The 55,133-nt window shown below is 67.7% G+C and carries 56 protein-coding genes and 1 riboswitch (2 of these 57 running past the window's edge); of the genes, 15 read left to right on the forward strand and 41 right to left on the reverse strand.

Annotation, left to right across the window (positions count from 1 at the left end; translation table 11 throughout):
* A protein-coding gene (locus EWH10_RS02595) for a helix-turn-helix domain-containing protein (protein WP_044660152.1) crosses the window boundary here: on the forward strand, positions 1-697 show its 3' portion. Its footprint begins 701 nt before the window's first position; only the last 697 of its 1,398 coding nucleotides appear in the window; the start codon falls outside the window, past its left edge; it ends in the stop codon at positions 695-697.
* Between the two features lie 67 nt (positions 698-764).
* Here EWH10_RS02595 and EWH10_RS02600 read toward each other — a convergent pair whose 3' ends face one another.
* The 4 genes from EWH10_RS02600 to EWH10_RS02615 all read right to left on the reverse strand — a co-directional run bounded on the left by EWH10_RS02600 (position 765) and on the right by EWH10_RS02615 (position 3,211).
* Positions 765-1,373 carry a hypothetical protein gene (locus EWH10_RS02600; RefSeq protein ID WP_044662765.1) on the reverse strand — a complete coding sequence of 203 codons (609 nt, stop codon included), beginning with the start codon at positions 1,371-1,373 and terminating at the stop codon, positions 765-767.
* 121 nt (positions 1,374-1,494) lie between these two features.
* Positions 1,495-1,698, reverse strand: a complete 204-nt coding sequence (locus tag EWH10_RS02605; RefSeq protein WP_025546994.1) for a hypothetical protein — start codon at positions 1,696-1,698, stop codon at positions 1,495-1,497.
* 80 nt (positions 1,699-1,778) lie between these two features.
* Complete coding sequence (locus EWH10_RS02610) at positions 1,779-2,195, reverse strand: DUF5990 family protein (protein ID WP_044660153.1); 417 nt, start codon at positions 2,193-2,195, stop codon at positions 1,779-1,781.
* A gap of 77 nt (positions 2,196-2,272) precedes the next feature.
* On the reverse strand, positions 2,273-3,211 hold the full coding sequence (locus EWH10_RS02615) for a polysaccharide lyase domain-containing protein (RefSeq protein WP_044660154.1): 939 nt from the start codon (positions 3,209-3,211) through the stop codon (positions 2,273-2,275).
* A 201-nt stretch (positions 3,212-3,412) separates the two neighbouring features.
* Between EWH10_RS02615 and EWH10_RS02620 the strand changes: the two genes are divergently transcribed.
* Both EWH10_RS02620 and EWH10_RS02625 read left to right on the forward strand, forming a co-directional pair.
* Positions 3,413-4,927, forward strand: a complete 1,515-nt coding sequence (locus EWH10_RS02620) for an ABC transporter substrate-binding protein (protein WP_044660155.1) — start codon at positions 3,413-3,415, stop codon at positions 4,925-4,927.
* A gap of 32 nt (positions 4,928-4,959) precedes the next feature.
* The gene (locus tag EWH10_RS02625; protein WP_025547000.1) at positions 4,960-5,382 is read left to right on the forward strand and encodes a DUF4112 domain-containing protein; all 423 of its coding nucleotides are present in this window, start codon (positions 4,960-4,962) and stop codon (positions 5,380-5,382) included.
* Between the two features lie 75 nt (positions 5,383-5,457).
* Here EWH10_RS02625 and nadC read toward each other — a convergent pair whose 3' ends face one another.
* From nadC to EWH10_RS02650, 5 genes are read right to left on the reverse strand one after another with little or no spacing between them, the layout of a single operon-like run.
* The gene (gene nadC, locus EWH10_RS02630; protein ID WP_025547002.1) at positions 5,458-6,306 is read right to left on the reverse strand and encodes a carboxylating nicotinate-nucleotide diphosphorylase; all 849 of its coding nucleotides are present in this window, start codon (positions 6,304-6,306) and stop codon (positions 5,458-5,460) included.
* Entirely contained in the window at positions 6,303-6,488 is a 186-nt protein-coding gene (locus EWH10_RS02635; RefSeq protein ID WP_044660156.1) for a hypothetical protein, read from the reverse strand. Before EWH10_RS02635 ends, nadC begins: the two co-directional genes overlap by 4 nt.
* Entirely contained in the window at positions 6,488-7,474 is a 987-nt protein-coding gene (nadA, locus tag EWH10_RS02640) for a quinolinate synthase NadA (RefSeq protein ID WP_044660157.1), read from the reverse strand. The genes EWH10_RS02635 and nadA overlap by 1 nt, the downstream gene beginning before the upstream one ends.
* A gap of 41 nt (positions 7,475-7,515) precedes the next feature.
* Positions 7,516-8,235, reverse strand: coding sequence for a DUF4230 domain-containing protein (locus EWH10_RS02645; protein WP_044660158.1), 720 nt, complete (start codon positions 8,233-8,235; stop codon positions 7,516-7,518).
* Positions 8,220-9,098: an MBL fold metallo-hydrolase gene (locus EWH10_RS02650; RefSeq protein WP_044660159.1), complete on the reverse strand. Its 879-nt coding sequence runs from the start codon at positions 9,096-9,098 to the stop codon at positions 8,220-8,222. Before EWH10_RS02650 ends, EWH10_RS02645 begins: the two co-directional genes overlap by 16 nt.
* A 65-nt stretch (positions 9,099-9,163) precedes the next feature.
* Between EWH10_RS02650 and EWH10_RS02655 the strand changes: the two genes are divergently transcribed.
* The gene (locus tag EWH10_RS02655) at positions 9,164-10,060 is read left to right on the forward strand and encodes a tyrosine recombinase XerC (protein ID WP_044662766.1); all 897 of its coding nucleotides are present in this window, start codon (positions 9,164-9,166) and stop codon (positions 10,058-10,060) included.
* 57 nt (positions 10,061-10,117) lie between these two features.
* Here EWH10_RS02655 and EWH10_RS02660 read toward each other — a convergent pair whose 3' ends face one another.
* From EWH10_RS02660 to rsmI, 4 genes are all read right to left on the reverse strand, one after another.
* Positions 10,118-10,717, reverse strand: coding sequence for a DedA family protein (locus EWH10_RS02660; protein ID WP_044662767.1), 600 nt, complete (start codon positions 10,715-10,717; stop codon positions 10,118-10,120).
* Positions 10,718-10,793: 76 nt separating this feature from the next.
* Complete coding sequence (gene gshB, locus EWH10_RS02665) at positions 10,794-11,771, reverse strand: glutathione synthase (protein ID WP_044662768.1); 978 nt, start codon at positions 11,769-11,771, stop codon at positions 10,794-10,796.
* A 135-nt stretch (positions 11,772-11,906) separates the two neighbouring features.
* Positions 11,907-12,260 (reverse strand): YraN family protein, encoded by a 354-nt coding sequence (locus EWH10_RS02670; protein ID WP_025547016.1) that lies wholly within the window; start codon positions 12,258-12,260, stop codon positions 11,907-11,909.
* A 14-nt stretch (positions 12,261-12,274) separates the two neighbouring features.
* Positions 12,275-13,117: a 16S rRNA (cytidine(1402)-2'-O)-methyltransferase gene (gene rsmI / locus EWH10_RS02675; protein ID WP_025547019.1), complete on the reverse strand. Its 843-nt coding sequence runs from the start codon at positions 13,115-13,117 to the stop codon at positions 12,275-12,277.
* Positions 13,118-13,128: 11 nt separating this feature from the next.
* Here rsmI and EWH10_RS02680 point away from each other — a divergent pair, with 11 nt between their 5' ends.
* Entirely contained in the window at positions 13,129-14,331 is a 1,203-nt protein-coding gene (locus EWH10_RS02680; protein WP_044660160.1) for a penicillin-binding protein activator, read from the forward strand.
* Positions 14,332-14,377: 46 nt separating this feature from the next.
* Here EWH10_RS02680 and EWH10_RS02685 read toward each other — a convergent pair whose 3' ends face one another.
* Positions 14,378-15,157, reverse strand: coding sequence for an ABC transporter ATP-binding protein (locus tag EWH10_RS02685; RefSeq protein WP_044660161.1), 780 nt, complete (start codon positions 15,155-15,157; stop codon positions 14,378-14,380).
* Entirely contained in the window at positions 15,151-16,146 is a 996-nt protein-coding gene (locus tag EWH10_RS02690) for a FecCD family ABC transporter permease (RefSeq protein WP_044660162.1), read from the reverse strand. Before EWH10_RS02690 ends, EWH10_RS02685 begins: the two co-directional genes overlap by 7 nt.
* Before the next feature lie 107 nt (positions 16,147-16,253).
* On the opposite strand from EWH10_RS02690, the gene EWH10_RS02695 reads away from it, so the two are divergent.
* Positions 16,254-17,084: an ABC transporter substrate-binding protein gene (locus tag EWH10_RS02695; protein WP_371873057.1), complete on the forward strand. Its 831-nt coding sequence runs from the start codon at positions 16,254-16,256 to the stop codon at positions 17,082-17,084.
* Positions 17,085-17,091: 7 nt separating this feature from the next.
* Here the strand turns inward: EWH10_RS02695 and EWH10_RS02700 are convergent, their stop codons facing one another.
* Positions 17,092-18,906 carry a TonB-dependent receptor plug domain-containing protein gene (locus EWH10_RS02700; protein ID WP_044660164.1) on the reverse strand — a complete coding sequence of 605 codons (1,815 nt, stop codon included), beginning with the start codon at positions 18,904-18,906 and terminating at the stop codon, positions 17,092-17,094.
* A gap of 170 nt (positions 18,907-19,076) precedes the next feature.
* Positions 19,077-19,291: riboswitch (cobalamin riboswitch) on the reverse strand.
* 85 nt (positions 19,292-19,376) lie between these two features.
* On the opposite strand from EWH10_RS02700, the gene EWH10_RS02705 reads away from it, so the two are divergent.
* Together EWH10_RS02705 and mobA are read left to right on the forward strand one after the other, a co-directional pair.
* Positions 19,377-20,360, forward strand: a complete 984-nt coding sequence (locus tag EWH10_RS02705) for a threonine ammonia-lyase (RefSeq protein ID WP_044660165.1) — start codon at positions 19,377-19,379, stop codon at positions 20,358-20,360.
* A complete protein-coding gene (gene mobA, locus EWH10_RS02710) occupies positions 20,360-20,911 on the forward strand; it encodes a molybdenum cofactor guanylyltransferase (RefSeq protein WP_082718793.1) in 552 nt (183 codons plus the stop codon). The genes EWH10_RS02705 and mobA overlap by 1 nt, the downstream gene beginning before the upstream one ends.
* Here the strand turns inward: mobA and cobA are convergent.
* The 7 genes from cobA to EWH10_RS02745 form a co-directional block, all read right to left on the reverse strand.
* Positions 20,902-21,684, reverse strand: coding sequence for a uroporphyrinogen-III C-methyltransferase (cobA, locus tag EWH10_RS02715; RefSeq protein WP_044660167.1), 783 nt, complete (start codon positions 21,682-21,684; stop codon positions 20,902-20,904). The two genes, mobA and cobA, sit on opposite strands and share 10 nt — an antisense overlap.
* Complete coding sequence (locus EWH10_RS02720; protein ID WP_044660168.1) at positions 21,671-24,292, reverse strand: nitrate reductase; 2,622 nt, start codon at positions 24,290-24,292, stop codon at positions 21,671-21,673. The genes cobA and EWH10_RS02720 overlap by 14 nt, the downstream gene beginning before the upstream one ends.
* Before the next feature lie 80 nt (positions 24,293-24,372).
* Positions 24,373-24,708 (reverse strand): nitrite reductase small subunit NirD, encoded by a 336-nt coding sequence (nirD, locus tag EWH10_RS02725; protein WP_044662769.1) that lies wholly within the window; start codon positions 24,706-24,708, stop codon positions 24,373-24,375.
* A gap of 5 nt (positions 24,709-24,713) precedes the next feature.
* Positions 24,714-27,245, reverse strand: a complete 2,532-nt coding sequence (gene nirB, locus EWH10_RS02730) for a nitrite reductase large subunit NirB (protein ID WP_044662770.1) — start codon at positions 27,243-27,245, stop codon at positions 24,714-24,716.
* A gap of 297 nt (positions 27,246-27,542) precedes the next feature.
* Positions 27,543-28,799, reverse strand: coding sequence for a nitrate/nitrite transporter (locus tag EWH10_RS02735; RefSeq protein ID WP_025547037.1), 1,257 nt, complete (start codon positions 28,797-28,799; stop codon positions 27,543-27,545).
* Positions 28,800-29,025: 226 nt separating this feature from the next.
* Positions 29,026-30,228, reverse strand: coding sequence for an ABC transporter substrate-binding protein (locus EWH10_RS02740; protein WP_044660169.1), 1,203 nt, complete (start codon positions 30,226-30,228; stop codon positions 29,026-29,028).
* The gene (locus tag EWH10_RS02745) at positions 30,228-30,806 is read right to left on the reverse strand and encodes an ANTAR domain-containing response regulator (protein WP_025547041.1); all 579 of its coding nucleotides are present in this window, start codon (positions 30,804-30,806) and stop codon (positions 30,228-30,230) included. Before EWH10_RS02745 ends, EWH10_RS02740 begins: the two co-directional genes overlap by 1 nt.
* A gap of 187 nt (positions 30,807-30,993) precedes the next feature.
* Here EWH10_RS02745 and EWH10_RS02750 point away from each other — a divergent pair, with 187 nt between their 5' ends.
* A complete protein-coding gene (locus EWH10_RS02750) occupies positions 30,994-32,571 on the forward strand; it encodes an ABC-F family ATP-binding cassette domain-containing protein (RefSeq protein WP_044660170.1) in 1,578 nt (525 codons plus the stop codon).
* Between the two features lie 9 nt (positions 32,572-32,580).
* Here EWH10_RS02750 and EWH10_RS02755 read toward each other — a convergent pair whose 3' ends face one another.
* Genes EWH10_RS02755 through EWH10_RS02765 form a run of 3 tightly spaced genes read right to left on the reverse strand, consistent with a single transcriptional unit; the run spans position 32,581 to position 36,822 of the window.
* Positions 32,581-34,110, reverse strand: coding sequence for a DHA2 family efflux MFS transporter permease subunit (locus EWH10_RS02755; RefSeq protein ID WP_025547043.1), 1,530 nt, complete (start codon positions 34,108-34,110; stop codon positions 32,581-32,583).
* Positions 34,111-34,121: 11 nt separating this feature from the next.
* A complete protein-coding gene (locus tag EWH10_RS02760) occupies positions 34,122-35,285 on the reverse strand; it encodes an EmrA/EmrK family multidrug efflux transporter periplasmic adaptor subunit (RefSeq protein ID WP_044660171.1) in 1,164 nt (387 codons plus the stop codon).
* On the reverse strand, positions 35,278-36,822 hold the full coding sequence (locus EWH10_RS02765) for an efflux transporter outer membrane subunit (protein ID WP_044660172.1): 1,545 nt from the start codon (positions 36,820-36,822) through the stop codon (positions 35,278-35,280). The genes EWH10_RS02760 and EWH10_RS02765 overlap by 8 nt, the downstream gene beginning before the upstream one ends.
* Before the next feature lie 87 nt (positions 36,823-36,909).
* Here EWH10_RS02765 and EWH10_RS02770 point away from each other — a divergent pair, with 87 nt between their 5' ends.
* Together EWH10_RS02770 and EWH10_RS02775 are read left to right on the forward strand one after the other, a co-directional pair.
* Positions 36,910-37,551, forward strand: coding sequence for a TetR/AcrR family transcriptional regulator (locus EWH10_RS02770; protein ID WP_025547049.1), 642 nt, complete (start codon positions 36,910-36,912; stop codon positions 37,549-37,551).
* 53 nt (positions 37,552-37,604) lie between these two features.
* The gene (locus EWH10_RS02775) at positions 37,605-38,228 is read left to right on the forward strand and encodes a response regulator transcription factor (protein ID WP_065846223.1); all 624 of its coding nucleotides are present in this window, start codon (positions 37,605-37,607) and stop codon (positions 38,226-38,228) included.
* A gap of 46 nt (positions 38,229-38,274) precedes the next feature.
* On the opposite strand, the gene EWH10_RS02780 is transcribed toward EWH10_RS02775, so the two are convergent.
* Genes EWH10_RS02780 through argH form a run of 5 tightly spaced genes read right to left on the reverse strand, consistent with a single transcriptional unit; the run spans position 38,275 to position 42,945 of the window.
* The gene (locus EWH10_RS02780) at positions 38,275-39,228 is read right to left on the reverse strand and encodes a zinc transporter ZntB (protein WP_044662771.1); all 954 of its coding nucleotides are present in this window, start codon (positions 39,226-39,228) and stop codon (positions 38,275-38,277) included.
* Positions 39,225-39,989 carry a precorrin-2 dehydrogenase/sirohydrochlorin ferrochelatase family protein gene (locus EWH10_RS02785; RefSeq protein WP_044660174.1) on the reverse strand — a complete coding sequence of 255 codons (765 nt, stop codon included), beginning with the start codon at positions 39,987-39,989 and terminating at the stop codon, positions 39,225-39,227. Before EWH10_RS02785 ends, EWH10_RS02780 begins: the two co-directional genes overlap by 4 nt.
* Entirely contained in the window at positions 39,989-41,269 is a 1,281-nt protein-coding gene (lysA, locus tag EWH10_RS02790; protein ID WP_044660175.1) for a diaminopimelate decarboxylase, read from the reverse strand. The genes EWH10_RS02785 and lysA overlap by 1 nt, the downstream gene beginning before the upstream one ends.
* A 33-nt stretch (positions 41,270-41,302) precedes the next feature.
* On the reverse strand, positions 41,303-41,566 hold the full coding sequence (locus EWH10_RS02795; protein WP_025547053.1) for a hypothetical protein: 264 nt from the start codon (positions 41,564-41,566) through the stop codon (positions 41,303-41,305).
* Complete coding sequence (gene argH, locus EWH10_RS02800; protein ID WP_044660176.1) at positions 41,566-42,945, reverse strand: argininosuccinate lyase; 1,380 nt, start codon at positions 42,943-42,945, stop codon at positions 41,566-41,568. The genes EWH10_RS02795 and argH overlap by 1 nt, the downstream gene beginning before the upstream one ends.
* 43 nt (positions 42,946-42,988) lie before the next feature.
* Here argH and EWH10_RS02805 point away from each other — a divergent pair, with 43 nt between their 5' ends.
* From EWH10_RS02805 to EWH10_RS02820, 3 genes are all read left to right on the forward strand, one after another.
* A complete protein-coding gene (locus EWH10_RS02805; protein WP_044660177.1) occupies positions 42,989-43,564 on the forward strand; it encodes a TlpA family protein disulfide reductase in 576 nt (191 codons plus the stop codon).
* 304 nt (positions 43,565-43,868) lie between these two features.
* Positions 43,869-46,493: a TonB-dependent receptor plug domain-containing protein gene (locus EWH10_RS02815; RefSeq protein WP_044660178.1), complete on the forward strand. Its 2,625-nt coding sequence runs from the start codon at positions 43,869-43,871 to the stop codon at positions 46,491-46,493.
* 64 nt (positions 46,494-46,557) lie between these two features.
* The gene (locus EWH10_RS02820) at positions 46,558-46,959 is read left to right on the forward strand and encodes a RidA family protein (protein WP_025547061.1); all 402 of its coding nucleotides are present in this window, start codon (positions 46,558-46,560) and stop codon (positions 46,957-46,959) included.
* 275 nt (positions 46,960-47,234) lie between these two features.
* Here the strand turns inward: EWH10_RS02820 and EWH10_RS02825 are convergent, their stop codons facing one another.
* The 10 genes from EWH10_RS02825 to EWH10_RS02870 all read right to left on the reverse strand — a co-directional run bounded on the left by EWH10_RS02825 (position 47,235) and on the right by EWH10_RS02870 (position 54,955).
* The gene (locus tag EWH10_RS02825) at positions 47,235-47,630 is read right to left on the reverse strand and encodes a hypothetical protein (RefSeq protein ID WP_044662772.1); all 396 of its coding nucleotides are present in this window, start codon (positions 47,628-47,630) and stop codon (positions 47,235-47,237) included.
* Positions 47,631-47,723: 93 nt separating this feature from the next.
* Entirely contained in the window at positions 47,724-48,308 is a 585-nt protein-coding gene (locus EWH10_RS02830) for a hypothetical protein (protein ID WP_044660179.1), read from the reverse strand.
* A gap of 24 nt (positions 48,309-48,332) precedes the next feature.
* Entirely contained in the window at positions 48,333-48,899 is a 567-nt protein-coding gene (locus tag EWH10_RS02835) for a demethoxyubiquinone hydroxylase family protein (protein WP_044660180.1), read from the reverse strand.
* Entirely contained in the window at positions 48,896-49,381 is a 486-nt protein-coding gene (locus tag EWH10_RS02840) for a disulfide bond formation protein B (protein WP_044660181.1), read from the reverse strand. The genes EWH10_RS02835 and EWH10_RS02840 overlap by 4 nt, the downstream gene beginning before the upstream one ends.
* Before the next feature lie 239 nt (positions 49,382-49,620).
* Positions 49,621-50,970 carry a S41 family peptidase gene (locus EWH10_RS02845; protein ID WP_065846224.1) on the reverse strand — a complete coding sequence of 450 codons (1,350 nt, stop codon included), beginning with the start codon at positions 50,968-50,970 and terminating at the stop codon, positions 49,621-49,623.
* Between the two features lie 80 nt (positions 50,971-51,050).
* Positions 51,051-52,052, reverse strand: coding sequence for a nucleotidyltransferase domain-containing protein (locus EWH10_RS02850; RefSeq protein ID WP_044660182.1), 1,002 nt, complete (start codon positions 52,050-52,052; stop codon positions 51,051-51,053).
* Positions 52,049-52,912: an HprK-related kinase A gene (locus EWH10_RS02855; protein WP_044660183.1), complete on the reverse strand. Its 864-nt coding sequence runs from the start codon at positions 52,910-52,912 to the stop codon at positions 52,049-52,051. Before EWH10_RS02855 ends, EWH10_RS02850 begins: the two co-directional genes overlap by 4 nt.
* Entirely contained in the window at positions 52,909-53,190 is a 282-nt protein-coding gene (locus EWH10_RS02860; protein WP_044660184.1) for an HPr-rel-A system PqqD family peptide chaperone, read from the reverse strand. The genes EWH10_RS02855 and EWH10_RS02860 overlap by 4 nt, the downstream gene beginning before the upstream one ends.
* A gap of 67 nt (positions 53,191-53,257) precedes the next feature.
* Positions 53,258-54,442 carry a glycosyltransferase gene (locus tag EWH10_RS02865; protein ID WP_065846225.1) on the reverse strand — a complete coding sequence of 395 codons (1,185 nt, stop codon included), beginning with the start codon at positions 54,440-54,442 and terminating at the stop codon, positions 53,258-53,260.
* A 96-nt stretch (positions 54,443-54,538) separates the two neighbouring features.
* Positions 54,539-54,955: a hypothetical protein gene (locus EWH10_RS02870; protein ID WP_025548622.1), complete on the reverse strand. Its 417-nt coding sequence runs from the start codon at positions 54,953-54,955 to the stop codon at positions 54,539-54,541.
* Between the two features lie 98 nt (positions 54,956-55,053).
* Between EWH10_RS02870 and EWH10_RS02875 the strand changes: the two genes are divergently transcribed.
* Positions 55,054-55,133: the 5' end (the start) of an ATP-binding protein gene (locus tag EWH10_RS02875; RefSeq protein WP_044660186.1), read on the forward strand. The gene runs 1,177 nt beyond the window's last position; the window shows 80 of its 1,257 coding nt (coding positions 1-80); it begins with the start codon at positions 55,054-55,056; its stop codon lies beyond the right edge, outside the window.

Genomic DNA, 55,133 nt, shown 5'->3' on the forward strand with positions numbered 1-55,133 from the left:
GATGCGCCGCGATTTCGACGCGGTGCTGAAGGACGGCCAGTTCGCGAGCGAGAGCGGGCGGCGGCTGACCCGCAGGGCGCTGGCCAGCTATGGCGCGGCGGCGATCCTGATGCCCTATACGGCGTTCGCCAAGGCGGTGGAGGCGCGGCGTTACGATGTGGAGGCGCTGGCCCGGCAGTTCGGCGCGAGCTTCGAGCAGACGGCCCACCGCCTCACCACGCTGCAAAAGCCGGGGCAGGAGCGCGTTCCCTTCTTCTTCCTGCGCGTCGACCATGCGGGCAATGTCAGCAAGCGGCTGGACAGCGCGGGCTTTCCCTTTGCGCGCCATGGCGGCTCCTGCCCGCTCTGGTCGGTGCATCATGCGTTCGAGCGGCCCAGGGAATTGCTGACGCAATGGCTGGAACTGCCCGACGGGCAGCGATTCTTTTCCATCGCGCGGACGGTGACGGCGGGCGGCGGCGGCTGGGGCGCGCCGAAGATCGAGCGGGCGATCGCGCTATGCTGCGCGGCGGAGCACGCCCATCGGCTGATCTACACGACTGGCGAGGCCACGCCCGAACCCACGCCGATCGGCGTCACCTGCCGCCTGTGCCATCGCAGCCAGTGCATGGCGCGATCCGCCCCGCCCATCGGGCGCGACATGCTGCCGGAGGATTTCCGGCGAACCCACGCGCCCTTCGGTTTCGCCGACGGGTGAGCGCGGCGGCGGCGGATCGTGGCGGGTCCGGCTGACCTGCGCCGGACCCGTCCGCCCCTTTTTGGCTTCAGCGCGGATCAGGCCCGCGCACATCGTCCTGCCTCAGCCGCGAGACCGAAGGCGCCATGCGGTGATCGACCGGCTCATGCACCAGATCGTCGAACAGCGCGCGATAATGGATCATGGCGCGGCGCAGGTCTTCGGTATCCGCGTCGCCCCGCGCATGGCGCAGGGCGATGTCATGGGCCGCGTGATAATTCTGGACGACTTCGGGATGGTCCACCGACAGGTCGGCCGAGCGCTGCTCGAAGTCCACGACGGGATAGCCGCGCACCTCCATCACCTCGGCCAGCAGCACGTCGGCCCGCGAGACCGCGCCCTGCGGATCGTCGACGAACTGCGCCTGCACCCGCACCCAGGCGTCGGTGAAGGCATCGGCCTGTTGCGGCGAAAGCGGACGGATGGGGAAGGCGGCGACGCGCTTCTCACGCTGTTGCAGTTCCGCCTCCGCCTTGCGCGCGCTGCCGGTCATTTCCACGGTTCGGCCATATTCCGGGCCGAACCGGGCGCGCAGATCGGCGCGGCGGCGATGGGCGATGGCCATGACGGCGACCGCAACGACAAGAACAAGCGCCAGAAGCGCCAGGCCGACTTCCAGCGGGGTCAGAGTGACCATGACATCTCTCTCCTCCACGGCCTTCGCAAAGCCGCTGTCGACGCCCGCCGCCTGCACGGGATCAACCTGTTTTGCCGGGCTTTGTTCCGGGGTCGAGAGAGGCGCCGATGGCCCCGGAAAGCTAACCCTCCATAAGATCGAGATAAGCCACCACGTCATTGTCCGTGGCGAGGAAAAGGCCGTCCTGCACATCCTGCGGCTGCTGCTCCGCGATGCGCAGGGCTTCGCTCAACGGGCCGTAAAAGAGCGTCGTCGCCGCGCCGCCGCCGTCAGCGTCGCTAAGATGATAGAGGCGGACGGTGGCCGAGTTGTAGGTGGTGCGCATGGGCAGGGATTATCGGCGCGGCGGTCAGGCCATGCAAGTCGGATCGGATGCATTTCGGGGTGAGAAGCAACCTTTGCTCCTCAGTTCGCAACCCGCCAGCCGTCGAGCGGCTGAATGGTGGCGCAGGACGGGCCGTCATCCCTGGCGCGGCCGGGCAAGTGACATTCCAGCGCCGCAGGCGGCGCCGCCTGTTCCAGAAGATCATGAGAAATATCGTGAACGTCGATCTTGGCACGGCGGCTCCACGGGGACGCAGGATCGCCGGCCTGACCGCCGATGGCGATATAGACGAAGCGGCGTTCTGGACCTTCCCGGCGGACGAACTCGCCGCTGAGCTTCGGCCCCGGCGCGAGCTGGACCGGCACATCGAAGCGAAGGGCTTCGTTGCGCGCGACCACCGGGCCTACCGGCGCACCCTTTCTGTCTTGCAGGCTATAGGTGACATCCGGAACCGGATTGTCGATCACCAGACGGAGAATGATCGTCCGCTTCGCCATGATCGCTTGCCCTCCAATCGCTTCGGAAAGGGTCAAGCTTATAGGAGAATGCGAGCCGATGGCGGAATTTGGCGCCGTCAGCGGCGATCGGTGATCCTGATGCCGGCTGCCAGACGGTTCGGGCCGATCTTCACCGCGTCGTCGGTGAAATTGGCGACGAAGCTGCTGTTGCGCTGCAACCCCGGCACGAAGGAGGCGCGGTTGTTCGCGATGGAGAGGTTCGTGCTGTCCTGCTCCCGCCCCTCCGGCGCCACGGTGATGAAGGCGCTGTAATTGTCCTTGTCGCGGCCCTGCACCATTTCATTGCCGCTGATCGTCCCGCTCGCGCCGTTGGAAAGGTCGATCATATAGTTGGTGAGCCGCCCGCCGCTGTCGTCGAAGCTGTTGTCGGTGATGGCGACGCGGGGCGTGCGGGTTTTCAGATAATGACCGCCATCGCCCTGGTCGAAGCGGGAGCGGGTGACGGTCAGGCTGCCGTAACGGCCCGCATAGATGCCGTGGGCGCAGGCGAGGTCGCGGTCGCAGCGCCCCAGATGGCGGAAGGTCGACCTGTCGATGCTGATCGCGTTGCCCGGCGCGTCGCCCGTCAGAATGCCTTCCTCGCTGTTGCGGAACAGGCTGTTGGCGACGGTCAGGTTGCCGCTTTCCAGCCGGATGCCCGCGCCATTGCCATCGGGCACGCGCAGATTCTGGAAGATGAGGCCGTCTATGGTGCTCGACCGGCCGCGCAGCACCAGCGCCGCCTTCTGCTCGCAGGCCACGCCGTCGAGGATGGCGGTGCCCGGCTTCTGCGCGCGGATGGTGACGTCGCCGCCCTGCTGCACCGCGCATTGCGCATAGCTGCCCGGCGCCACCAGCACCGTGCCGCGGCCATTGCCGATCGCCCGGATCGCGTCCCCCAGCGTCGCATAGCTTCGCCCGCTTTCCGCCACGGTGAAGGGCGACGTCACCCCCTGCGCCAGCGCGGTTGCCGTCACGGCGGCGGATACAAGCAGGAGAGTCGAAAAAAGGCGCATATCCAAGGATATAGAGGAGCGCCTTTCTGCGGCCAATGCGGAGTCATGGTTAATGAAATATTGTTCCGCTATGGGACAGCGGGAAAACGCCCCCTTGCGCCCGGCATGGTTCCCGCGATTCTGCGGCTTTGGCCGGTCCCCGCACATGCCGCATCATGACGGTTGGCGCGGGCGCGGTTGCGGGTTAAGCCTTGTCCGGACATGGTTTCCGCCCCTTCCCGTCCCTTTCCTGCCTGGCTGACCCTTTGCGGAGCCGCCCTGATGGCGGCGATGACGGGCGGCTGCTCTGACGAGGGGAGCGGACCGGTGACGGTCAGCGTGATCGGCAGCCCCGCCGATTTCGCCACGCCGCTGGAGAATCTGCCGGACCCCGGATCGAAGCTGTTCCTGGAAACCACCGCGCAGGGGCTGGTGGCGTTCGATGCCGGCGGCGAGATCCTGCCCGCCCTCGCCCAGCGCTGGATCGTGGAGGACGATGGCCGCAGCTATATCTTCCGCCTGCGCCGCGCCTTCTGGCCCGATGGCAGCAAGGTGCTGGCGAAGGATGTCGGGCGGCTGTTGACCGCGCGGATAGAGGCGCTGCGCCGGCTGGACCCCGCCGGGCCGCTGGACGCGGTGCAGGACGTGGTGGCGATGACGGGCGAGGTGATCGAGATCAGGCTGGCGGCGCCGCGCCCCTATGTGTTGCAGATGCTGGCCCAGCCGCAGATGGCGATCCTGTCGCGGGAGGGGGGAACCGGCCCCTACCGGCGGGAGAAGCGGGGCGGCGTTCCGGGGAAGGCGCTGGTGCTGACGCCGGTGGAGCGGGCCACGAACGAATCCGGCGACGAACTGCCGGTGCCCGCCTGGCAGACCCGGATCGTCCGGGCGGAGCGGGCGGCGCTCGCCATCACCCGTTTCCAGCAGGGCAAGGCCGCGCTCGTGCTGGGCGGGCGTTTTTCCGACCTGCCGCTGCTGGTGCCGGCGGGGGTCGACCGCGACGATGTGCGGATCGATCCGGTGCAGGGGCTGCTGGGGCTGGCGGTGACGGGCCGGAGCGGGGCGAGCGGCAAGCTGCTGGAGGATGACGGCGTGCGGCGGGCGATCAACATGGCGATCGACCGCAGCCGCCTGCCGGTGATGTTCCCCGTCGGCGGCTGGGCCACGACAGAGCAGATCGTGCCGGGCCAGCTCGACCTGCCCGCGCCGCCCGCCGTGCCGGATTGGTCCCGCCTGTCGCAGGATGAACGCTGGGCGCAGGGACAGGCGGTCATGAAACGCTGGCGCAGCGAACATGGCGATCCGCCGGCGTTGCGCGTGGCGCTGCCCAGGGGGCCGGGCTCCACCCTGCTGTTCGGGCTGGTGCGGCATGACCTGGGCATGATCGGCCTGGCTGTCGAGCGGGTCGACATGGCGGCCGATGCCGATCTGCGGCTGGTCGACGAGGTTGCGGCCTATGACAGCGCGCTCTGGTATCTGGGGCGGATCGGCTGCGCCCGGAAGGTGCATTGCTCGGCGGAGGCGGAGGCGCAATTGCAGGCGGCGAGCCTTTCCGCCAGCCTGGACGAGCGCATGGCCCGCGTGGCGCAGGCGGAGGCGCTGATGCAGGCGCATAACGGCTTCATCGCGCTGGGCGCGCCGGTGCGCTGGTCGCTGGTGGCGCGGCGGCTGACCGGCTTCATGGCGTCGCCCCGGGCGCGGCACCCATTGAACCATCTGTTCAGGAGCACCAACTAGAGCATCGAAAGCCGATGCTTGGAGGACGGATGATGGCGATTTCGCAGGACCAGTTCGACCGGATCGTGCGCGACATGCCCGGATTCGGCCGCGATCCGGCTTCGGTGCGCAGGCGGATCGAGATGATGGAGGCGATGCTGGAGGGGCTGTTCGTCCTTCCCGGCACCAACCGGCGGGTCGGGCTGGACAGTCTGGTCGGGCTGATCCCCGTGGTGGGCGATTTCGCCACGGCCGCCATGGGAGCGTGGATCGTGTGGGAAGCGCGGAACCTGGGCATGTCGAAATGGCAGCTCACGCGCATGGCGGCCAATGTCGGCTTCGATACGTTGATCGGCGCCATTCCCTTTGCCGGGGATGTTTTCGATTTCTTCTACAAGTCGAATACGAAGAATCTGCGCATCATCCGCAACCATCTGGACCGGCATCATCCATCGACCGTGATCGTCGAGGGTTAGGCTGTATCGACATGCAGCCCTGGCGGCCTGCAAATGCGCCCAGCGGCGGGCAAGCGCCGGGGCGCACGCGCGGCCTCAGGCAAAGGCGAAGTCAAGGCCGATGTCGGCGGCGGGGGCCGATTGGGTGAGGCGGCCGACGCTGATATAGGTGACGCCGGTTTCCGCCCTGGCGCGGATGGTGTCGAGCGTAACGCCGCCCGATGCTTCGGTGGGGACGCGGCCGCCGACCAGCGTGACCGCCCCGCGCAGGGTGGGCGCGTCCATATTGTCGAGCAGGAGGTGCGTGGCCCCGGCGGCGAGCGCGGGTTCGATCTGGTCGACGCGGTCCACCTCCACGATGATGCTGGCGATTCCGGCGGCGGCGGCGCGGCGGACGGCCTCCTCCACCGATCCGGCGACGGCGACGTGATTGTCCTTGATCATCGCCGCGTCCCACAGGCCCATGCGGTGATTGGTCGCGCCGCCCATGCGCGTCGCATATTTTTCCAGCACGCGAAGGCCCGGAATGGTCTTGCGCGTGTCTAGCAGCGTCGCGCCGGTACCGAGGATCGCGTCGACATAGGCGCGGGTCATGGTCGCGATGCCGGTCAGGTGCTGGACGGTGTTGAGGGCGGACCGCTCGGCCGTCAGCATGGCGCGGGCCTTGCCGCGGATGCGCATGATGTCGGTGCCCGCAGGCACGCGATCGCCGTCCTCCTTCAGCAGTTCGATCTCCACAGCCGGATCGAGCGCGCGGAAGAAGGCGGCAGCGATCGGCAGGCCCGCCAGCGTCACGGCGTCGCGGCTGTCCATCACCCCGTCGAAGACCGCGTCGGCGGGGATCACCGCCTCGCTGGTGACGTCGCGGCCATCGGGGCCAAGGTCTTCCGCCAGGGTCGAGGCGATGAAGGCGTCGAGATCGAAGCCGGGGAGAGCGAAGGTCATGCTGCCGCCAGCCTTTTTGCGATCATTTCCATCATGGCTTCCTGCTCGCTGCCGGCCGGGAAGGTCCAGAAGTCATGCTTGCGCCGCGGCCATGGCCAGTCGCGGCGCAGAATGCCGCGCAACCGCTTGTCCGATATATGGTGGCGGCGCGCGACTTCCACGGCCGTGACCATCCGTTCCATCAGCGCGTGCCCAGATCGCCCTGCCCGACCGTGCCGCTCGCCATTTCGAGCATGCGGTCGAGGCTCTTCTTGGCGGCGAGGCGCAGCCCCTCCTCCATCTCGATGCGCGGCTGGAGGTCGCGCAGCGCCAGATAGAGCTTCTCCATCGTGTTGAGCGCCATATAGGGGCAGATATTGCAGTTGCAGTTGCCGTCCGCGCCGGGCGCGCCGATGAAATTCTTTTCCGGCACCGCCTTCTGCATCTGGTGGATGATATGCGGTTCGGTGGCGACGATCAGCGTGTCGCCGGGCATGGTCTTGGAAAATTCCAATATGCCGCTGGTCGAGCCGATATAATCGGCATGGTCGACGATATGGGGCGGGCATTCCGGGTGCGCGGCGACAGGAGCGCCGGGATGCTGGGCCTTGAGCTTCAGCAGTTCCGTCTCGCTGAACGCCTCATGCACGATGCAGACGCCCGGCCAGAGCAGCATGTCGCGGCCCAGCTTGCGCTTCAGATAGCCGCCCAGATGCTTGTCGGGGCCGAAGATGATCTTCTGATCCTTCGGAATCTGCGCCAGGATCTTTTCCGCCGAGGAGGAGGTGACGATGATGTCGGAAAGCGCCTTCACCTCCGCCGAGCAGTTGATGTAGCTGAGCGCGATATGGTCGGGATGCGCCTCCCGGAAGGCCTTGAACTGGGCGGGCGGGCAACTGTCCTCCAGACTGCATCCCGCATCCATGTCCGGCAGCACCACGATCTTTTCCGGCGAGAGGATCTTCGCCGTTTCCGCCATGAAGCGCACGCCGCAGAAGGCGATGACATCGGCGTCCGTCTCCGCCGCCTTGCGCGAGAGTTCCAGCGAATCGCCCACGAAATCGGACAGGTCCTGGATCTCCGGCTTCTGGTAATAATGGCCGAGGATGACGGCGTTGCGTTCCTTGCGCAGCCGGTCGATCTCCGCGCGCAGGTCGATCCCCTGCGGGATTCCGGTGATGGCGTTCATGTCCCTACCCTGCTCCTTGAAGGGCCTTCATCCAGCGCCCCCTAACGGGCGTTGCGGCTGTTGGCCAGTACATCGTTGATGGGCGTCGTCACGTCCCATCGATCCCAGTCGCGGTCGGCGCGTTCCGGCGGGAAGGTGACGATCACCCGCGCGTCGCCATAGCCCAGCGCCCCCAGCGGCGCGCCGAGCAGCCTGCCGAGCGCGGCGCGGCCATAATCGCGCGCCTGCGCCATGCGTTCGGGCGAGCGCGCTTCCCTGTCCGCGCGTCCCTGCGCGTGGAGCGAGGTGCGGCGGCTGAGTTCCTCCCCCGCCTGCCGGGTCACGAACAGGCCGTTGGTCTGCACCAGCGTCCGGCGGCTTTCGTCGATATTGGGCCGCCCCGGCTTCACGTCCGGCGCGTTGACGATGAGCGTCCGGGTCTTTTCATTCCATTCCAGATCGCCGGCGCCGATGCCGCCGACGTCGATGAAATAGGCGACCGAAAAGGGCATCTTCACCAGCTGGTCCGACTTCAGCAGCCCGAAGCCGCGCACATCCTGCGCCGTGCTCTGTATCGTGCCGGACAGTTCCGACACCTTGAGGCTGGAGGCGCCCGCGAAACGTTCCGCAATGACCCTGGTGACGGCCGAGCCGTCCTCCTCCACCGTCACCGCATAGTCGCGTTCATAGCGGTGCCAGCCGACCAGCATGGCCGCCCCTGCGGCGAGCAGGGCCAGGACGGCCAGGACGGGGCCGGCGAAGCGCTTCAGCGCAACTGCCATCGTCCGTCCCCCGTCGCGGCGGCGATGCCGCGCCCGTCGAGGTCGATGAGATGCGCCAGCACCGAACGCCCCGCGGCGCTGTGCAGCCGGGGATCGACGCCCCTGTACATTTCCGTGACCATGGCGGGGATTTCCGATGCGCCGTTGCGTTCCAGAAAGCGCAATATCTGGCCTTCGCGCTGCTTTCGGTGGCCCATCATGCCGCGCACCAGCCGCTGCGGATTGTCGACCGCATCGCCATGGGCCGGATAATAGACCGCGTCGGTCCGGTCGAGCAGCCGCTGCATCGAGGCCATATAGGCGGTCATGTCTCCGTCCGGCGGCGAAACCACGCTGGTGGACCAGCCCATCACATGATCGCCGGTGAATAGGGCATTTTCCTCCGCGAGCGCGAAGCAGAGATGGTTGGAGGTATGGCCCGGCGTCGCAACGGCCGTCAGCGTCCAGTCCCGGCCGCCAAGCTGTTCGCCATCCGCCAGCACCCGGTCCGGACGATAGGCGGCGTCGAAGGCGGCATCGGCGCGGGGTCCGTCGTCGTCCAGCGTCAGCGGCGCGCAGCCGACGACCGGAGCGCCGGTCCGGGCGCTGAGCGGCGCGGCGGCCGGGCTATGGTCGCGATGGGTGTGGGTGCAGAGGATCGCGCTGACCGGACGCCCGCCGATCGCGTCGAGCAGCGCGGCCAGATGCGCCGCGTCGTCGGGGCCGGGATCGATGACCGCCACATCCTGCGCGCCCACCAGATAGGTCTGCGTGCCCGTATAGGTGAAGGGCGAGGGATTGGGCGCGAGCACGCGACCCACCAGCGGAGAAAGCCGCATCAGCGCGCCGGTGGGCAGGTCGGCCGGATCGAAGGGTGTTGCCATGTCCGATCCCATGTGCCCATTTCCGGGCGGTTTTCAAGGGCGATCCCCTGCCCTATCATGGCGCCATGGCGGCTTCGGACGATCTTTGCGAACAATGGCGGCGGCATCTGGCGCTGGACCGGCGGCGGTCGGTGCATACGGTGCGCGCCTATGTGGCGACCGCCGAACGGTTGCTGGCCTTCCTGGAGGAGCATCGCGGCGAAGCGGTGACGGCGGCGATGCTGGCGGGCATCGAACAGGCCGATCTGCGCGCTTTCCTGACGGTGCGGCGGATGGACGGCATCGGCAACGTCTCGGCGGCGCGGGAATTGTCGGCGGTGCGCGGTTTCCTGCGGTTCGTGGGCGGCGAGGATGCCCGCGTCCCGATGCTGAAGGGGCCGCGGGTGAAGCGCGGCCTGCCCCGCCCCGTATCGCCCGACGAAGCCGTGGCGCTGGCCGGGGACATAGCCGAAACCGCGCGGGAGCCGTGGATCGGCGCGCGGGACTGGGCGGTGCTGCTGCTGCTTTACGGGGCGGGACTGCGCATCGGGGAGGCGATGGGATTGACCGGCGCGGTGCTGCCCCTGGGGGAAACCCTGCGCGTCACGGGCAAGCGGGGCAAGACCCGGATCGTGCCGTTATTGCCGCAGGTGCGGGAGGCGATGGAAGCCTATATGTCGCTCTGTCCCTTTGGGCAGGAGAAGGACGGGCCGCTGTTCCGGGGCGCGCGGGGCGGGCCGCTTTCGCCGGCGCTGATCCGCCGCGCCGTGCAGGGCGCGAGGGGACGGCTGGGCCTGTCGGACCGGACGACGCCCCATGCGCTGCGCCACAGTTTCGCGACGCATCTGCTGGGGCGCGGGGCGGACCTGCGGTCGTTGCAGGAATTGCTGGGCCATGCCAGCCTGTCCTCGACGCAGATCTATACGCAGGTCGATGCGGCGCATCTGCTGGATATTTATCGCAACGCCCATCCCCGGGCGTGAAGCCGTTTCCTCGTCCGAACCGGGTTCCTGCCCGCGCGGGAGCATGACGATCCGGGATCACCCCCTCGGCTTCCAGGTGGCCAGCCGCCAGAGGTAGAAGAGGACCGCCCCGACCACGCAGGCGGTCGCCACGGGTCCGACATATTTGTCGATGTCGCGGAAATTCTGGCCCAATATATAGCCCGCATAGGCAAGGACGATGTTCCACACCAGCGCCCCGCCGCTGGTCCAGAGCAGGAAGCGGAAATGCCCCATGCGGAACAGGCCGGCGGGCAGCGAGATCATCGTGCGGAAGGCGGGCATGAAGCGGAAGACGAACACCACGATCTGCCCATATTTGCCGAAGATATGATCGAGCGCCTCGACATCCTTCCACTCCAGCGTCGCCCAGCGGCCATAGCGGTCGACGATCGGCTTCAACCGGCCGAAGCCCAGCCGGTGGCCGATCATATACCAGAAATAATTGCCGATGGTGGTCCCGACGGTGCCCGCGAACAGCAGCCATCCCATCTCCATCCGGCCCTGCCCGACGCGGATGCCGCCAATGCCCATGATGAGTTCGGACGGGATCGGCGGGAAGACATTTTCCAGCACCATCAGGACGAATATGCCCCAATAGCCGCCCGCATCGATCAGGCGGAGGACCCAGTCGGTCATCCGATCGCCCATCCCTTCGCGCGGTCGGCCCTGCCGCATGGCGTCCCCGCCCCGGCCGGGATGACGCCATATCGATTCAAGCGGCTGCCCGCGCCGCCAGCCGGGCGTCGATCGCGTCCCAGATCATCCCGCCGGTGTCCGTGCCGTTGAAGGCGTCGATGGAGACGATGCCGGTCGGGGACGTCACGTTGATTTCCGTCAGCCATTCGCCGCCGATCACGTCGATGCCGACGAACAGCAGGCCGCGCCGCCTGAGTTCCGGACCCAGCGCTTCGCAGATTTCCAGTTCGCGTTCGGTCAGCACCGTCTTCGCGGCCGAACCGCCCACGGCGAGGTTGGAGCGGATCTCGCCCGCGCCGGGAATGCGGTTGACCGCGCCCGCGACTTCGCCGTCGACCAGCACGATCCGCTTGTCGCCTTCCGCGACGCCAGGGATGAAGGCCTGCACCATGAAGGGTTCGACCCAGGAGGATTTGAACAGTTCCACCAGCGCGGAGAGATTCGCGCCGGACCGCCCGACATGGAAGACGGCATTGCCCGCGTTGCCGTAGAGCGGCTTCACCACGACTTCGCCATGCTGGGCGAGGAAGGACTTCACCTCCTCCAGGTCGCGGGTGATCATCGTCGGCGGCATGAAGCGCGCATAGTCGAGCACGAACAGCTTTTCCGGCGCATTGCGGACGGAGGCGGGATCGTTCACCACCAGCGTTTCTTCCTGCACGCGCTCCAGCAGGTGCGTGGCGGTGATGTAGCTGAGGTCGAAGGGCGGGTCCTGCCGCATGAGGACCACGTCGACGTCCCGGCCAAGGTCCAGCACCTCCGCCTCCCCGAAGGCGAAATGGTCGCCCTCCACCTTCTGCACCCTGACCGGGCGCGCCCGCGCCAGCACGCAGCCGTCGCGATAGGTGAGGTCCGGGGCGAGATAATGATAGAGCCGGTGTCCCCGCGCCTGCGCCGCCAGCATGATGTGGAAGGTCGAATCGCCGCCGATCCTGATGCCCTCCATCGGGTCCATCTGCACGGCGACGGTGAGCGGGTTGAGTTCGGTCGTCATCGACTTGCTTTTCCTACCGTTCGGGATGGGCCTGTCGAAGCCCATCCCTTTCCTGAAGAGAAGTTTCGCCGTTGAGCAAGCTCGGCCCTCGGGTCGACAGGCTCAGGGCGAACGGAACGGGAGGATCGGTTCAACCTACCCCCCGTGCCAGACATTGGCCAGATGGCGCGGCGGGCGGCCCGGCGCAAGGAGCATCACGTCGATTCGCATGTCGTCGCCCGGTTTTGCAAGGTCGTGGAACAGGATTTCCGCCGCCGCCGCGACGCGGGAGAGGCGGCGTTCGTCTATGGCGAGGTGAAGATCGGCATCCGTCGCCCTTGCCTTGACCTCGACGAAGGCCAGCATCCTGCCGCGCCGGGCGACGAGGTCGACCTCCCCCGCGGGCGTGCGCAGGCGGCGGCCGACGATCTGCCAGCCCTTGAGCCGCAGCCACCAGCCGGCGATGCGCTCCGCCTGTTTTCCGCGCTTTTCGGCTGCCCGGCGCTTCACCCCCCGAGTTCCCGTCACCCCCTGAGTTCCAGCGCGCGATCATAGAGGGCGCGGCGGTCGAGACCGAGCTTCTTCGCGACCTCCCCAGCCGCCTTGGACAGGGGGAGGCGTTCCATCGCCTCCAGCAGCGCCGCGTCGGCATCCTCGGCGCTGGCGGGCGGCGCCTCGCCGGGGGGGCCGACGGTGACGACGATCTCCCCCCTGGGCGGGGCGTCGGCATAGCGGGCGGAGAGTTCGCTCAGCGTGCCCGTTGCGGTTTCCTCGAAGGCCTTGCTGATCTCCCGCGAGACGGCGGCTTCGCGGTCGCCCAGATGCTCCGCCATGGCGGCAAGGCTTTCCGACAGGCGCGGGCCGCTTTCGTAGAAGACGAGCGTGGCGCGCAGGGCAGCGACTTCGGCGAGGACATCGCCCCGCGCCTTCTGCTTCGACGGCAGGAAGCCCATGAAGAGGAAGCGGTCGGTGGGCAGGCCCGACAGGGTGAGCGCGGCGATGGCGGCGCTGGGGCCGGGCAGCGTCGTGATCCTGCGTCCGGCGGCGCGGGCGTCGCGCACCAGCTTGTAGCCCGGATCGGAGATCAGCGGGGTGCCCGCGTCCGAGAGAAGCGCCACCGATTCGCGCGCCATCCGCTCGATCAGGCGGGCCCGCACCCCCTCCGCACTATGGTCGTGATAGGGGACCATCGGCCGGTCGGACCCGGCATGGCGCAGCAGCCGTGCGCTGACCCGTGTATCTTCCACGGCGATCACATCGGCCAGACGCAGGACTTCGGCCGCGCGGGGGGTTAGGTCTGCAAGGTTGCCGATCGGCCCCGCAACGATGTAAAGCCCCGGTTCAAGCCTAGACGGTTCAGTTTCCATAAGGATGCCAGATGACAGAGACGGATGCCCCCCGGCAAGCGGACTTGTTCGCTTCGATGCGACGCGCCGGGCGGATTTTGTTCGCCGCGACGGCTTTGCTGGTCGCCGCCTGTCAGTCGATCGTGCCCAAGGGCCCCGGTCCGGCGCAGCCCAGCGGGCCGGTGCAGACGGGCCCCGACGTCACCGAAGGCCTGCCCACCGACACGCTGCGCCATCGCGTCGCGCTGCTGGTGCCGATGAGCGGTCCCAATGCCGGGGTCGGCCAGTCGATCGCCAATGCGACCACGCTGGCGCTGCTCGACACCAAGGCCGACAAGGTGCGCATCACCACCTACGACACCGGGGTCGGCGCGGCGGCGGCGGCGAACAAGGCGCTGGCGGACGGCAACAAGCTGATCCTGGGGCCGTTGCTGGCGGAGGATGCGCGGATCGTCGGCCCCATCGCGGCGCGGGCCAATGTGCCGGTCATCAGCTTCTCCAACGACACCAGCGTCGCCGGGAACGGCGTCTACGTCATGGGCTACAACCCCAACCAGTCGATCGAACGGGTGGTGGAATTCGCCAGGGGCAAGGGCCTGTCCAAATTCGCCGCGCTGGTGCCCAAGGGAACCTATGGCGAGCGGTCGGGCACCGCCCTGTTGCGCGCGGTCGAGGGTGCGGGCGGAACCGTGGTGTCGATGCAGACCTTCGACCGCAGCCCCGCCTCCATCACGGCGGCGGTCAGGAAATTGCAGGCGTCCTCCAGCTATGACGCGCTGCTGATCGCGGACAGCGGCCGGGTGGCGGTGCAGGTCGCGCCGATCGTGCGGAAGAATGGCGGCGCGACGGCGCGGCTGCTGGGCACCGAATTGTGGAATACGGACAGCGGCCTGGCATCCAGCCCGGTGCTGCGCGGCGCCTGGTTCGCCAGCGTGTCGGATGGCCTCTACCGCCAGCTCGCGACCAAATATCGGGCGCGCTACGGCAATGCGCCGTTCCGGTTGTCGGCGCTCGGCTATGACGCGGTGCTGCTGACCGTGCGGATCGCGCGCGACTGGAAGCCGGGGACGACCTTCCCGGCGGCGCGGCTGCGCGATGCGGGGGGCTTTGCCGGGATCGACGGCGCGTTCCGCTTCGGCCGGGACGGCATTGCGGAACGGGCGCTGGAAGTGTCGGAGATCGGCGCGGGCACCTTCACGGTCGTCGCGCCCGCGCCACGCGCCTTTGCCGAATAGCGTGCCGCGTGCTCCTGCAACGGCGGGAGCACGCCGCAGATGACGGTCAGGACGCGGTCCGCCCGGTCGGCAGGATCAATGGCCAGTCGCCGTCCGTTTCTATGCGCGCCGAAATGCCGTACACTTTGGCGAGATTCCCCGCCGTCAGCACGTCCAGCGGCGCGCCGTCGGCCACCGGCGAGCCGCGATCCATCAGCACCAGCCGGTCGCAATAGCGCGCCGCCATGCCCAGGTCGTGCAGCACGGTGACGACCAGCGATCCCGCCCGCGCCTCTGCCCTGAGCAGGTCCATGACGTCGATCTGATGCCCCGGATCGAGCGCGGCCAAGGGCTCGTCCGCGATCAGCGCGGGCGCGCCGACCGCCAGCGCCCGGGCCAGCAGCACGCGGGCGCGCTCGCCCCCCGACAATTCGGTCGCCACCCTGCCCTTCAGATGCAGCGCGTCGGCGCGCATCAGGGCGGCGTCGATCAGCGCCTCATCCTCCACGGAAAGGCGGGACAGCGGCCCCAGATGCGGCAGGCGGCCCAGCGCCACCAGCCGCTCCACCGCCAGCGGCCAGTGCAGCGTCTGTCCCTGCGGCAGATAGGCGATGCGCCGGGCGATCTGCTGCCGGCCGAGCCGCGCGCTATCGGCGCCGTCGATGAGGACGGAGCCGTTTTCCCGTTTCACAAGGCCCAGCATGGCGCGGATCAGCGTCGACTTCCCTGCGCCATTGGGACCGATGATGCCGACCAGCTCGCCCGGCCCGAGCTCAAGATCGACGCCGCTTACCGCCGGATGGCGGCCCAGCCTGACGGAAAGCCCCTGGGCGCGGATCGTCACCATAGCCGCCTCTCCCGCATCAGATGCATCAGGAACACCGGGACACCCAGCAGCGCCGTCAGCACCCCCAACTTGAGTTCGCTGCCGGTCGGTATCAGCCGCACGCCGATGTCCGCCAGCGTCAGCAGCGCCGCGCCGCCCAGCATGGAGGGCAGCAATATGGCGGAGGGGGAGCGGTCGGTCAGCGGCCGCACCAGATGCGGCACGATCAGGCCGACGAAGCCGATCGCCCCGGACACCGCCACCGCGCCGCCGACGCCGATGGCGACGCCCAGCATCAGGCGGATGCGCGCCCGGCGAAGGTCGATGCCGAGCGCCTGCGCCCCATCCTCCCCCAGCGTCAGCGCGTCCAGCGTCCGTCGGTCCGCGATCAGCAGCGCCGCCCCCACCACGACGCAGGGCAGCGCGATCCAGACATGGCCGTAGGCGCGGTTTTCCAGGCTGCCCATCAGCCAGCTCATGATCTCCATGGCGGCGAAGGGATTGGGCGACAGGTTCAGCGACAGGCTGATCCCCGCCCCCGCCAGCGTCGCGATGGCGATGCCGGCGAGGATCAGCGTGAGCGGGCTTTCCGCGGGCCCCGCGAGCAGGAACAGCGCGGCGATGCCGATCAGGCCGGTCATGATGGCGAGCGCGGGAAGCGCCAGCGGATGCGCCTGCGCCAGCCCGAAATAGAGCGCGCCGACCGCGCCCAGCGCGGCGCAGTTGGAGGCCCCCAGGACCGAAGGTTCGGCCAGCGGGTTGCGCAGATAGCCCTGAAGCGCCGCGCCCGCCAGCCCGAGCATCGCGCCGACGATCAGGCCAAGCAGCATGCGGGGCAGGCGCAGGTCGAGAAGGATGGCGCGGGCGACGTCATCGCCGCCGCCGCCGAGGACGGCGAAGATGCGCGCCGGGGAGAGCGGAACCGCGCCCAGAGTGAGGGAAGCAAGGGCGGCCAGCAGCGCCAGCGCCGTCAGCGTGGGGATCAGCAGCGGATGGCGCCGGGCGCTCATGGCTTGCGCGTCCTTCCTTGCTTGCTACAGCGTGCCGTGCTCCTGCGAAGGCGGGAGCACGTTGGTTTGTTGAGGCACGATCCGGGAGCAGCAGCGTGCGGTGCAGAATGATCTTTACAACGTTCTGCGCCCTGGCCCTGACCGGCGCGGCGCCCGCCAAACCCCGGCGCATCGTGTCGCTCAACACCTGCGCCGACCAATATGTGCTCGCTCTGGCGGACCCGGCGCAGATCGCCGCGCTCAGCCCCTATGGGCACGACCCGGAACTGTCGGCGGCGGTCGGCAGGGCCCGCGCCTTCCGCACCCTCAAGCGCCCGGCGGAGGAAGTGCTGGCGATCCGCCCCGACCTGCTGATCGGCTTTCCTTCCGGCGGCAGCGTCGTCGGCGCGCCGCCGGGCGAGTGGCGGACCCTGGGGCTGGCGAGCGCGGACAGCTATGCCATGATCCTGACGCAGATCCGGCAGGTGGCGGCGGCGGTCGGCCATCCCGAACGGGGCGAAGCGATGATCGCCCGGATGAACCGCGACCTCGCCGCCCAGCCCCCGCCGAAGCGTCGCGGCGTCGCGGCCTATTATCAGCGGCGCGGCTATATGACCGGCACCGGCACGCTGGTCGACGACCTGATGCAGCGGGTGGGCCTGATCAATCTGGCCCGCAGGCTGGGCAAGCCGGCGCTGTCGCAACTGTCGCTTGAGGAGATGATCGCCGCCCGTCCGGACTGGCTGATCGTGGAGAGCGGCAGCGAGAAGGTGGTCGATCAGGGGACGGAAATGCTGCACCACCCCATACTGCGCGCCATCCCGCGCATCCGCGTGCCGCAGGCGTGGACGGTGTGCGGCGGCCCCGCCTATGTCGAGGCGGCGCGGGGCATCGCAGCGCAGCTTGACGGCGCTGCGCACAAGGGCACGGCGCGGGTGAACGCCGCGCCGCGCCATTAGGCTATTTTCAGAAGCGCACACGCACGCCGCCGAAGGCCGACCGGCCATAGGTGCCATAGCCATGGACCGTGGCATATTTCTCATCGGTCAGATTGTCGATGCGGCCGTAGATCTCCAGATTTTCCCGGATCGGGAAGGATGCCCGCACGTCCGTCACGGCATAGCCGTCCAGCCGGATCGCGTTGGTCGCATCGTTGAAGCTGTCGCCCACCATCGTCACGGTCGCGCCGGTCGACAGGCCGAAGGGCCAGACATAGTCCGCCGAAACGCTGACCGCATCGGCGGCGCGGCGCGGCAGCCGGGCGTCGGTATTGCGGTCGCGCGCATCGACATAGCTGTAGGCGGCGGTGACGGTCAGCGCCTCGACAGGCTTCAGGGCCAGCATCGCCTCCACCCCCTTGGCGCGGGTGCGGTCGAGATTATTGTAACCGCCGTAAAGACCGATCGAATAATCATAGTTGATCTGGTCTTTGGTGTCGCGGCGGAAAGCCGTGACGGAGAGGATCGCCCGGTCGCCGTCCAGCCTTTGGTCGAAGCCGATGTCGTAGCTTTTCGACCGCTCCGGGCGCAGGCCCGCATTGCCGACGTCGGCGCCGTAAAGCTGGTAGAGCGAGGGGGCCTTGAACCCCTCCCCATAGCTCATGCGGATGTTGGTCGCGCCGGCGTTGGGCGTGTAGTTCGCATTGGCGCCGAAGGTGGTCGCGCCGCCGAACTGGCTGTGATCGTCATGCCGCGCGCCGGCGGTCAGCGACAGGCCGGCGACCGGCTTCACGATGGCCAGCGCATAGACGCTGTCCATATCGGCCCGGTGGCTTTCGGTCGAGCCGAAGCCGGAGAAGTCGTAGTCGGGCCGTTCATGTTCATAGCCGAAGACCAGCTTGGCCTGATCGACCGGCTGATAAACACCCTCATATTCGAAGCGCAGATTGGTGCCCGAATAGCCATAAGGGCCGAATGCGGATGTATAGTCGCGGTCCATGCGGAACCAGGTCACGGCCGCCCGGTTGGTGAGCCTGCCGTCGAACAGCGACAGGTTCAGACCGGCATAGCCGACATATTGATCGGATTTCGAGCTGTCGGCGGTGCTGTCCACCACGCCGTTGTCGGTATCCAGATCGGCATGGATATAATAGCCGCGCAGGTCGAGGCTGAGCGTATCGGTGAAGGCCAGCTTGAGCTTGGCATTGGCGGCGATATTCTCATACCCGTCCTTTTCCGTGCCGCTGGCGGCGGAGGAAATGCCGTCGGTGTTGAAATAGGCGATGCCGACGCCGCCCGAAGCGATGCCGCTGCCGCCCGAAACATCCGCCTTGGCGTTCAGCGTATTGCTGTAACCGTAATCGACCGAGGCATTGCCCGCGAAACCGGCGGCAGGCGTGCCGGTCATGATGTTGACGACGCCGCCTATGGCCTGGCTGCCATAGGCGATGGAGTTGGACCCCCTCAAAATTTCGATTCGCCGGATATTGCCGGTCAGCAGATTGCCGAAGTCGTACATGTCGCCGATGCCGCTGGTGTCGTTGACCTTGACCCCGTCGATCAGCACCAGCGTCTGCGTCGTTTCCGCCCCGCGCAACGAAACCCCGGTCACGCCGCCAAGGCTGCCGCTGCGGTTGAAGCGCACCCCCGGCGTGGTGGCCAGCAGGTCGACGACGCTGACGCTCTGGCGGGTGCGGATGGTGTCGGCGTCGATGACCGTGACCGCCTGGCCGACCTCGTCGCGCGGCTGTTCGATGCCCAGCGCGGTGACGATGATCTCATCCTCCGCCAGGGCGGGAGCGGCCGCGAGCAAGGCGGCGATGGAAATGGAAATCCTCAACATGTCTATATTCCCCCTGAGCGCCGGTGCAACATGGCTCAGGGCGTCCGCTCGCGCGGCCGGACGGGGGAAATGGCCGGCGCCCGTGCCCTCCCCCCGCACCGATGCGGCCCTGCGCCGCTTCGTCGCTCAGACGGAGAACACCGTGCCATGGCCATACCCTGGACCAAGGCAAGAGCGACCATGCGCCGGCAGGTCTCCTGGCTCGCGGGTCAATGCGGCGATGCACGCCTTCCCGGACTTGCGTCCAGTGGCCGGCCCCTGGGCCGAAGTGCATCGCGCTCACCGCTTACAGTTGCAGGGACAGCCGCGGAATAGGACGGTTTCCCGTCCGCACCGCATTCCCGTTTTCAGCCCCCTTCGGGGCACCGGCGCGATCTTCTTTTTGCGCGCGAAGGCATTGCCCCGCCCGCGTCCCGCGCCATAAGGGAAAGCGGCGGCCATGCCAAGAGGCAGCCATGGAAGGAGATTGCATGCCGTTCGCCATCAGCCCCGCCGATGTCGAGGATGCGGCGCGGGTCATCGCCCCTGCCGCCATCCGCACGCCGCTGCTGGAAAATGCGGCGCTCAACGCCCGCTGCGGCCGGCGCGTGCTGGTGAAGTTCGAAGGCGCGCAGCACAGCGGATCGTTCAAGTTCCGCGGCGCCTACAACCGGCTGGCCCGCCTGGACGCGGCGGAGCGGAAGGCGGGGGTCGTCGCCTGGTCTTCGGGCAATCATGCGCAGGGCGTTGCCCTTGCGGCGCGGTTGCTGGGCATGGCGGCGACGATCGTGATGCCGGCCGACGCGCCCGCGATCAAGACGGCGAATACGCGGGCGCTGGGCGCCGATGTCGTGCCCTATGACCGCTTCACCCAAAGCCGGGAGGAAATCGCCACGAGGCTGGCGAACGAACGGGGCGCGGTGCTGGTGCCGTCCTTCGACGATCCCTTCATCATGGCCGGCCAGGGGACGATCGGGCTGGAGATCATGGAACAGGCCGCCGAAGCAGGGGCGGAGATCGGCCAGATCCTCGTCAATTGCGGCGGCGGCGGCATGGTGTCTGGAATTGCGACCGCCGTGAAGGCGCGCCAGCCCGGCGTCGCGATCCTGGCGGTGGAGCCGGAAGCGTTCGACGATACGGCGCGCTCGCTGGCGAGCGGCGTGCGGGAAAGCGTGTCGGCCGATGCGCGGTCGATCTGCGACGCCCTGCTGTCTCCCGCGCCGGGGGCGCTGACCTTTCCCATCAACCGGGCCTATCTGGCGGGCGGCCTTGCGGTGAGCGACGATCAGGTGCGCGACGCGATGCGCTTTGCCTTTTCGGCGCTCAAGCTGGTGGTGGAGCCGGGCGGGGCCGCGTCGCTGGCGGCGATGCTGGCCGGGCTGGCTCCGGATGCCGAGGGGGCGAGCGTCGTGGTGATCTCCGGCAGCAATGTCGATCCCGACAGCTATGCCCGGATCATCGCGGGCGGCGCATGATGCGGCTGATGGGGGCGGTTCTGGCCGGCGGGCGGTCCAGCCGGTTCGGCAGCGACAAGGCGCGGGCGATGCTGGATGGGCGCAGCCTGCTGGAGCATGCGGTGGCGGCGCTGGGGCGGCAGGTCGAAACCGTGGCGGTCTGCGGCCGGCAGGTGGAGGGGATGATCGGGCTGGCGGATCGGCCGGCTGCGGACATGGGGCCGCTGGGGGGCCTGAACGCGGCGCTGCATCATGCGCGGGCGCAGGGTTATGACGCGGTGCTGACGACCGGATGCGACGTGCCCGCCTATCCGGACGGGCTGGCGGAGGCGTTGATCGGACAGGGAGCCGCCATCCTCAAGGGGCAGCAGCTGATCGGCTTCTGGCCTGCTTCGCTGGCTGGCGAGCTGGACGCGCATCTGGCGGAGGAGAATAACCGGTCGATCCGTGGCTGGCTGGAGCGGGTGGGCGCGCGGATCGTGGAGCGGCCGGAGTTCGTGCTGCCCAACATCAACCGGCCGGAGGATCTGGAGAGACTCACCCGGCCGGGTCGAGACGGTCGTCAGGCGTGAAGGCCAACATGCGCGGCGAGGTCGGCAGGCGCATGCGTCCCGGCCACCGCCTCCCCGATCAGCAGCAGCGTCGGGTCGTCGTCGCTGATCGTCTGCACCAGAAAGGCGAGCGCCGACAGCTTGCCGCGGATCAGGCGTTCATTGGGCAGGGAGACGTTGACCGCCACCATCACCGGCGTTTCGGGATCGCGTCCGGCGGCGATCAGGCAGCGGCCGATCTCGCCCGCCGCCGCGCGGCCCATATAGATGCCGAGCGTGCCGCCCGGACGGGCCAGCGCTTCCCAGTCGAGCCGCAGCGGCTCGCCCGCCTTGAGATGCGCCGTCACCAGCGTCAATCCCCGCGCCACCCCGCGCAGCGTGAGCGAGGCATGCCCGCTCGCCGCCGCCGCGCTGGCCGTGGTGACGCCGGGGCAGATGCGCACGGCAACGCCCGCCTCCGCCAGATGGGCGATCTCCTCCGCCGAGCGGCCGAAGACCGAGGGGTCGCCGCCCTTGAGGCGGACGACGCGGCGGTCCGCCCTGGCGGCCGCGAGCAGCAGGTCGTTGATGCTGCCCTGCGCCTTCGAATGGCGGCCCGAACGCTTGCCGACGCTGACCCGCTCGACGTCTGGGGGGATGAGGTCGATCACGCCTGGCCCGACCAGCGCGTCGTGGAAGACGACATCCGCCGCCGCGATCAGCCTTTCGGCCTTGCGGGTGAGCAGGTCCGGATCGCCCGGCCCCGCGCCGACCAGCCAGACCTGTCCGGGGGCGATAAGATCATTCGGCTGCATGAAGCGTCTCCTGCATGTTTTGGGCAAGGATATTGGCGAGCGCGGGCCGGCACGATCCGCAATTGGTGCCCGCGCCCAGCGCCCTGCCGATGGCGGGCACATCGACCAGTTGCCGGTCGCGGATCGCGGCGACGATCTGGTTGAGGCCGATGTCGAAGCAGACGCAGACGGTCGCGCCCTTGTCTCCAGCGGCGCCCGGTTCCCGCGCCGCGAGGACGGAGCCGCCCACCCCCTCTGCCTGCAACTGGCCGATCAGCCAGTCGCGCGAGGGCAGCAGGCCGCTGCGCGTCACGAACAGCACGCCGTTCAGCCTGCCTTCGCCGATGGTCGCGATGCGGCGGGTGCCGCGCGATGCGTCCATCGCCTCGACGCGGTCGCCCTTCGGAAGAAAGGCGTCGAGGCGGGCGGGGTCGCCATTGCCGGCGATTTCGTAGAGCGCGCCGCCCGGCACGGCGATGCGGGTGGACCAGAGGCAGGGCAGCTTCACCGGCTGCCCGATCCCTTCCCGATCGCGCAGGATGAGGAAACCGCTCCACTCGGTCGCGACCTTCCCGATGCTGGCCGGGGTGGATTTGAAGCCGGGCTGGCCCGAATGGGGATCGACCAGCGGACGCGGGAGCAGGCCGGTGCGCCCGCCGCTGGACGTCTGGTCCGTCCAGTGGATCGGGGTGAAGATTTCGCCGCGCCGCTGGCCTTCGTTCAGGCTGACGCGGAAGATGCTGTTGCCCTGCGCCGTCTCGACGCGAGCAAGGTCGCGGTCGGCAATCCCCAGCGCCGCCGCGTCCCGCGGGTGGATTTCCACCAGCGGCTCTTCGCGATGGCGGGCGAGTTTCGGGGACAGGCCGGTGCGGCTCATCGTGTGCCACTGGTCGCGATAACGGCCGGTGTTGAGCGTCATCGGCCACTGTTTCAGCGGCTCCTGCATGTCCATCTGCTTCGTCAGGACCAGCCGCGCCCGGCCGTCCGGCGTCGGGAAGCGGCCGTCGGCAAAGGGCGTGCCGCCCCAGCGGAACGGCTCCATGGCGTCATAGGCATCATTGCCGATGGCGGCCCAGGCGCGCAGGTTCAGCACCCGCTGCCCGTCATTGCCATAAGCGGTGAGCCGCGCATGTTCGCGCCAGATGTCGGCGGGCCGATCATAAGCGAAGGCATTGCGCCACCCCATGCGGCGGGCGACCTCCTTGACGATCCACCAGTCCGGCTTCGCCTCTCCGGGCAGCGGCAGGAAGGGGCGCTGGCGGCTGATCGTGCGGTCCGAATTGGTGACGGTGCCGTCCTTTTCCCCCCAGCCGGCGGCGGGCAGGCGGACATGGGCATGCGCGCCCGTATCGGTGTCGGCCATGATGTCCGACATGACGACGAAGGGACAGGCGGCCAGCGCGTCCCTGACCCGGTTCGCGTCGGGCATGGAGACGGCCGGGTTGGTCGCCATGACCCAGAGCGCCTTGATCCGGCCCTCATCGACGGCGCGGAACAGGTCGACGGCCTTCAGGCCCGCTTTGGTGGCCATTTTCGGCGCGGCCCAGAAGCGGCCCACCCGCGCCACATTGTCCGGCGCGAAGTCCATATGCGCGGCGAGCGTCGAGGCGAGGCCGCCGACTTCCCGCCCGCCCATGGCGTTGGGCTGGCCGGTGATCGAGAAGGGCGCCGCGCCCGGCTTGCCGATGCGGCCGGTGGCGAGGTGGACGTTGATGATCGCGTTCACCTGATCGGTGCCGCGGATCGACTGGTTGATGCCCTGGCTGAACAGCGTCACCGTGCGCGGCGTGGCGGCGAACAGCGTGTAGAACTGCTCCAGCAGCGCGGGCGCGACGTCGCAGGTCTTCGCGGTCGTCCAGAGATCGTGCCCGGTGCGGATATGTTCCCAGAAACCCTCGGGCGCGCTGACATGATCGGCGAGGAAGGCCGGATCGGTGAGCCCCTGCTGCGCTATCCAGGCCAGCAGGCCGTTCATCAGGGCAACGTCGGTGCCGGGCTTCACCGGCAGATGCAGATCGGCCCCTTCGCAGGTTTCGGTGCGGCGCGGGTCGATGACGACCAGTTTCGTGCCGCGCGCGGCGCGGGCCGCCTGGATGCGCTGATAGACGATGGGGTGGCACCAGGCGGTGTTGGAACCCACCAGCACGATCAGGTCCGCCTCCTCCAGATCGTCATAGCTGGCGGGCACGACATCCTCGCCAAAGGCGCGATTGTGCCCGGCGACCGCGCTCGACATGCAGAGGCGGCTGTTGGTGTCGATGTTGGAGGAGCCGATGAAGCCCTTCATCAGCTTGTTGGCGACATAATAGTCCTCCGTCATGAGCTGACCGGAGACGTAGAAGGCCACGCTGTCCGGGCCATGACGATCGATGGTTTCGCGAAAGCGCCGGGCGACAAGGTCCAGCGCCTTGTCCCAGCCTGCCCGCCTGTTGCCGATCATCGGGTGCAGCAGGCGGCCGGTCAGCCCTGTCGTCTCGCCCAGATGCGTGCCCTTGGAGCAGAGGCGGCCGGCATTGGCGGGGTGAGTCTCGTCGCCCCTGATCGTGACCGAGCGGGGGCCGGTCGGCGTCGCGGAGATGCCGCAGCCGACGCCGCAATAGGCGCAGGTGGTGCGGATGGCGCGCTCCATTCACCCCTCCCCTTCGGGTTCGCCTGTGGAGGCTGCCCCGGCCCCTCCCCTGAAGGGAAGGGAATTTTTGCTGTTCCGATTCACGCCGCCGCCCTCGCCTGCTCCGGCGGTGCGATCAGGATGCGGTCTCCTTCCATCCGCACCGCTATGGTCGGGGTGCAGCCCTTATCCCCGCCCTGCGCCTCGCCCGTTCTGAGCGCGATGGTCCAGTTGTGCAGCGGGCAGGCGACGCTGTGGCCATGGACGATGCCCTGACTGAGCGGGCCTTTTTTGTGCGGGCATTCATTGACCAGCGCGAAGACATGGTCGTCGCCGGTGCGGAACACCGCGATTTCCTTCTCCCCTGCGATCTGCAGGGTACGGGCGCCGCGCTGGGGAATGTCGGCCAGCGTTCCGATGTCGATCCAGTCGGTCATGTCGTTCACTCCGCAGCGATGGCGCCAAAGGGCATTGGGGGTTCGAGGGGCTGGTGCAGTTCGCTGTCCGCACCGGCTGCGCGCTGCGCCCAGGGATCATCCTGAGAGAAGCTCTGCGAATAGAGGAAGCGGCTGCGGAGCGCCTCGCGGCCTGCTTCGTCCTCGACGATCCGGCTCTTCACATAGTCGACGCCGACCCGCTCTATCCACGGCGCGGTGCGCTCCAGATAGCGGGCTTCCTCGCGGTAGAGCTGGATGAAGGCGGCGCAATGATCGAGCGCCTCCTGCTCGGTCGCGACCTTGCAGAGCAGGTCGGTGGCGCGGACATGGATGCCGCCATTGCCGCCGACATGCAGTTCATAGCCCGAGTCGACGCAGACCACGCCGAAATCCTTGATCGTTGCTTCGGCGCAGTTGCGGGGGCAGCCCGACGCCGCGATCTTGAACTTGTGGGGCATCCACGATCCCCAGGTCATCCGCTCGATCCTGACCCCCAAGCCCGTGGAATCCTGCGTGCCGAAGCGGCACCATTCGGACCCGACGCAGGTCTTCACCGTGCGCAGCGACTTGCCATAGGCATGGCCCGACACCATGCCGGCGGCGTTGAGATCGGCCCAGACGGCGGGCAGGTCTTCCTTCCTGATGCCGAAGATGTCGAGCCGCTGGCCGCCCGTCACCTTCACCATCGGGGCGTTGTACTTCTCGACCACGTCGGCGATGGCGCGCAGTTCCCTGGGGCTGGTGAGGCCGCCCCACATGCGCGGCACGACCGAATAGGTGCCGTCCTTCTGGATGTTGGCGTGCATCCGTTCGTTGACGAAGCGGCTCTGCTGGTCGTCCCGATATTCGCCGGGCAGCGCGCAGAGCAGATAATAGTTCAGCGCGGGGCGGCAGGAGGAGCAGCCGTCCGGCGTCGACCAGTGCAGCAGTTGCATGACTTCCGGGATGGAGCGCATATTCTGCGCCACGATTTCCCGCCGGACATCGTCATGGGTGAAGCTGGTGCATTTGCACAGGGTCTTCGGGCCGGACTGGACCTCATCGCCCAGCACGACGCTCAGCAGATTTTCGACAAGGCCCGTGCAGGAGCCGCAGCTTGCCGACGCCTTGCAGGTGGCGCGCACCGCGTCGAGGCTGCACGCGCCCTTTTCGATGCAGGCGACCACCTGGCCCTTGGCTACGCCGTTGCAGCCGCAGATCTCGGCATCGTCCGAGAGCGCCGCAACGGCCGCCTTAGGGTCCAGCGCGCCCCCTCCCGAGGCGCCAAGGGCGGCATAAGCCTGACCGAAGATCAGCAGGTCGCGAATGCCGCTGACATCCTCCTCGCGCTTCAGCAGGTCGAAATACCAGCCGCCATCGACCGTGTCGCCATAGAGCACCGCGCCGACGATCCTGTCGTTCCTGACGACGACGCGCTTGTAGATCCCGCGCGAGGCGTCGCGCAGGACGATGTCCTCGCACCCCTCTCCGCCCGAAAAGTCGCCGGCGGAGAAGACGTCCAGGCCCGCTACCTTGAGCTTGGTGGAGGTGACGGAACCCTTGTAGCCGCTATGCCGGTCGGTCAGGCCGTCAGCGAGGCTGCGGCACATCTCCCACAGCGGCGCGACGAGGCCGTAGACATTGCCGTCATGCTCGACGCATTCGCCGACAGCGAGAATATCGGGGTCGCTGGTGACCATATGGTCGTCGACCCTGATGCCGCGATCGACCTCCAGCCCGGCTTCGCGGGCAAGAGCGGTCGAGGGACGGATGCCCACAGCCATCACCACCAGACTGGCGGGGATTTCGCGGCCGTCCTTCAGCCGGACGCCCTCGACCTTGCCGTCGCCATAGATAGATTCGGTGTTGGCGCCGGTCAGGATGGTCTGGCCCCGGCCCTCCAGAGCCGACTTCAGCAGCCAGCCCGCCGCTTCGTCGAGCTGCCGCTCCATCAGCGTGTCCATGAGGTGGATGACGGTCACCTTCATGCCGCGCAGGGTCAGGCCATGTGCGGCTTCGAGGCCGAGCAGGCCGCCGCCGATCACCACCGCGTCGCCGCCCTTTCCGGCGGCCTCCAGCATGGCGTCGACATCCTTCATGTCGCGGAAGCTGATGACGCCGGGCAGGTCCTTCCCCGGAACCGGGATGATGAAGGGGTCCGACCCGGTGGCGATGAGCAGCTTGTCATAGCCGACGGTGCGACCCGATTGGCTCGTGACGGTCTTTCCGGCGCGGTCTATCGCCGTCACCGGATCGCCCGCGATCAGTTCGATATTGTTGTCGCTGTACCAGTCGCGGCTGTTGATGATGATGTCGTCGAAGCTCTTTTCCCCGGCCAGAACCGGCGAGAGCATGATGCGGTTGTAATTTACATGGGGTTCCGCGCCGAAGATGGTGACGCGGTAACGGTCCCTGTCCCGCGCCAGCAGTTCCTCGACCGCGCGGCAGCCGGCCATGCCGTTGCCCACCACCACCATATGTTCGCGAACATCGTCCGAAGGCATGAAGAGCGCCTCTTCACTGGCCGTTTCCGGTCCGGCGTTGTTCTGAAAATCCATCCTTCGACTCCAGAAAAGAAAAAGGCCGCCATCCGGACCCCCGGTCCTGAAACCGGAAGTCTGGATGGCGGCCTTGCCATCATAAGCGCCTTGATCGTCCGTCTGTGGACCACCGCGGCTATGGAAGAAGGACAACCCTGTCCCTTGCATTGCAGCATATGCTCTTGACGATTCGGGTCAAGCGATTCCTCGCAGCACGATGTATTTTTGTTGCGGCGCCCCTGCACTTTGCCGCAGGCGCGAAAAGGGCGGCGGCCTGTCGTGGGCCGCCGCCTCCCTCTCCTTGCCGTAAGCCGATCAGATGCGCGCCGCGCCGGTCCAGGTCGCGCGCCAGCGGGCGCGGACCAGCGTGATGCCGAGGAAGGCGGCCAGCGCAAGGCCCGCGAAGATCAGGAAGCCGGGCGCGAAGCTGCCGGTGAACTGCCTGGCGATGCCCAGCGACGAGGCGAGATAGAAGCCGCCAATGCCGCCCGCCATGCCGACCAGCCCGGTCATGACGCCGATTTCCGCCTGAAAGCGCTGCGGCACGAGCTGGAAGACCGCGCCGTTGCCGACGCCCAGCGCCAGCATCGCGGCGACGAAGAAGCCCAGGGCGGAGAGCAGCGTCGGCGCATAGGCGACGCCCGCCAGAGCCAGCGCGGCAGCGATATAGACCATCATCAGCGCCTTGACGCCGCCGATCCGGTCGGCCAGCGCGCCGCCCATCGGGCGCACCAGCGACCCGGCGAAGACGCAGCCGGCGGTGCAATAGCCCGCGACCACCGGGGTAAGGCCAAATTGATCGGTGAAGTAGATCGGCAGCGAGGCGGCCAGTCCCACGAAACCGCCGAAGGTCACCGAGTAGAAGCCCATCAGCCACCAGGCGTCGGCGCTTTTCAGCGGATGGAAATAATCGACCAGCCGCTTGGGCGCGGGCGCATCGGGCGCGTTGCGGGCCATGACCATATAGAGGATGAAGACGATGGTCAGCGGAATGCAGGCAAGGCCCAGCACCGCGTTCCAGCCGAACAGCCTGGCCAGCATCGGCGCGAACAGCGACGCCAGCACCGTGCCGGAATTGCCCATGCCGGCAAGGCCCATCGCCTTGCCCTGATGTTCGGCGGGATACCAGCGGCTGGCGAGCGGCAGCGCGATCGCGAAGCTGGCCCCGGCAAAGCCCAGGATCACGCCCAGCGCCAGCGTGCCGCCGAAGCTGTCGACGCCGAGAAGCCATGCCGTGAAGAGGCCGAGGATGACGATCGCCTGACTGATCGCCCCCGCCTGCTTGCAGCCGATCCGATCGACCAGCAGGCCGTTGACGACCCGCAGCACGGCGCCCGCCAAAGTCGGGACGGCGACCATCAGCCCCTTTTCGGCCGGCGTCAGGCCCAGGCTTTTGGAGATGGAGGGCGCCAGCGGCCCCAGCAGCACCCACACCATGAAGGCAAGGTCGAAATAGAGGAAAGCGGCGATGAGCGTGGGCGTGTGCCCGGCCTTCCAGAAACTGGTCTGGCCGGCTTCTCCTTCAACCCCCGGAGCCTGGTCCTCCGGACGCTCCCAATATGCAGTTGCCATGATGACGTCCCTCGAATCTTGTGAAATGGGCACGAAAAAAGCCGCTTCCGGACCTCGCTCCTGCGAAATCCGGCCAGCGGCTTTGCTGTATGATCGGAGGGAGAACGCGATCCCGACCTTGGGAAGGGCTCATCCCGGAAAACGCGCCTCGTCGCGCGACTCTCATCTTATCTCGCGATTCGATCCATGTTGCAAGGCACAAATTGGCGAGCGCGAGGGTGGGTTTTCAGAAGCTGGCGAGGAAATCCTCGATCCGCTCCGGATCGAATATCCGGCCGTCGAAGAAACGGTCCGGCCCCAGCGTCAGTTCGCCCCGTTTCGATCCCACCGCGAGCGGAGAGGCCACCGCCCCTTCCACCTTCATGCTGGCGCCCGGCATCGCGACGTCGCTGTCCGCCAGCGCCCGGCGGAAGATGTCCGGCCGGAACACCGACGCGGCCCGGGCGGCATTGTCCGCGCTATGGTCCACCATCTTCCAGCGGACGAGCTGCGAATAGATCCACAGCGCCTGGCTGCGCCACGGAAAGGGCGTCGCCTCCCGCGAGAAGAGCATGAAATCGGGCATGGAGAGCGGCGCCATGTCGATGCGGGGCACGATCCTGCCCGACAGCGCGCGCAGGATCACCTCCGCAGGCTGGTCCACATATTGGGGGCGCGAGAGAAGATGCGCCAGCGCCTCCTGATTTTCCGGGTCGTCGCACCAGCCCGCCGCCCGCACCAGCGCCCGCAGCAGCCGGTCGACGCTGTCGGGATTCTCCTCCAGCCAGGGCGTGCGGAAAGCCAGCACCTTCTCCACCCCGCGCCGCCAGATGCGCTCGCCAATGGCCACGGCTTCGGCCAGCCCGGCATCCACGGCCGCGCTGCCCCAGGGTTCGCCCGCGATGAAGCCGTCAATCTCCCCCGCCCCGATCGCCTCCACCGTCAGCGAGGGGGGAAGCACGCGCAGGATGACGTCGCGATCCGGATCAACCCCCGCGCTCGCCAGCCAGTAGCGCAGCATGACGGAATGGCTGGAAAAGCGATGGACGACGCCGATCACCGGCTTGCGCTTCCAGAGGCCGATGGCCGCCGCGAAATCATGCGCGGTGCCCAGCGGATCGTCCAGCCGCGCCGCTATGTCCGGGTCGAGCGCCTGCGCGAACGCGCTCGCCATCACCAGCATGTTGCCGTTGACGTTGAGCTTGTAGGGGGCGGCAAGCGGCGCGGCCTGCTGGCTCAACCCCAGGGTCACGGCGACGGCGAGCGGCGCCAGCATATGGGCGGCCTGCACCTGGCCGAACACCAGCCGGTCGCGCAACGTCGCCCAGCTTGTCGTGCGGACGAGGTCGAGATGCAGCCCCTCCTCCTCCGCGAAGCCCCTTTCCCGCGCCACCGCCAATACGGCGGCGTCGGTCAGCGGCAGGAAGGCGATGCGCAGTTCGGTCGTCATCACATCCCTCCCAACAGGTCGCTGGCGGTGATGAGGGCCTGGGCGACGTCCACGATCTTCTTTCCCTGATTCATCGCGCTCGACCGCAGCAGCGCATAGGCGTCCGGCTCCGAAAGGCCGCGCTGGCTCATCAGGATGGACTTGGCGCGATCGACGATCCTGCGGTCGGACAGCGCGGTGCGCGCCTCGTCCAGTTCGGACTGCAATTTCGCGAAGGCGTTGAAGCGACGCACCGCCAGTTCCAGCACCGGCTTCACCCTCTCCTTCCGCAGCCCGTCGACGACATAGGCGGATACGCCCGCGTCGATGGCCGCGCCGATCATCGCCTCGTCGGACTGGTCGACGAACATGGCGATGGGACGGGCGAGCGCCCGGCTGACCGTCAGCATCTCCTCCAGCGTATCGCGGCTGGGGCTGCCCAGGTCCATCAGCACGACGTCCGGGGCCATGCGTTCCAGCCGCGCGACGAATCCGCCGCGCGGGGGGACGATATGAATATCGTCATAGCCCGCCTCGCGCAGCCCTTCCTCCAGAACCGTCGCGCGCAGGCCGCTGTCGTCGATGATGACGATTCGCATGAGACCCCAAGCCTTTTTCGCCACTCAGTGGCCGCGATGTTGCGCCGCGTCAATCGGGCGCGACCGACGACAATTGCCAAGGATGGCGCGCCGCTGTATGCCCGGTCCCGTTTCCCGGAGGATGACGTCATGGACAACTATCTGATCGCAAAGCCCAATCGCTCTGCCCTCAGGAAAGTCGCCGTCCATGCCCTCCATCGTCATTTCCCAGCTCGGCTGGTCCGCGCCTGACGGCACGGCCGTCCTTTCCGGGCTCGATTTTCGTTTCACCGCCGAACGACTCGGCCTTGTCGGACGCAATGGCGTCGGCAAGTCGACCTTGCTCGCCCTGATCGCCGGGCAACGCGCGCCCGCCAGCGGCACGATCCGCATCGACGGCGGCATCGCGACGCTGCGCCAGACCGTTCAGGTCGACCCGGAGGAACGCATTGCCGACCTGTTCGGCGCGCGGGAGGCGCTGGCCCTGCTCGGCAAGGCGGAGCGGGGCGAGGTCGATATGGCGGAGCTGGAGGCCTGCGACTGGACGCTGCCCGGCCGGATCGAGGAAGCGCTGGCCTCCGTCGGGCTGGCGGCCGATCCCGACACGCCATTGCTGGCCTTGTCCGGCGGCCAGCGCAGCCGCGCCGCGCTGGCCGGAGCGGCCTTTGCCCGGCCCGACTTCCTGTTGCTGGACGAGCCGACCAACAATCTGGATGCCGAGGGGCGCGCTGCCCTGTCCGACCTGCTTTCGCGATGGAAGGCCGGCGCGATCGTCGTCAGCCACGACCGCGCGCTGCTGGAGCAGATGGAGGCGATTGCGGAACTGACGAGCCTTGGCATCCAGCGCTATGGCGGCAACTGGACCGCCTATCGCGAGCGCAAGGCGGTCGAACTCGCCGCGGCGGGCCAGCAACTGGAACAGGCCGAACGGCGCATGACGGACATCGCCCGCCGGACGCAGATCGCAGCCGAGCGCAAGCAGCGCCGGGACGCCGCCGGAGCGCGCAAGGGTGCGAAGGGCGACATGCCGCGCATCCTGATCGGCATGCGGAAGAACCGGGCGGAGGGGTCCGGCGGCGATGCCGCGCGATTGGCCGACCGCCTGCGCCGGGAGGCGGAGGAGGCGGCGCAGGCGGCGCGCAGCCGGATCGAGATCGTCGAAAGCCTGACCGTCGCCCTGCCCTCGACCGGATTGCAGGCGGACCGGCAGATCGTGCGGATCGACAGGGTGTCGGCGGGCTATCGCGCCGATGCGCCGGTGCTGCGCGACTTCAGCCTGCGGATCGACGGGCCGGAGCGGATTGCCGTCACCGGGCCCAATGGCGCGGGCAAATCGACGCTGCTGAAGCTGATCGCCGGTCTGATCCCGCCGCTGTCCGGCACGGTGCAGCTATCGGTCGATTGCGCGCTGCTGGACCAGAGCGTCGGCCTGCTCGACCCGCGGGCCAGCATTGCCGCCAATTTCGCCCGGCTGCACCCCCGCGCCACCGAAAATGCCGTGCGCGCGGCATTGGCGCGGTTCCGGTTCCGCGCCGATCTGGCGCTGCAGAGGGTGGGGACGCTCAGCGGCGGGCAGTTGTTGCGCGCCGGGCTCGCCTGCGTGCTTGGCGGCGACACATTGCCGCCGCTGCTGATGCTGGACGAGCCGACCAATCATCTCGATCTCGATTCCGTCGCGGCCATCGAGCAGGGGCTTGCCGCCTTCGACGGCGCGTTGATCGTGATCAGCCATGACGCCGCCTTTCTGGAAGCGGTCGGCATCGGCCGGGAGGTCAGCCTGGAATAGGCGCGCCGGTCAGTGCGCCGCCGAACGATCGACATTGCCGGTGGGGCGGGGAGCAAGCCACACCACGGCGGCGGCCAGGAACAGCACCAGCGCGGCGATGAAGAAGACATGGTTCATCGACACCACCTGCGACTGGGCGTCGACCAGATTGCCCACCGTCTGCCGCGCCTGTTCCTGCGTGAAGCCGCGGCTGGCCAGGTCGGCCATGGTCGCGTCGCCATGCAGCGTCCCGACCACCTCATTGCGCCACACCCGCTGCCCGTTCCCCCAGCCGGTCAGCACGATCGACGTGGAAATGGCGATGGCCAGCGTGCGCAGGAAATTCTGCATGCCCGCCGCAGAGGCGGTTTCCTCCGGCCGGACCGACCCCAGGGTCAGCGTCGTCAGCGGGATCATGAACAGGGGCATGCCGAAACCCTGGGCCAGTTGCGGAAGGGAGATCGTCCAGAAATCCGCATCGGTGGTCCAGTGCGCCCGCCAAAGCGTCATCAGCCCGATCCAGGCGACGCCGGTCGAAATCATCAGGCGCACGTCGACCTTGCTCACCAGCCGCCCGACAATGGGCGCCACGAGCATGGCGGTCATCGCCGTGAACGCCGTCGCCAGCCCCGCCCAGGCGGCGGTATAGCCCATCGAAATCTGCAGCCATTGCGGGATGACGACGATACCCGCGAAATAGGCGCCGAAGCAGAGCGCGAGCGTGAACACCCCGGAGGTGAAGCCGATATGGCGGAACACGCGCAGGTCGACGATGGGATGTTCCTCGGTCAGTTCCCAGATCAGGAAGACGCAGAAGCCGATGGCCGCCAGCACCGCCAGCGCGACGATCAGCGGATCGCCGAACCAGTCATGGTCGCGCCCGATGTCCAGCATGATCTGAAGGCAGCCGATCCAGAAGATGAGCAGCGCAAGGCCGATATAGTCGATGGGCAGCTTCATCCGATCCGTCTCCACCGGGGGCAGCAGCACCATGGCGGCAAAGACGCACAGGGCCGCGATGGGCAGGTTGATGAAGAAGATCCAGTGCCAGCTCCAGTTGTCGCTGATATAGCCGCCGACGATGGGACCGAGCGCGGGGCCAAGCAGCGTCGTCATCGCCCACAGCCCCATGACGCGCCCGCGCTGTTCCGGCGGGAAGATGCGCATCAGCAGGGTCTGCGACATCGGCATCAGCGGCCCGCCGCACAGGCCCTGGCCGATGCGGCAGACGACGATCATGCCCAGCGTCATGGACAGGCCGCACAGCAGGGAGAACAGGCCGAAGCCCAGCATGCCGAAGGTGAACAGCCGCACGGCGCCGAAGCGCTGCGCCAGCCAGCCGGTCAGCGGCACGCAGATCGCCTCCGCCACGGCGTAGCTGGTGATGATCCAGGTGCCCTGATCGGCGGAAATGCCCAGATTGCCCGCGATATGCGGCACCGAGACATTGGCGATGGTAAGGTCGAGCACGACCATGAAATTGCTGAGCGCCAGCGTCAGCCCCGCCAGCAGGCGATGACGGGGCGACAGGAGCGTGAAGGTTTCGGCCGGGCGGCTCACCACGGGCCTCCCTATTCGCCCGAAAGGTCGATTTCGGCTTCCATGGAAAGCCCGATGCGCAGGGGATGTTCGGCCAGTTCCCTGGGATCGAGCGCGATGCGCACGGGCAGGCGCTGCACCACCTTGATCCAGTTGCCGGTGGCGTTCTGCGCCGGGATCAGCGCCATCGACGCGCCGGTGCCGCCGGCGAAGCCGATCACCCTGCCATGATAGACGACGTCGCCGCCATAAAGGTCCGAAGTGACCGTGGCGGGCATGCCGACCTTCACCCGGCCGAGCTGGCGTTCCTTGAAATTGGCGTCGACATAGACCTGGGCGAGCGGCACGATGCTCATGATCGGGCTGCCCTGCGCGACGCGCTGGCCGACCTGCACCGACCGCCGGGTCACGACGCCGTCGATCGGGGCGCGGATGATGGAGCGGTCAAGGTCGAGCCGGGCATTGTCCAGCTTCGCCTTCGCGGCCAGCACGGCGGGATCGGTGTCGACGGTCGACCCGCGCACCAGCGCGTCATTGGCGGCAAGCTGGCCGCTGGCCGCGCCGCGTGTAGCCTCGGCCGTCGCCACCCCGGCCTTCGCCAGGTCGAGCGCCGCCTGCGCCGCGGCATAGGCCTTGCGCGCGCTGGTCAGTTCCTCGCCCGAGACGGCGCCGTTGGGGGCCAGCGCCTCCCGCCGACGGAGGTCGATGCGCGCCTTGTCGAAATCGGCCTGCGCCGTCGCGAGCTGGGCCCGCGCCTGGTTGATGTCGGCGCCGCGCGCCTCCACCTGCGCCGCCAGCGAGCCGCTGGTCGCGAGGGTCTGGCGGAAGCGGCGGCGGGCTTCGGCAAGGTCGGCCTCCGCCTGCGCCACGGCGATGCGGGCGTTGGTGGGGTCGAGCTTCACCAATATGTCGCCGCGCTTGACCGCCTGGGTATCCGTCACCAGCACTTCGACCGCCTGGGCGGAAATGAGCGGCGTCACCTGCGCCACTTCCGCATTCACATAGGCATTGTCGGTGCTGACATGGTTGCGGCCGACCAGCAGGTACCAGAGGGCATAGGCCGCGCCGACGACCAATATGACCAGCGCCAGCCGCACGAGCCATTTCCTGCGGGTTTCCATGCGCCGGGCGGCGGCATCGGCCGCATCGTCGGCCTTGCTCGCTTCGGACGTGAATTCGGGCTTGGCGTCAGCCATGGGGCGTATCCTTGGGCAACTGGAGCGGGTTCTGCGCATCGCTGGCGGCAAAGCCGCCGCCCAGCGCGCGGACGAGGGCGATGTCGAGCGTGAAGGCGCTGGCCTCCAGCTCCGCGACGGTCTGGCGGGCGGCCAGAAGCTGGTCCTCCACGTTCAGCACGTCGAGATAGGTGTTGAGCCCGCCTTCATAGCGCTGGCGGGCGATGTCATAGGCTTCCTCCGACGCGATCAGCGCCGCGCGGGCATCGGTCAGCCGCTGGTCCAGCGTCCGCCGTCCGGTCACGGCGTCGGCCACCTGCTGATAGGCGCCGAGGACGGTCCGGTCATAGCTGGCCACCGCCTCTTCATAGGCGGCGCGGACGCCGCGATACTGGCCGCTGAGCGCGCCGCCATGGAAGATCGGCAGGCTGACCGCCGGCCCCGCATTGCCGAACAGCGAATCCTTCTTGAACAGCGTGTCCGCGAAGGAGCTCGATCCGCCGGAGAAGGCGCCGTTCTGGAGCACGGTCTGATAGCCGAGCGATTGCACGCCGATCAGCGCGCTCAGGCGAATGGCCGGAAAGAAGTCGGCCCGCGCCACCTTGATCCGCTTGGCCGCCGCTTCGGTCCGGGCGAGCGCCGCGGCGACATCGGGGCGGCGGGCGACCAGATTGGTGGTGACGTCCGCCGGCAGGCCGAGCGGACCGGGGCTGCCGAGCCGGGGCCTTGCAATGGCGAGACCCCGGTCGGGTCCGGCGCCGATCAATGCGGCGATCTGATGCTGGCGGACCGCAATCGCCTGGTCGGCGGCGGCGAGCTGCGCCTTGGCGGAGAATAGGGTGGCGTCGGCCTGCCGCTCGCTGCCGCGCGTTTCCAGCCCGTTGGCGCGGCGGTCCGCCACCAGCTTCTGGCTGGCGGTGCGGATTTCCAGCGCGCGGGCCTGAATGTCACGCTCGTCATAGAGCCGGGCGAGATCGGCATAGGCATCGGCCACGCCGGCCGCCAGCGCCAGCCGGGCCTGCCGCGCATCGATCTCCGCCGCGCGGGCTTCCGAAGTCGCCGCCGCCAGCGCCGCCCGGTTCCTGCCCCACAGATCGAGGTCGAAGCCGAAATCCAGCGCCACCCGGCCGGTACCCAGCCAGCCCTTGGGAACGAATTCCTTGGGCATCCCCATATTATAGCTGGATTTGGTGACGCCGCTGCTGGCGTCCAGATCGACCGAAGGCAGCAACGGCGCGCCCGCCTGCTGCGCGGCGGCATTGGCCTGGGCGAAGCGGGCGGCGGCGGCGCTGACGTCCGGCGAACCCTTCAGCCCTTCCTCGATCAGCGCGTCCAGTTGCGGATCGCCATAGCCCTTCCACCAGCCTTCGGACGGCCATTGCGCGGAACCGTCGGCCTGAAGGCTGCGATCCGCCGCGATGCTGGCGGGCGCGCGCACGACCGGCTGGGGGCCAAGGTCGGGCACCGCCGCACAGGCGGACAGCAGGGCCACGCCCCCGGCAAGAAGCCCGGCGCGAGCGGAAGGGGGAAAGGGATTTGGAAGGCGACTCACGGGCATAAAACCGTACCAAATAGTATGAAATGAGCCTTTGCGCCTGATGCGAATCCTTGTCAACCAAAATAGCGTACTATATGGTACGATTTCATGACGGAGCCCATTCCCCCGATCAGCCGCCGCGAAGCGCGGCGCCGCGACCGGCGCAAGACCATATTGAAGGTCGCGTCGCGTTCCTTCATGGAAAAGGGCTATGCCGCGACGACCATGTCGGGGATCGCCGCGGCGCTGGGCGGATCGAAGGGCACCCTGTGGAGCTATTTCCCGTCCAAGGAAGAGCTGTTCGCCGCCGTTCTGGACGACGCGACCACCGCTTATCGATCGCGCCTCGCTGAAATCCTCGATCCCGACGGCGACCTTGCAGGCACGTTGCGGACCCTGGGCGTCAACCTGCTGACGAAGATCACATCGCCCGAAAGCGTCGCGCTATACAGGCTGGTGGCGTCGGAAGCGGGCCGCTTTCCCGAAATGGGGGCGATCTTCTACCAACATGCACCGGGCAATACCCGGCGATTGGTGGCCGAATTCCTGGAAAGGGCGATGGATCGCGGGCTTTTGCGCCGGGCAGACCCCGAACTGGCGGCGCGCACCTTCACGATGCTGATGCTTACGGGCTGTCACCAGTCGCTGGTCTGGGGACAGATCGAGCGGGCGACGGCAGAGCAGATCGAGGCCGATGTCGACAATGGGCTGGACTGTTTCCTGCGCGCCTATGCGCCGGAGCCGCGTTAACCATTTCTTTGCCCGCCGATCCTATGCTGCGCGGTGGCAAGAGGTGGGACGTCATGCAATTCTGGAAACGCGACAGCATCAGCAGGCCGCAACAGGCGCAGGGTCCGGACGGCGGACGCGCGCCCCGGCGATTGCGCCTTCTGCTGGTCGATGAAGACGCCACGTCCCGCGCCGTCGTGGCCCGGCGGCTGTCGCATCTGGGCTATGACGTCGCGCTGGCGGAAAGCGGCTTCACCGCGATCAACATGCTGGTCACGCGGCCGGTGGACATCATCCTGATCGACATGGGACTGGCGCTGCTGCCCGGCCTGACGACGATGCGGAAGATCCGCGCGGCGGGACTGGCCGAAAATGCCTGTTTCGTCATGATCGGCGGGCGGAACGACAGGGTGTCCGCGGTCGACGCGCTGGATGCGGGGGCCGACGACCATGTGGTGAAGCCCTTCGATTTCGACCTGCTGGATGCGCGGCTTCGCCATTTGTGCGCAAGGGCGGAGCAGGTCGGTGCGCTGGCGCGGCATAATGCGGAACTGGACGCGCGGATCGCCCGCCGCGCGCTGGAACTGGGCGAAACGCGCGATGCGCTGGCGGAGATGCAGGCGGACCGGGCGCGGCTGGTGTCATCGATCCAGGCGCTGCATGACGAGATCGCCCGGCTCAACGCGGCGCGGAACTAGGGCCTGAGGCTGTCATCCCGGCGCAGGCCGGAATGACGGGCCGGAATCACTTCAGCCACTGCGTCGCCGCGAACCAGCCGGCAATGCCGGCCGCCATGGCCATGCACACACCGACCACGCCCCAAAAGGCCCAGGGTTCATGGGCATAGGGTATGCCGTCCACATTCATCCCCAGCAGCCCGGTCAGGAAGGTCAGCGGCAGGAACACCAGCGCCACGACCGAGATGATCAGCGCCTGCCGGTTCATCTGCTCCGCGCGCAGGTCGGTCAGTTCTTCATGGGCGAGCGCCGACCGTTCGCGCACCGCTTCCAGCTCCTCCGCCATGCGGGCGCAGCGGTCCGCCGCTTCCTGGAGGTGCAACCGGTCGTCGGGTTCCAGCCATGACGCATCGGCGGCGGACAGTCTTTCCAATGCCTGCCGCTGCGGCGCGATGAAGCGGCGATAGCCGATCGCCGTCGCGCGGATTTCCGACACGCGCCGCCGCGCCTCCGCCGGGCCATGTTCGGTCAGCGCGCTTTCGATCTCGTCCAGGCCGTCGCCCAGTTCGGCGACTTCCGGGTCGAGCGCTTCGGTGATCTGCTGCGCGAAGGCGGCGATCAGGTCGCCCGGATCGCGGATCAGACCCCGCAGCATCTGCTGCATGACGGGCTCCATCGCCGCGAGCGGCCGATAGCTGACGGAAATGACCCGCGCCTCTTCGGCCCAGAGGCGGATCGACACCAGCGGGTCGCCTCCATCGTCATCCGCCGCGCCAAGCCCGCGCAGGTTCACCAGCGCGCCATGGGCCATCAGCGTGCAGCGCGGCCGGGTCTCCTGCGCCAGCAGCGCGGACAGCGCCGCTTCGGGCATATGGTCGCAGCGGGACGCGACGTGGCGGGCATCCTCCTTCCAGCCATCGGCATGGACCCAACTGAACGGCGCGTCCTGCGTCCGCGCGCAGAAATCGTCGAGCGAGATTTCCTGCGCCCGAGCGCCGTCGAAGAGGAAGACCCGGCTTATGGCGTCATCTCCATCCAGAGCGACAGGCCTGCCCCCGGATCGTCGGGCGGCGCGTCTGCCAGGATGCGCACGGCATCGGCCCGCGCCCTGTCCAGTATCGCGGCAGGCACGTCCGGCGCGTGATAGACGCGATCCGCCTCGCCCAGCAGGCGGGCGGCGCGCAGGCTGAGATCGTCGGGATCGCCCGACAGCAGGCGGATGTTTTCCAGCCTGTCGGCCCCGGTCCAGAGCCCGCCCCCTTCGGAAAGCCAGTGCGGCACGGCGTCCACGGCTTTGTCGGACAGCGGATCGATCAGCCCGCGCACGGCAAGGCCGGCGTCGATCGCCCGCCGCCTTGCCGCGGCATCGGGCCAGCGCTGGCGGATCGCGGCGCGCGCATCGTGAAGCGCCGTCGCCAGCAGCCCCAGACGGGCCGGCAGCAAAGCTTCGATGCGTTGCCTGAGCGCCTTGGCGAGACCCGCCGAAGCGCCGCCCGTGCCGATGGCGATCAGCACCGGCTCCCGGTCGACAATGGCGGGCAGGGTGAAGTCGCAAAGTTCCGGCCTGTCGGTCGCGTTCACCAATATGCCCCGGGCCCGGAGCCGCTGCACGGTCGCCGCATCGCCATCCGAGACGATGGCGAGCGTGGCCTCAGCCGCCTCGCCCACGATCCGCGCGCCCGCCCGTTCGAGCAGGCGCCGCTTGGCGTCCGCCGCCTCCCCTTCGCCGGTCAGGATGACGGCCCGCCCTTGCAACCGCAGGAAAACGGGCAGGCTGTGCATCAGTCCTGCACATCCTTCGACGCTACCCAGGCCGGAATGCTGTCCCCCTCGATCAGCGCCTCGACCGGCGGACGGGCGCGGACAACGGCCCATTTGTCGCCCGACACCAGCACTTCGGGCGTCAGCGCGCGGCTGTTATAGGTGCTCGCCATGGTCGCCCCATAGGCCCCGGCGGTCATGAAGGCGACCAGATCGCCCGCCCCCACCACATCCATGTCGCGGTGCATGGCGAAGGTGTCGCCCGTCTCGCACACCGGGCCCACCACATTGGCGGCGGCGCGCTCGCCCTTCGGTTGCACGGCGCGGATGTCGTGCCAGGCGTCGTAGAGGCTGGGCCGCAGCAGGTCGTTCATCGCCGCGTCGACGATCACGAAGGGGGCCTGCGCGCCCTGCTTCACCCGCACCACCTGCGACAGCAGCACGCCCGCATTGCCGACGATCAGGCGGCCCGGCTCGAACATCAGGCGGACGTTCCAGCCCTGCGTCACCTTCGTCACCATCGCGCCATAGTCGGCGGGGCTGGGCGGCAGCGGCTGCGAGGGATCATAGGGCACGCCCAGCCCGCCGCCGAGATCGGCGGTGCGGATGTCATGGCCTTCGCCGCGCAGCCTTTCGATCAGCGCGCCGACCTTGGCGAAGGCGGCTTCCAGGGGCGCGAGATCGGTGAGCTGGCTGCCGATATGCACCGCCACGCCCTGCACGTCGAGGCCGGGGAGGCCGCGCGCCGCGGCATAGCTGGCCAGCGCCCGGTCATAGGGGATGCCGAACTTGTTTTCCGACTTGCCGGTCGAGATCTTGGCATGGGTTCCCGCGTCGACATCGGGGTTGATGCGATAGGCGACCGGCGCCCTCTTCCCCATCGACAGGGCCACTTCGGAGAGCATTTCCGCTTCGGGCTCACTTTCCAGATTGAACTGGTAGATGCCCTTTTCCAGCGCGATGCGCATTTCGTCGGCCGTCTTGCCGACGCCCGAAAAGACGATGCGGTCCGCCGGAATGCCCGCCGCCATGGCGCGCAGCAATTCGCCCACCGACACGACGTCGGCGCCGAGGCCCAGCTTCGCCAGCGTCGCCAGCACGGCGGCGTTGGGATTGGCCTTCACCGCGAAGGCGATCAGCGGATCATCAAGCTGCGACAGTCCTTCGCGGAACACGCCGACATGGCGGGTCAGGGTCGCGGTCGAATAGATGTAGACGGGCGTGCCGACCTGCGCGGCGATCTCCGCCATCGGCACCTGCTCCACCAGCATCGCGCCGTCGACATAGGTAAAATGGTCCAAGTCAGTCTATCCTAGAAATCTTATCGCCAAAAATCAGCGGGGGTCGCTTTCGGGCGGCAGGTCGAACGGGTCGTCGCCACGCACCTTCGATTGGGTCAGCAGTTCGACATTCCGTTCCGGCCGCGCCTGGATCGTGGGCGTGGTGAGCTGCGCTGCGGTGGGCGCCGTCGCCGCCCCCACCGGCACGGCGGGCAGGCGCTGCCCCTGCACCGGCTTCAGCGGCTGGCGACCGCCGCAGGACGCCAAGGCCAGCGCAAGCGCCGCCAGCGCAACCCCTTTGGCGATCCGTGCCGTCATCACTTCTTCTGCCCTTTCGCGTCGTTCCGGGCCTCAGCGATCCGCGCACGCACCTGATCGGGCGCGGTGCCGCCATGGCTCCTGCGGCTGGCGACCGAGGCGTCGACCGTCAGCACCGCATAGATACGCTCATCGATCCGCGCATCAATGGCCTTGAGCGTTTCCAGCGGCAGATCGGCAAGCTGCACGCCCGCCGCCTCCGCCGCCGCGACCGCGCGGCCCGTGATATGATGCGCCTCGCGGAAGGGAATGTCGCCCTCCCGCACCAGCCAGTCGGCGAGGTCGGTGGCGGTCGCGAAGCCGCTTTCCGCCAGGCCGCGCATCCGGTCGGTGCGGAACGTCACCGTCTCGATCATGCCGGTCATCGCCGCGATGGACAGGCCCAGCAGGTCATGCGCCTCGAACACCGGCGGCTTGTCGTCCTGCATGTCCTTCGAATAAGCGAGCGGCAGGCCCTTCATCGTGACGCAGAGCGCATTCATGCAGCCCATGATCCGCCCGGCATGGCCGCGCACCAGTTCGGCGGCGTCGGGATTGCGCTTCTGCGGCATGATCGAGCTGCCGGTCGAATAGGCGTCGGGCAATTTCACGAAGCCGAAGGGCTGGCTAGCCCAGATGATGAATTCCTCGGCCAGCCGCGAGAGGTGCAGGCTGCACTGGGTCGCCGCCATCAGATAGTCGAGCGCGAAGTCGCGGTCCGACACGCTGTCGAGGCTGTTGTCGGTCGGCTTGGCGAAACCGAGCGCCGCCGCCGTGGCGTGGCGGTCGATGGGGAAGCCGGTCCCGGCCAGCGCCGCCGCGCCCAGCGGGCACTCGTTGAGGCGGGCGCGGGCGTCGGCGAAGCGGCTGCGGTCGCGGCGGACCATCTCATGATAGGCCATCAGGTGATGACCGAGCGTCACCGGCTGCGCGGACTGGAGATGGGTGAAGCCGGGCATCACCGCATCGGCATGCTCCTCTGCGCGGGTGAGCAGCATGGCGGACAGGCCCTGCAGGCCCGCCTCCACCTCATCGATGGCGTCGCGCACCCAGAGGCGGAAATCGGTCGCCACCTGATCGTTGCGCGAGCGCGCCGTGTGCAGCCGTCCCGCCGCCGGACCGATCAATTCGGCCAGCCGCGACTCCGTGACCATGTGGATGTCTTCCAGGTCCAGATCGACCGGCACGCCGTCGGCTTCATATTCGGCGGCGATGCGGTTCAGCCCCTCGGTGATCGCCTGCGCGTCCTCTCCGTCGACGATGCCCTGTTTGGCGAGCATCGCGACATGGGCCTTGGACCCGGCGATGTCCTGCTTCCACAGGCGCTTGTCGAACGGGATCGACGCATTTATCTCCCGCATGACCGAAGCCGGACCGGCCGCGAAGCGTCCGCCCCACATGCTGTTGGAGCTTTTCCCCGTGCGATCATCCTTACGCTGCGTAATGACACTGCTCCTGCTGGCCGGCCTTGGCGCGTGCGATAAGCAATCCCCGGCCGCCGGGCAAGGCCCGAACGCCACCAGCGGCGAGGCGACGGGACCGGCGCAAAGCGGGAAAGGCGCGTTCAGCTACACGCTCGACAGGTCGAAGGCCGGAACCGCTGCCCCCGATTTCACCTTCCAGAATCCGGACGGCAGCGATGCCAGCCTCAAGGATTTCGCGGGCAAGCCGGTGCTGGTCAACCTCTGGGCGACCTGGTGCGCGCCCTGCGTGGCGGAAATGCCGACGCTGGATGCCGTGGCGGCGGATTATGGCAGGAAGGGGCTCGCCGTCCTCACCATCTCCCAGGACAGCCAGGGGGAGACGGTGATCAAGCCCTTCTTCGAGAAACATCCCCTGCCCCATCTGAAGGGCTGGATCGACCCGGAAAACCAGTTCGGCTTCCACTACAACACCGGCATGCTGCCGACGACCGTCATCTATGATGCGCAGGGCAAGGAAATGGTCCGGGTGGTCGGCGCGATGGATTGGGCCAGCAGGGAAGGCCGCGCGCTGATCGAAGCGGCGATGGCGAGCTGATCCCCTGCTCCCCCTCTCCACTCTTCATGTCGATAGGTTCGGCATGACGAACAGGGGCAAGGTTTTCCTGAAACGAACTTCCGTCAAAAATCCGCCATATGCGCTGCTTGCAAAATGCGGCGCGCCACATGCACCCTAATCAATTGCCATTCTGCCTCATGGCGTCGCAATCTGGTCTGATTTTCCTCCTAGAAATAAAGAAGAAATATTTAATTTTTCTATTTTTTGTGCGATGCGGTAGAGGTTTCATCCTAAAAGTTCGTTGATCCCCCTGTCATGGATAAATGCAAAACAGGGGGCATAGATGACAAGATTATCCGCTCTTCGCCTTTCATTGGTGCTGGCCTCGTCCTGGTCGGCCTGTGCGATGGCGCAGGAGGCGCAGACCGCGCAAGCCGATGATGGCGCCGCCATCATCGTTACCGGCACCCGCGCCGTCGGCATGCAGGCGGCCGAAAGCGCCGCGCCGATCCAGGTGCTGAGCCAGGAGGCGATCAGCCATGTCGGCCAGCCGAACCTCAACCAGGTCCTGACCCAGATCGTCCCGAGCTTCACCGCCCAGACGCAGGGCACCGACCTTTCCAGCTTCTCGCTCTCCGCCCGTCTGCGCGGCCTCAGCCCCAACCACACGCTGGTGCTGGTCAACGGCAAGCGCCGCCACGGCAACGGCATCCTCCAGGTGATTTCCGGCGCGTTCCAGGGTTCGGCGGCGCCCAGCATCGACCTGATCCCGCCGGACGCCATCGCCCGCGTCGAAGTGTTCCAGGAAGGCGCGGCCGCCGTCTATGGCACGGACGCCATCGCGGGCGTCATCAACTTCATCCTGAAGGACAATAACGAAGGCGGCAGCTTCAAGGTCACGGGCGGCCAATATTATGACAGCGAAGGCGAATTGTTCTCCGCCTCCGGCAATATGGGCTTCAAGCTGGGCGAGGACGGCTTCTTCAACCTGAGCCTGTTCCACCGCCGCCAGGATTACACCACGGTGGGCACCGGGCAGGTCCAGATCACCAGGCCGGACGGCACGCTTCAGCCCAACACGCCCGCCCAATGGTCGAACCTGGCGGGCGACGCGCTGTCGGGCATCAACGGCGGCCAGCCCAAGACCTATCTGACCGAAGCCTTCTACAATATGGGCTATGATTTCGGCGGCATCGAACTCTACAGCTTCGGCGATTATGCCCGCCGCATCGGCTATGCCAAGCAGGGCTACCGCCATCCCAAGCGCATCTGCTACGAAACCGGCAATCTGGGCGGCAGCATCACGCCCGCGGCATATAATCCCAATATCTGCTATGGCGACACCGGCACCTGGGGCATGGTGCCGCTCCAGCATGTGATCGAGGATGAATATAGCTTCACGGTCGGCGCCAAGGGCGATTTCGGCGGCGACTGGAATTACGACATCAGCACGACCTACGGCTATCAGAAGGACGACATCTGGACCGAAGCGTCGGCCCATCGCGAAGTCTGGCAGGAAAGCTATGCCGCCTCCCTGCAGGGCATCGGCAGGCCCAATACGGTGGACAAGGCCTATGACGGCGGCTTCCGCCTGAGCCAGACCACCGTCACCGCCGACATCCGCAAGGAATTCGACGCCGGCATGGCGGGGCCGCTGACCCTGGCGTTCGGCGGCGAATATCGCCGCGACACCTATGAGATCGTCGCGGGCGATTATTATTCGACCTACAAGACGGGCGTTCAGTCCTTCCCCGGATACAAGGCGACCGACGCGGGCAAGTTCCGCCGCAGTTCGCGCGCGGGCTACATCAACCTGATCGCGGAGCCGGTTGAAAACTGGTCCGTCGACCTTGCCGGCCGTTACGAGGATTATACCGACTTCGGCGACACCACCATCGGCAAGATCACCACGCGCTACGACTTCAGCCCCGCCTTCGCGATTCGCGGCACGGTCAGCACCGGCTTCCGCGCGCCGACGCTGGCGGAACAGAAATATTCGACCATCAACGTCGGTCCGACCAGCGCCGTCGCGCAGCTTCCCGCCGGCACGCCTGCCGCCGCGCTGCTGGGCTTCAACTCGCTGAAGCCTGAAAAGTCGAAGAACTTCTCGGCCGGCGTCGTGCTGCGGCCGGTGCCGAAGCTGGCCATCACGGTCGACGGCTATATCATCAAGATCAAGGACCGCATCACCGGCACGGCGGCCCGCAACGCCGTCCTGAACGGCGTGCCGCAGCCGGGCGGCGCCGACATCCTGAACGCGCTGAACGCCGCCGGCATCGTCCTGGACAGCGCCCTGTTCACCAACGGCACCATCGGCGTGTCGAGCTTCACCAACGGCATCGACACCCGCACCTGGGGCATCGATTTCTCGGCCGCCTACCCCGTCGCGCTGGACTTCGGCACGCTGAACCTGTCGCTGACGGCGAATTACAACAAGACGAAGATCACCGACAACAAGGTCGGCTACCCCATCTTCAACGCGGCGTCGGAAAGCAACATCGAGCGTTCCAACCCCGACTACAAGATCGTGGCCGGCGCATTGTTCAAGAGCGGGAAGTTCGCGCTCAACCTGCGTGAGACCTTTTACGGCAAGACCAGCGTGCTTGTCCGCCCGGCCTTCACGCCGTCCGCTGGCTTCATCCCGAATGGCGGCTTCCTGATCGCGGACGGCGCCATCGTGAACGGGGTGAACGCCAACCAGCTCTACTTCAACGGCGTGGTCAAGGCGACCGCGCTTACCGATCTGGAGGCAAGCTACGACTTCACCGATGCCGTCACCTTCTCTGTGGGTGCGAACAACCTGTTCAACAAGCGGCCGGAAGTGCCCGCGCTGATGCAAGGCGTCACGCCGGGCGCTGGCGTCTCGCCCTATATCAACGGCGCCGGGGCCTATAACAGCTATTATGGCCACGGACCCTACAGCACGTCGGGCGGCTATTATTACGCCCGGCTCGACTTCAAATTCTGACGCGTCACGAAGGAAGGGCCGGTCCGCCAAAGGACCGGCCTTTTTGCATCGGGGAAATAGGCATATGAAGAAATGGTTCGCCCTGGTCCTGGCTGTTGGCGCCACGCCGCTGGCCGCGCAGCAGCCTCCCTTCTCCCCTGCCGTGCGGGCAGGCGATACCCTGTATCTTTCCGGCCAGATCGGCCGGGTGCCGGATGGCATGGACCCCCATAAGGAGGGCTTCGATGCCGCGGTCCGCAATTCCATGGATTCCATCGGCAAGATCCTGAAGGACAATGGCCTCGACTTCGGCCATGTCGTCAAATGCACGGTGATGCTGGACGACATGGCGGATTGGCCACGATTCAACGGCACCTATGTCAGCTATTTCCAGGGCAAGCGGCTGCCCGCCCGAAGCGCGTTCGGCGCGGACGGGCTGGCGATGGGCGCGCCGCTGGAGATCGAATGCATCGCGAGCTTCAAATAGGCGAAGGCCGTCCGGCTTTTGGACCGCGTGGACAAATTGGGAATGTCGGGAAATGGCCAATTCAGGACATTCCCCTCCCGTAAACGGGAGGGGTTAGGGGTGGGCGCGAGCGTAGCGAGCTTCTGACTTAGCCGTTGCAAAACGGCGCAGATGCCGCGCCAGCCCACCCCCTAACCCCCTCCCGCCTGCGGGAGGGGGAATGTCCGCAATCCACCCAAATCACTCAGTCCGGCGAGTCTCGAATTTATCCACGCCGCCTAGCGATGGCGCGCCGCTCAAGGCTCGCCCCTGGACTCCTGCATCCGCCGCTCCGCGAACCATTGCTCCAGCGCCTTGGCGGTGCAGCCGGTGAAGCCATTGCTGCCAATGGCGGAGCAACTGCCCGGCAGGGTCTGCCGCTGGACCTGCTCCATGGTCGCGACCTGGCTACCCCAGCCGGGGCCGCCCGCCGGTTCAGGCTTTTCGCGCAACTTCTTGGGAATGCGATAGCGTTCGGATTCGGGCTTGCGGGCGCAGACGATGATCTCGTCGCCCTCGCCCTTTGGGCAAGGATCGTCGCCATAGACGACCAGGTTGAAGATTTTCTGCGGCGGCTCGGCATGGGCCGCGCCGCCGAAAGTCAGGGGAGCCAGCGCGACGGCGGCGAAGGAAAGGGCAGTGAGGAGACGCATCGATCCATAATCCTTGTTCGTCCCCTGTCCCGCCGGCCGGATTGCCCGGTTTCCGGCAGCCTTCTTCCAGACGCCGCGCCGCGGCAAATGCCGTCACTGCTGCGGCGGCGTTCCCGGTTGCGGTCCCTGCGCCGGAGCCGGCTGCTGTTGCTGGGCGGCCCGGGCCTTTTCCTCCGCCACGGCCTGCGCCTCGATCGCCTTGCTTTCCGCGTCGATGGTGGAAAGGCGCCGGGTCCGTTCCGCCTCGACCAGATCCTTCCAGCTTGCATTGTCCGCGGCCTGGCGCTCCGCCTTGGCAAGGCGCGCCAGTTGCGCGAAGCAGCCGGTGGCCCCGCCGCCGCCCACCGGCGAGCAGCTTTCGGTGCCGCTGCGTCCGACATATTCCATCGACTTCACCCGTTCGCCCCATGCCTGATGGCTGGGCTGGTTCGGATCGCCGCGCAACGGCTCGGGAATGCGGTAGCGCTCCTCCTCGCCCTTGCGGGCACAGACGACGATGTCGCTGCCCTGGCTCTGCGGGCAGGGATCGTCGCCATAGACGATGACCAGATTGACGCGTTCCGACCCCGCCTGCGCGGCGGTGGGCTGGTCCTGCGGAACGCTGGGCCCCTGTTGCGCCATGGCCGGGAAGGCAGCGCCCAGCGCAAGCATGGCGGCGATCAGGCGGGTCTTCATCATGCTTCTCCTCAGATACGCTTCGCCTTAGATATGCTTGGAAAGGGCGATGGCGGCACGACAGCCCAATCTGATGACGCCCGACAATAAGGGATAGACCGGAGCTTCCTCCGCGCCATGGGCGATGGCGGCGTCGCGATGCTCCACTTCCTCCGCCTGAAAATCCGCGATGACGGTGGAGAGTTCCGGATCGTCCTGACCCAATTGCTCGAGCTGCTCGGCATAGTGCCGGTCGATTTCGGTCTCGATCGCGGCGGTGCACGCCATGGCGGCGCGCGGCCCGATCGCCGCCGTCACCGCGCCCAGGGCGAAACCCGCCACGTTCCAGATCGGCTGCAGCGCCGTCGGACGCACGCCCCGGCGGGCGATCATCGCGTCGAAATGCTTGCGGTGCCGTTCCTCCTGCGCCGCCATGCCGGCGATGACGCGGGAATCAGGATGGCGGTCGCCCATGACGGCAAGCTGCCCGGCATAGATGCGGGTCGCACCGAACTCTCCCGCCTGGTCAACGCGCAGCATGGAGGCGCGCTGGGCGTCCGTCACCCGGCGGCCGGGCCGGGGGAAATCGGGACGCTGAGAATCTTTTGCGCTCATGCCTTGCTCCCTTTCCTGAGCAGCAGCACCAAGATGAGGAGCGCCGCCGCCGCCGACAAGAGGCCGTTATAGCCCGCCATCGAAATGCCGAACAGGCTCCACGGCGCGACGTCGCAGCGGGTGATCGGCGTCGCCATGATCTGGTTGAGGATGTCCGCCGGATTGCCGCCGGCCGGGCTGGTCGAGCAGGCGGTGAGCCCCTGCCACCAGCCATATTCGACGCCCGCATGGAACAGGCCGATGCCGCCACTGAGGCCAATGGCAAGGCCGGCGAGTCCGGTGAACAGCGCGCTCACGCAGGCCTTGCCGCGCAGCGCATAGGCGATCAGCGCCAGCGGAATGGCCGCCATATGCGCATAACGCTGCCACCAGCACATTTCGCACGGGTGCAGGCCACCGAGGAACTGGAAGGCATAGGCGCCGCCCAGCATGACCAGCGGGACGATCAGCGCCAGGGCGCGGGCGAGGGGCAAAGATTTCATGTCGCTCGCTTAAACCGTCACGTGGCTTTCGTCATGCTGAACTTGCGGGGTGAAGGGAGCCGGCCTGAGGGCCGCGCGATCCCCTCACCGAGCTGCGACCAGGCAGCGAGCTGCCAAGTCTGCGCAGCCCTCTTCCTCAAGGGAGAGGGATAAAGCGGGTGTCCGCTTCCCGTCCAACGCAATCCGGCAAGTCCCGAACCGGTCCCGCCGGCCGGGCGCGGCACGTCGATCCGCAACGATCAATGCGTCGCCGGCTTGCGGACGGGAGCGGCCTGAGCCACCGCCCCGCCCGGCTTTGCCGCCAGACGCGCTATGGTCTTCAGCGCATAGTCGAGCTGGAAATCCTCGATCCCCTTCTTCTTCAGCTCCTCTGCCGTGGCGGCGAAGCGGGGATCGTCCTTGCTGTCCTCTTCCAGCGCCGCATTGTCGGTCTTGATCTCGTTGATCAGGTGCCGGCGCAGGTCGCTTTCCCGGAATTTCGGACGATTCTTGTAACCGGGGTCGCTAAGCTGCGGCACCCTGACATCGGGTTCGATCCCGCCTTCCTGCACGGAGCGGCCCGACGGCGTGTAATAGCGCGCCGTCGTCAGCTTGAGCGCCGTGGTGTTGCTGAGCGGCAGCATGGTCTGGACGCTGCCCTTGCCGAAGCTGCGTTCCCCCATCACCAGCGCGCGATGCTGGTCCTGCAGCGCGCCCGCGACGATTTCCGATGCGGAGGCGGAGCCCGCGTCCACCAGCACGATCACCGGCAGGCCCCTCGCATCGTCGCCGGGCTTGGCATAATAGCGCTCGACATCGCCCTTGTTGCGGCCGCGCTGCGACACGATCTCGCCGCGCTCCAGGAAGGTGTCGCTGACCGACACGGCTTCGTCCAGCAGCCCGCCCGGGTTGGACCGCAGGTCGAGGATATAGCCGGTGGGCTTGCGGCCCAGCGACTTGTCGATGCTGCGGATCGCCTGGCGCACGTCGGCGCCGGTATTGGCCGAGAAGCTGACGATGTTGATGACGCCAATGCCGTTCTTCACCTCCCACTTCACCGGCTTCAACTGGATGATCTCACGCGTCAGGGTGAGGTCGATCGGCTTGTCGCGGCCGGGGCGGACGATGGTCAGCTTGATCTGCGTGCCCGGCGCGCCGCGCATCTTGTCGACCGCCTCGTCCAGCGTGCCGCCATAGATGAGCTGCCCGTCGAGATGGGTGATATAGTCGCCCGCCTTGATCCCCGCGCGCCAGGCCGGGGTATCCTGCGTCGGCGCGATCACCTTCACCGCGCCGTCCTCCTGCGTGACGGAAAGGCCGAGGCCGCCATAGCTGCCCTCCGTCTGGGTGCGGAGATTCTGGAAATCGCGGGCGTCGAGGAAGCTCGAATGCGGGTCCAGGCTGGCGAGCATGCCGTCGATGGCGCCCTTGATCAGCTTTTCGTCGTCGACCTTCTCGACATAGTCGCTGCGGACCTTCTGGAACACGTCCATGAACTCGTCGAGCGCCTTGTAGCTGCTTGCCTCCCCATCGGCGAGCGCCGCGGTGGTGGCAGGGATGAGCGCGAGCGCGCCAAGGGCGACGGCGCCCCGGAAGAAATTGGATTTCATGCGTGTCCTGAGTCCTGGCATCGAAGGGGCAATATAGGGCATTTCCGTGCAGACGCAAAAACCTTGGCTGGCGCCCCTTCCTAAACAGGCCGATGCCCCTTGCGCCATTTGGTGAACAGGTGCCGCGCCAGCATGGCGGGCGGCATTCTGAGCCAGTGGGAGCGCAGGTAGAAGGCGAAACGCAGCAGCCCGCGCCGTTCCCGTCCCCACCCGTCGCGCGCCAGCAGCCGGGCCTTGACGATCCGGTCCCGGAGCGTGAGCCGCGCCCCTTCGTCCCTCCCTTCGCCATAGAGCGCCATGGCGAGCCGCCTCGCCTGCCGCACATGGGACAGCAGGCCATGGTGCGCCGCCCGCGCCTCCAGCGCCGTCCCGTCGACGCCGTCGAGCAGGCAATATATGTCCCAGAGGTTGCGAAGCCCCCCGGCCAGATCGCCGTCGGCCAGCAGATGCGCCGCCGCGTGGCAGAGCCGGTCCTCGGGCGAGAGCATGGATAATTCGTTGGTGAGGGGAACCGCCTGCGCGATCATCGCCGCCGCGTCCGGCGTCTGCCGCGCCGTCAGCGGCAGGACGGTGTGATGCACGTCGATCATGCGGTCCCGCGCCGCGTGGATCATCGGCGGCAGCTCATGCATCCATCGGCGGTAATAGGCGTCGTCATAAGGGTCGTCCTTGACCCATTCCCATCCCGCGCCGATCAGCGCCCGTTCCACCCGATCCATCGCATCGCGCGGCACCAATATGTCGAGATCGCCGATGAAGCGCCCCTGCCCGGCGCGCAGCCCCGCCGCCGCATAGGCCGTGCCCTTGAGCAGCACGACCGGCACGTCCAGGCCGGCAAGCGCCTCTGCCGCGCGATCCGCCTCCCACAGGGCCTGCCGGGCTTCGCGCGCCGCATCCAGCCGGGCGTCCGCCAATATCGCGCCCACCGCCGGGGGCACGGGCCGCTCCCCGATTCGCAGGGCGAGCGTGCCGATCAGCCGCTCCGCCCTCGCCATGGCGATGAGGGCGTTCCACCCGTCCGCATCCAGCGCCGCCACCTCGTCAGGGTCGCGCAAGGCGCGCACCAGCAGCCGGGCGCTCATGCCAGTTCCTCCCAGAGCCGCTCGACAAGGGCGATGGCCTCGTCGCCCGATGGAAAGTCGATGGCGCGCGCCGGGACATTCCGGACGAAATCGCTCAACGCCGCGAAGCCCGCTTCGCCCAGGGCGACATAGTTGGTCGATGCCTGGGTCAGCCGCATGAAGACCTCCCCCTGGCCGACCGGGCGCACGTCCGCTTCATGGCCGAAACGCGGGAACAGCAGCAGCGCGGGCGGCGCGCCCTCCGCCATCCGCCCGATCGCCTCTCTGCGCGGGATCAGGTGGCGAATGTCCCCCTTGGCCGTCCCGGCGAGCAGCGGCCCCATGCGCTCCGCCGGGGCTTCCGCCGCGAGGACGCCGATGGCGCGGTTCTTGAGCGAGACGAGGCGCGGAAAGGGAAAGATCGCCCCCGTTTCCAGGTCGAGCAGCGCGAACTCGTCGCCCATCAGCCGCCAGCCCCGCTCCCCCAGTTGCGCGGCCAGCGTCGACTTGCCGGAACCGGACTCGCCGGTCATCACCAGCGCTCGCCCGTCCTTTTCGACGCTGGAGGCATGGAGCAGCAGGTGCCGCCGCCAGCCAAGCGCCATTTGCAGGTTCATCCCCATTTCCGCCGCCAGCAGCCCGTGGGCAAGGCTCATCGGCGCGGCGTCGGCCAGCCCATGATCGCCGGTGATGAAGATCGAGGGCCGGAACCAGCGCCGGAACGGCCCCGCAGGCTCCAGCCGCACGGTGAAATCGGCTATCGCGCCCGCCGGCATGGGATAATCGGCGTAGAGCCGCGCCAGCGCGTCCACCGGCTGGCGCCAGGCCGATCCGATGCGGAAGGTCGCCGGACCGATCTTCAGGGTCAGGGCATGGTTCACGCGATGCGGACCAGTCCAAGGGCGGCCAGTTCCGCCAGATGCGCCTCCACCAGCGGCAGGGCCTCCTCCGGCTCGCCCAGATCGTAAAGCTGGGCCAACTGCCCTAACAGCTCGCCCGCCGTAAGCGCCGCGCCGTCATCCAGCGTCGCCAGGATCTCCGGCACCGGGGCGATCGCCATATGGGTCTGTCCCGACGGCCGGTGGTAGAGCAGCACCATATCCTCCAGCACGCAGGATGCGATGGCGTCCGGGCTGTCCTGGCAATAGCGGGCTGGCATGATCGCGAAACCTGGCCTTCGGATGGGAATGTCGCGCCATCCTTAAGACAAAGGGGTAGCCAAGTGCCTAACGCGACAGGCTATTTTGCGCGACGCCCCGCCACCGCATGCCGCCGGATCGCGCCAGCCGGACAAAGGCCCGCAAATAGGCGTCGAGCGCGCTTTCGACGCCATGTTCCTTCACCGCGTCCGCCAGGCGCGCAGCCGGCGCGGGATGGTCGAGCGCCCAGAGGATCGCATCGGCAAAGGCATCGGCGTCGCCCACCGGCACCGGCGCATGCTGGCCCGCCGCGGCGAGCACCGGGCGGATATTCGGCGTCGAATCGGTTGCGACGACCCCCGTGCCGCAACCGAGCGCTTCGATGAGGGTCGCGACCAGCCCTTCCCAGCGCGAGGGTTGCAGCAGCAGATCGGCATCCGCCATCAGGGCCGCCAGTTCCGCCGGATCACCGACGAAGCCCGGAAATTCGACCCGCCCGGCGATGCCAAGCCGCGTGCAAAGCGCCTCCAGATCGCGGCGCAGCGGCCCCTGCCCGACGATCTTCAGGCGCCAGTCGAGATGCTTCAGCCGGGCGAGCGCCAGAAGCGCCGTCGCCTGGTCCTTCTGCGCGACCAGCCGCCCGACCATCAGGAAATGCCATGGGCCGCCGCCGGCTCTGGCGGCGCGCTGCCGCCGCAGCCGTTCCAGCAGCGGCGTGACCGTCGGGCGCGGCAGCAGCGTCACCTGCCGTCCCGCGAGCGGCCCGGCCTGCGTCAGCGTCATCCGGTCCGCCTCGCCCATCACGATGGTCATGGCGCTGGTCCGGGCGATGGCGCGGAAACGGCTACGCCTGATCCAGGCGGACAGGCCGCGCTGGCCGGGGCGGACGATCGGGTTGGAAATCCGACCGACCGACCGCGTCGCCGTGCCCAGCGCCGCCAGCGCGCACAGCATGTTGCTCTGATTGCCCGCCGAATAGAGAATATCCGGGCGGAACCGCCGCACCATGACGGCCAGCGCCGGGAATTGGGCGATCATCGACAGCCGCCGCGAAAAGGGCGGCGCCGGTACGCGACGGACCGGCACGGCGGGATGGATGAGGCCCGCCACCGGGCCGTCCGTCCGCGTCATCCACAGTTCCACGTCCACGCCGCGCAGCCGCAGATGGTTGGCGAGCAGGATCGCCACCCGATCCAGCCCGCCATCGCCGGGTTCATAGAGGTAGATCGCGACCGAACAATCTTGTTTCACCCAATGGGGTGTATGGAACATGGGGTCGCCCTTGCTGCGCCTGACCGGATCGTCGAAGGCTCGACGCCGTCAACGCTGGCGAACCGTATAAGTTCGGGTGGAAATAAAGCCCTCGGCTCAGCGGGGCATTTGCAGCGATGCGTAGCAGGTGAAGCCGCTCGTCCCTGACTGAAGCCGCCGGATATAGTTGAGATAGGCCTGGTTCTGCTCATAGCTGGCGCCCGGCAGCCGGCCGCCGCGCAGCGCCTGCCGGACCTGTTCCCCGCTGAAGTTCTTGCCGGCGGGGAAGGCGCCCTGCGTTCCCGCCGGCACCACCTGCCCGTTGGGCGCGATATAATTGCCGGCCCGGCCCTGGTCGGGAACGGGTATCGTGCAGTTGAGCACCGACGCGGCCGTGTTCGCCAGCGCCGGCCGGATGGATATGATCGCGGAGGCCGCGACGGCGCCGCCCATCAGCAACTGGCGGCGCGACGGCGCGGCAAGGCCGTCGTCCTGCGACTCGGCTTCCTTCTGGGGGGGCAACGGCTCGCTCATGTCATCCTGATCCGCTATCGCGCTTGCCAAACTGTAAAAATTGCCGGCTACTGCGGCCCTCTTTGCAGCAAATGCGTCAAATTTCCAGCATGGTAACCATGAATCGCCTGACCGCCTCCCAGATCACCGCCTCGCTGGCCGTTCTGCTGCTCGGCACCGGGGGCGCGTTGATGATAGG

Origin of the sequence: Sphingobium fuliginis, from assembly GCF_004152845.1 — a bacterium.
GTDB lineage: Bacteria > Pseudomonadota > Alphaproteobacteria > Sphingomonadales > Sphingomonadaceae > Sphingobium > Sphingobium fuliginis.

Bases quoted from the DNA above. Each gene is read 5' to 3' on its own strand.
- EWH10_RS02600 (WP_044662765.1), bottom strand. From the start codon at position 1,373: ATGGTCACTCTGACCCCGCTGGAAGTCGGCCTGGCGCTTCTGGCGCTT.
- EWH10_RS02605 (WP_025546994.1), bottom strand. From the start codon at position 1,698: ATGCGCACCACCTACAACTCGGCCACCGTCCGCCTCTATCATCTTAGC.
- EWH10_RS02610 (WP_044660153.1), bottom strand. From the start codon at position 2,195: ATGGCGAAGCGGACGATCATTCTCCGTCTGGTGATCGACAATCCGGTT.
- EWH10_RS02615 (WP_044660154.1), bottom strand. From the start codon at position 3,211: ATGCGCCTTTTTTCGACTCTCCTGCTTGTATCCGCCGCCGTGACGGCA.
- EWH10_RS02620 (WP_044660155.1), top strand. From the start codon at position 3,413: ATGGTTTCCGCCCCTTCCCGTCCCTTTCCTGCCTGGCTGACCCTTTGC.
- EWH10_RS02625 (WP_025547000.1), top strand. From the start codon at position 4,960: ATGGCGATTTCGCAGGACCAGTTCGACCGGATCGTGCGCGACATGCCC.
- nadC (WP_025547002.1), bottom strand. From the start codon at position 6,306: ATGACCTTCGCTCTCCCCGGCTTCGATCTCGACGCCTTCATCGCCTCG.
- EWH10_RS02635 (WP_044660156.1), bottom strand. From the start codon at position 6,488: ATGGAACGGATGGTCACGGCCGTGGAAGTCGCGCGCCGCCACCATATA.
- nadA (WP_044660157.1), bottom strand. From the start codon at position 7,474: ATGAACGCCATCACCGGAATCCCGCAGGGGATCGACCTGCGCGCGGAG.
- EWH10_RS02645 (WP_044660158.1), bottom strand. From the start codon at position 8,235: ATGGCAGTTGCGCTGAAGCGCTTCGCCGGCCCCGTCCTGGCCGTCCTG.
- EWH10_RS02650 (WP_044660159.1), bottom strand. From the start codon at position 9,098: ATGGCAACACCCTTCGATCCGGCCGACCTGCCCACCGGCGCGCTGATG.
- EWH10_RS02655 (WP_044662766.1), top strand. From the start codon at position 9,164: ATGGCGGCTTCGGACGATCTTTGCGAACAATGGCGGCGGCATCTGGCG.
- EWH10_RS02660 (WP_044662767.1), bottom strand. From the start codon at position 10,717: ATGACCGACTGGGTCCTCCGCCTGATCGATGCGGGCGGCTATTGGGGC.
- gshB (WP_044662768.1), bottom strand. From the start codon at position 11,771: ATGACGACCGAACTCAACCCGCTCACCGTCGCCGTGCAGATGGACCCG.
- rsmI (WP_025547019.1), bottom strand. From the start codon at position 13,117: ATGGAAACTGAACCGTCTAGGCTTGAACCGGGGCTTTACATCGTTGCG.
- EWH10_RS02680 (WP_044660160.1), top strand. From the start codon at position 13,129: ATGACAGAGACGGATGCCCCCCGGCAAGCGGACTTGTTCGCTTCGATG.
- EWH10_RS02685 (WP_044660161.1), bottom strand. From the start codon at position 15,157: ATGGTGACGATCCGCGCCCAGGGGCTTTCCGTCAGGCTGGGCCGCCAT.
- EWH10_RS02690 (WP_044660162.1), bottom strand. From the start codon at position 16,146: ATGAGCGCCCGGCGCCATCCGCTGCTGATCCCCACGCTGACGGCGCTG.
- EWH10_RS02695 (WP_371873057.1), top strand. From the start codon at position 16,254: ATGATCTTTACAACGTTCTGCGCCCTGGCCCTGACCGGCGCGGCGCCC.
- EWH10_RS02700 (WP_044660164.1), bottom strand. From the start codon at position 18,906: ATGTTGAGGATTTCCATTTCCATCGCCGCCTTGCTCGCGGCCGCTCCC.
- EWH10_RS02705 (WP_044660165.1), top strand. From the start codon at position 19,377: ATGCCGTTCGCCATCAGCCCCGCCGATGTCGAGGATGCGGCGCGGGTC.
- mobA (WP_082718793.1), top strand. From the start codon at position 20,360: ATGCGGCTGATGGGGGCGGTTCTGGCCGGCGGGCGGTCCAGCCGGTTC.
- cobA (WP_044660167.1), bottom strand. From the start codon at position 21,684: ATGCAGCCGAATGATCTTATCGCCCCCGGACAGGTCTGGCTGGTCGGC.
- EWH10_RS02720 (WP_044660168.1), bottom strand. From the start codon at position 24,292: ATGGAGCGCGCCATCCGCACCACCTGCGCCTATTGCGGCGTCGGCTGC.
- nirD (WP_044662769.1), bottom strand. From the start codon at position 24,708: ATGACCGACTGGATCGACATCGGAACGCTGGCCGACATTCCCCAGCGC.
- nirB (WP_044662770.1), bottom strand. From the start codon at position 27,245: ATGGATTTTCAGAACAACGCCGGACCGGAAACGGCCAGTGAAGAGGCG.
- EWH10_RS02735 (WP_025547037.1), bottom strand. From the start codon at position 28,799: ATGGCAACTGCATATTGGGAGCGTCCGGAGGACCAGGCTCCGGGGGTT.
- EWH10_RS02740 (WP_044660169.1), bottom strand. From the start codon at position 30,228: ATGACGACCGAACTGCGCATCGCCTTCCTGCCGCTGACCGACGCCGCC.
- EWH10_RS02745 (WP_025547041.1), bottom strand. From the start codon at position 30,806: ATGCGAATCGTCATCATCGACGACAGCGGCCTGCGCGCGACGGTTCTG.
- EWH10_RS02750 (WP_044660170.1), top strand. From the start codon at position 30,994: ATGCCCTCCATCGTCATTTCCCAGCTCGGCTGGTCCGCGCCTGACGGC.
- EWH10_RS02760 (WP_044660171.1), bottom strand. From the start codon at position 35,285: ATGGCTGACGCCAAGCCCGAATTCACGTCCGAAGCGAGCAAGGCCGAC.
- EWH10_RS02765 (WP_044660172.1), bottom strand. From the start codon at position 36,822: ATGCCCGTGAGTCGCCTTCCAAATCCCTTTCCCCCTTCCGCTCGCGCC.
- EWH10_RS02770 (WP_025547049.1), top strand. From the start codon at position 36,910: ATGACGGAGCCCATTCCCCCGATCAGCCGCCGCGAAGCGCGGCGCCGC.
- EWH10_RS02775 (WP_065846223.1), top strand. From the start codon at position 37,605: ATGCAATTCTGGAAACGCGACAGCATCAGCAGGCCGCAACAGGCGCAG.
- EWH10_RS02785 (WP_044660174.1), bottom strand. From the start codon at position 39,989: ATGCACAGCCTGCCCGTTTTCCTGCGGTTGCAAGGGCGGGCCGTCATC.
- EWH10_RS02795 (WP_025547053.1), bottom strand. From the start codon at position 41,566: ATGACGGCACGGATCGCCAAAGGGGTTGCGCTGGCGGCGCTTGCGCTG.
- argH (WP_044660176.1), bottom strand. From the start codon at position 42,945: ATGTGGGGCGGACGCTTCGCGGCCGGTCCGGCTTCGGTCATGCGGGAG.
- EWH10_RS02805 (WP_044660177.1), top strand. From the start codon at position 42,989: ATGACACTGCTCCTGCTGGCCGGCCTTGGCGCGTGCGATAAGCAATCC.
- EWH10_RS02815 (WP_044660178.1), top strand. From the start codon at position 43,869: ATGACAAGATTATCCGCTCTTCGCCTTTCATTGGTGCTGGCCTCGTCC.
- EWH10_RS02820 (WP_025547061.1), top strand. From the start codon at position 46,558: ATGAAGAAATGGTTCGCCCTGGTCCTGGCTGTTGGCGCCACGCCGCTG.
- EWH10_RS02825 (WP_044662772.1), bottom strand. From the start codon at position 47,630: ATGCGTCTCCTCACTGCCCTTTCCTTCGCCGCCGTCGCGCTGGCTCCC.
- EWH10_RS02830 (WP_044660179.1), bottom strand. From the start codon at position 48,308: ATGATGAAGACCCGCCTGATCGCCGCCATGCTTGCGCTGGGCGCTGCC.
- EWH10_RS02835 (WP_044660180.1), bottom strand. From the start codon at position 48,899: ATGAGCGCAAAAGATTCTCAGCGTCCCGATTTCCCCCGGCCCGGCCGC.
- EWH10_RS02840 (WP_044660181.1), bottom strand. From the start codon at position 49,381: ATGAAATCTTTGCCCCTCGCCCGCGCCCTGGCGCTGATCGTCCCGCTG.
- EWH10_RS02845 (WP_065846224.1), bottom strand. From the start codon at position 50,970: ATGAAATCCAATTTCTTCCGGGGCGCCGTCGCCCTTGGCGCGCTCGCG.
- EWH10_RS02850 (WP_044660182.1), bottom strand. From the start codon at position 52,052: ATGAGCGCCCGGCTGCTGGTGCGCGCCTTGCGCGACCCTGACGAGGTG.
- EWH10_RS02860 (WP_044660184.1), bottom strand. From the start codon at position 53,190: ATGCCAGCCCGCTATTGCCAGGACAGCCCGGACGCCATCGCATCCTGC.
- EWH10_RS02865 (WP_065846225.1), bottom strand. From the start codon at position 54,442: ATGTTCCATACACCCCATTGGGTGAAACAAGATTGTTCGGTCGCGATC.
- EWH10_RS02870 (WP_025548622.1), bottom strand. From the start codon at position 54,955: ATGAGCGAGCCGTTGCCCCCCCAGAAGGAAGCCGAGTCGCAGGACGAC.